The 57,671-nt window shown below is 32.1% G+C and carries 47 protein-coding genes and 1 tRNA gene (1 of these 48 running past the window's edge); 23 read left to right on the top strand and 25 right to left on the bottom strand.

Annotation, left to right across the window (positions count from 1 at the left end):
• Together OIU80_RS18595 and OIU80_RS18590 are read left to right on the top strand one after the other, a co-directional pair.
• Positions 1-1,118, top strand: the end of a protein-coding gene (locus OIU80_RS18595) for an efflux RND transporter permease subunit (RefSeq protein ID WP_264288474.1). It extends 1,996 nt beyond the left edge of the window; 1,118 of the gene's 3,114 nt are visible here — the last part of the coding sequence; the start codon falls outside the window, past its left edge; the stop codon is at positions 1,116-1,118.
• Between the two features lie 9 nt (positions 1,119-1,127).
• Positions 1,128-2,591, top strand: coding sequence for a TolC family protein (locus tag OIU80_RS18590; RefSeq protein ID WP_264288473.1), 1,464 nt, complete (start codon positions 1,128-1,130; stop codon positions 2,589-2,591).
• Positions 2,592-2,756: 165 nt separating this feature from the next.
• Here OIU80_RS18590 and OIU80_RS18585 read toward each other — a convergent pair whose 3' ends face one another.
• The 8 genes from OIU80_RS18585 to OIU80_RS18550 all read right to left on the bottom strand — a co-directional run bounded on the left by OIU80_RS18585 (position 2,757) and on the right by OIU80_RS18550 (position 12,412).
• On the bottom strand, positions 2,757-2,903 hold the full coding sequence (locus tag OIU80_RS18585) for a hypothetical protein (protein WP_264288472.1): 147 nt from the start codon (positions 2,901-2,903) through the stop codon (positions 2,757-2,759).
• Positions 2,904-3,331: 428 nt separating this feature from the next.
• Complete coding sequence (locus OIU80_RS18580) at positions 3,332-4,381, bottom strand: cytochrome-c peroxidase (RefSeq protein WP_264288471.1); 1,050 nt, start codon at positions 4,379-4,381, stop codon at positions 3,332-3,334.
• 123 nt (positions 4,382-4,504) lie between these two features.
• Positions 4,505-6,016 carry a DUF6850 family outer membrane beta-barrel protein gene (locus OIU80_RS18575; protein WP_264288470.1) on the bottom strand — a complete coding sequence of 504 codons (1,512 nt, stop codon included), beginning with the start codon at positions 6,014-6,016 and terminating at the stop codon, positions 4,505-4,507.
• 10 nt (positions 6,017-6,026) lie between these two features.
• The gene (locus OIU80_RS18570; protein WP_264288469.1) at positions 6,027-7,235 is read right to left on the bottom strand and encodes a DUF4876 domain-containing protein; all 1,209 of its coding nucleotides are present in this window, start codon (positions 7,233-7,235) and stop codon (positions 6,027-6,029) included.
• A gap of 28 nt (positions 7,236-7,263) precedes the next feature.
• Positions 7,264-10,059 carry a TonB-dependent receptor gene (locus tag OIU80_RS18565; protein WP_264288468.1) on the bottom strand — a complete coding sequence of 932 codons (2,796 nt, stop codon included), beginning with the start codon at positions 10,057-10,059 and terminating at the stop codon, positions 7,264-7,266.
• Between the two features lie 415 nt (positions 10,060-10,474).
• Entirely contained in the window at positions 10,475-11,062 is a 588-nt protein-coding gene (locus OIU80_RS18560) for a hypothetical protein (protein WP_264288467.1), read from the bottom strand.
• 540 nt (positions 11,063-11,602) lie between these two features.
• A complete protein-coding gene (locus tag OIU80_RS18555) occupies positions 11,603-12,103 on the bottom strand; it encodes an SRPBCC family protein (protein WP_264288466.1) in 501 nt (166 codons plus the stop codon).
• Positions 12,104-12,163: 60 nt separating this feature from the next.
• A complete protein-coding gene (locus OIU80_RS18550; protein ID WP_264288465.1) occupies positions 12,164-12,412 on the bottom strand; it encodes a hypothetical protein in 249 nt (82 codons plus the stop codon).
• Positions 12,413-13,220: 808 nt separating this feature from the next.
• Here OIU80_RS18550 and OIU80_RS18545 point away from each other — a divergent pair.
• The 4 genes from OIU80_RS18545 to OIU80_RS18530 all read left to right on the top strand — a co-directional run bounded on the left by OIU80_RS18545 (position 13,221) and on the right by OIU80_RS18530 (position 20,639).
• On the top strand, positions 13,221-16,412 hold the full coding sequence (locus OIU80_RS18545) for a SusC/RagA family TonB-linked outer membrane protein (RefSeq protein ID WP_264288464.1): 3,192 nt from the start codon (positions 13,221-13,223) through the stop codon (positions 16,410-16,412).
• A gap of 12 nt (positions 16,413-16,424) precedes the next feature.
• Complete coding sequence (locus OIU80_RS18540) at positions 16,425-17,849, top strand: SusD/RagB family nutrient-binding outer membrane lipoprotein (protein ID WP_264288463.1); 1,425 nt, start codon at positions 16,425-16,427, stop codon at positions 17,847-17,849.
• A 639-nt stretch (positions 17,850-18,488) separates the two neighbouring features.
• On the top strand, positions 18,489-19,187 hold the full coding sequence (locus OIU80_RS18535; RefSeq protein ID WP_264288462.1) for a DUF1826 domain-containing protein: 699 nt from the start codon (positions 18,489-18,491) through the stop codon (positions 19,185-19,187).
• Between the two features lie 96 nt (positions 19,188-19,283).
• A complete protein-coding gene (locus OIU80_RS18530) occupies positions 19,284-20,639 on the top strand; it encodes a hypothetical protein (RefSeq protein WP_264288461.1) in 1,356 nt (451 codons plus the stop codon).
• A 166-nt stretch (positions 20,640-20,805) separates the two neighbouring features.
• Here OIU80_RS18530 and OIU80_RS18525 read toward each other — a convergent pair whose 3' ends face one another.
• A complete protein-coding gene (locus OIU80_RS18525) occupies positions 20,806-21,297 on the bottom strand; it encodes a hypothetical protein (protein ID WP_264288460.1) in 492 nt (163 codons plus the stop codon).
• 406 nt (positions 21,298-21,703) lie between these two features.
• Here OIU80_RS18525 and OIU80_RS18520 point away from each other — a divergent pair, with 406 nt between their 5' ends.
• On the top strand, positions 21,704-22,207 hold the full coding sequence (locus OIU80_RS18520) for a hypothetical protein (protein ID WP_264288459.1): 504 nt from the start codon (positions 21,704-21,706) through the stop codon (positions 22,205-22,207).
• A 285-nt stretch (positions 22,208-22,492) separates the two neighbouring features.
• On the top strand, positions 22,493-23,113 hold the full coding sequence (locus OIU80_RS18515; protein ID WP_264288458.1) for a hypothetical protein: 621 nt from the start codon (positions 22,493-22,495) through the stop codon (positions 23,111-23,113).
• A gap of 146 nt (positions 23,114-23,259) precedes the next feature.
• Here OIU80_RS18515 and OIU80_RS18510 read toward each other — a convergent pair whose 3' ends face one another.
• The gene (locus OIU80_RS18510) at positions 23,260-23,664 is read right to left on the bottom strand and encodes an XRE family transcriptional regulator (protein ID WP_264288457.1); all 405 of its coding nucleotides are present in this window, start codon (positions 23,662-23,664) and stop codon (positions 23,260-23,262) included.
• A 179-nt stretch (positions 23,665-23,843) separates the two neighbouring features.
• Here OIU80_RS18510 and OIU80_RS18505 point away from each other — a divergent pair, with 179 nt between their 5' ends.
• Together OIU80_RS18505 and OIU80_RS18500 are read left to right on the top strand one after the other, a co-directional pair.
• Positions 23,844-24,410 (top strand): hypothetical protein, encoded by a 567-nt coding sequence (locus OIU80_RS18505; RefSeq protein WP_264288456.1) that lies wholly within the window; start codon positions 23,844-23,846, stop codon positions 24,408-24,410.
• 366 nt (positions 24,411-24,776) lie between these two features.
• Positions 24,777-25,658 (top strand): DUF5694 domain-containing protein, encoded by an 882-nt coding sequence (locus OIU80_RS18500; RefSeq protein ID WP_264288455.1) that lies wholly within the window; start codon positions 24,777-24,779, stop codon positions 25,656-25,658.
• 262 nt (positions 25,659-25,920) lie between these two features.
• Here the strand turns inward: OIU80_RS18500 and OIU80_RS18495 are convergent.
• Positions 25,921-25,994: transfer RNA gene (locus OIU80_RS18495), tRNA-Arg, on the bottom strand.
• A 115-nt stretch (positions 25,995-26,109) separates the two neighbouring features.
• On the opposite strand from OIU80_RS18495, the gene OIU80_RS18490 reads away from it, so the two are divergent.
• A complete protein-coding gene (locus OIU80_RS18490; protein ID WP_264288454.1) occupies positions 26,110-26,622 on the top strand; it encodes an adenine phosphoribosyltransferase in 513 nt (170 codons plus the stop codon).
• Positions 26,623-26,810: 188 nt separating this feature from the next.
• Here OIU80_RS18490 and OIU80_RS18485 read toward each other — a convergent pair whose 3' ends face one another.
• The 3 genes from OIU80_RS18485 to OIU80_RS18475 form a co-directional block, all read right to left on the bottom strand.
• The gene (locus OIU80_RS18485) at positions 26,811-27,194 is read right to left on the bottom strand and encodes a GreA/GreB family elongation factor (protein WP_264288453.1); all 384 of its coding nucleotides are present in this window, start codon (positions 27,192-27,194) and stop codon (positions 26,811-26,813) included.
• Positions 27,195-27,657: 463 nt separating this feature from the next.
• Positions 27,658-28,539 carry a DUF2490 domain-containing protein gene (locus OIU80_RS18480; protein ID WP_264288452.1) on the bottom strand — a complete coding sequence of 294 codons (882 nt, stop codon included), beginning with the start codon at positions 28,537-28,539 and terminating at the stop codon, positions 27,658-27,660.
• A 393-nt stretch (positions 28,540-28,932) separates the two neighbouring features.
• Complete coding sequence (locus OIU80_RS18475) at positions 28,933-29,676, bottom strand: DUF2490 domain-containing protein (RefSeq protein WP_264288451.1); 744 nt, start codon at positions 29,674-29,676, stop codon at positions 28,933-28,935.
• A gap of 311 nt (positions 29,677-29,987) precedes the next feature.
• Between OIU80_RS18475 and OIU80_RS18470 the strand changes: the two genes are divergently transcribed.
• The 6 genes from OIU80_RS18470 to OIU80_RS18445 all read left to right on the top strand — a co-directional run bounded on the left by OIU80_RS18470 (position 29,988) and on the right by OIU80_RS18445 (position 37,011).
• A complete protein-coding gene (locus OIU80_RS18470) occupies positions 29,988-30,881 on the top strand; it encodes an AraC family transcriptional regulator (RefSeq protein ID WP_264288450.1) in 894 nt (297 codons plus the stop codon).
• A 246-nt stretch (positions 30,882-31,127) separates the two neighbouring features.
• Positions 31,128-31,673 (top strand): hypothetical protein, encoded by a 546-nt coding sequence (locus OIU80_RS18465; RefSeq protein WP_264288449.1) that lies wholly within the window; start codon positions 31,128-31,130, stop codon positions 31,671-31,673.
• A 128-nt stretch (positions 31,674-31,801) separates the two neighbouring features.
• Complete coding sequence (locus tag OIU80_RS18460) at positions 31,802-32,359, top strand: hypothetical protein (RefSeq protein ID WP_264288448.1); 558 nt, start codon at positions 31,802-31,804, stop codon at positions 32,357-32,359.
• Positions 32,360-32,392: 33 nt separating this feature from the next.
• Positions 32,393-33,190, top strand: a complete 798-nt coding sequence (locus tag OIU80_RS18455) for a DUF916 domain-containing protein (RefSeq protein ID WP_264288447.1) — start codon at positions 32,393-32,395, stop codon at positions 33,188-33,190.
• Entirely contained in the window at positions 33,187-34,206 is a 1,020-nt protein-coding gene (locus tag OIU80_RS18450; protein ID WP_264288446.1) for a hypothetical protein, read from the top strand. The genes OIU80_RS18455 and OIU80_RS18450 overlap by 4 nt, the downstream gene beginning before the upstream one ends.
• Before the next feature lie 12 nt (positions 34,207-34,218).
• Positions 34,219-37,011: a carboxypeptidase-like regulatory domain-containing protein gene (locus OIU80_RS18445; protein WP_264288445.1), complete on the top strand. Its 2,793-nt coding sequence runs from the start codon at positions 34,219-34,221 to the stop codon at positions 37,009-37,011.
• Positions 37,012-37,083: 72 nt separating this feature from the next.
• Here the strand turns inward: OIU80_RS18445 and OIU80_RS18440 are convergent, their stop codons facing one another.
• Positions 37,084-38,337: a sensor histidine kinase gene (locus tag OIU80_RS18440; RefSeq protein WP_264288444.1), complete on the bottom strand. Its 1,254-nt coding sequence runs from the start codon at positions 38,335-38,337 to the stop codon at positions 37,084-37,086.
• A 331-nt stretch (positions 38,338-38,668) separates the two neighbouring features.
• Between OIU80_RS18440 and OIU80_RS18435 the strand changes: the two genes are divergently transcribed.
• Positions 38,669-39,265 (top strand): hypothetical protein, encoded by a 597-nt coding sequence (locus OIU80_RS18435; RefSeq protein WP_264288443.1) that lies wholly within the window; start codon positions 38,669-38,671, stop codon positions 39,263-39,265.
• Between the two features lie 114 nt (positions 39,266-39,379).
• Here OIU80_RS18435 and OIU80_RS18430 read toward each other — a convergent pair whose 3' ends face one another.
• Positions 39,380-40,585, bottom strand: a complete 1,206-nt coding sequence (locus tag OIU80_RS18430; RefSeq protein WP_264288442.1) for a CynX/NimT family MFS transporter — start codon at positions 40,583-40,585, stop codon at positions 39,380-39,382.
• 77 nt (positions 40,586-40,662) lie between these two features.
• Here OIU80_RS18430 and OIU80_RS18425 point away from each other — a divergent pair, with 77 nt between their 5' ends.
• Positions 40,663-41,454: an AraC family transcriptional regulator gene (locus tag OIU80_RS18425; protein ID WP_264288441.1), complete on the top strand. Its 792-nt coding sequence runs from the start codon at positions 40,663-40,665 to the stop codon at positions 41,452-41,454.
• A gap of 56 nt (positions 41,455-41,510) precedes the next feature.
• On the opposite strand, the gene OIU80_RS18420 is transcribed toward OIU80_RS18425, so the two are convergent.
• From OIU80_RS18420 to tssD, 9 genes are all read right to left on the bottom strand, one after another.
• Complete coding sequence (locus OIU80_RS18420; RefSeq protein WP_264288440.1) at positions 41,511-41,777, bottom strand: hypothetical protein; 267 nt, start codon at positions 41,775-41,777, stop codon at positions 41,511-41,513.
• A gap of 48 nt (positions 41,778-41,825) precedes the next feature.
• Positions 41,826-42,536, bottom strand: coding sequence for a hypothetical protein (locus tag OIU80_RS18415; RefSeq protein WP_264288439.1), 711 nt, complete (start codon positions 42,534-42,536; stop codon positions 41,826-41,828).
• Complete coding sequence (locus OIU80_RS18410) at positions 42,494-44,458, bottom strand: PAAR-like protein (RefSeq protein WP_264288438.1); 1,965 nt, start codon at positions 44,456-44,458, stop codon at positions 42,494-42,496. The genes OIU80_RS18415 and OIU80_RS18410 overlap by 43 nt, the downstream gene beginning before the upstream one ends.
• Positions 44,458-45,204 (bottom strand): hypothetical protein, encoded by a 747-nt coding sequence (locus OIU80_RS18405; protein WP_264288437.1) that lies wholly within the window; start codon positions 45,202-45,204, stop codon positions 44,458-44,460. The genes OIU80_RS18410 and OIU80_RS18405 overlap by 1 nt, the downstream gene beginning before the upstream one ends.
• A gap of 2 nt (positions 45,205-45,206) precedes the next feature.
• Positions 45,207-47,333, bottom strand: a complete 2,127-nt coding sequence (locus tag OIU80_RS18400) for a DUF2235 domain-containing protein (protein ID WP_264288436.1) — start codon at positions 47,331-47,333, stop codon at positions 45,207-45,209.
• 5 nt (positions 47,334-47,338) lie between these two features.
• On the bottom strand, positions 47,339-48,502 hold the full coding sequence (locus OIU80_RS18395; protein ID WP_264288435.1) for a DUF2931 family protein: 1,164 nt from the start codon (positions 48,500-48,502) through the stop codon (positions 47,339-47,341).
• A gap of 497 nt (positions 48,503-48,999) precedes the next feature.
• On the bottom strand, positions 49,000-49,593 hold the full coding sequence (locus OIU80_RS18390; RefSeq protein WP_264288434.1) for a hypothetical protein: 594 nt from the start codon (positions 49,591-49,593) through the stop codon (positions 49,000-49,002).
• 37 nt (positions 49,594-49,630) lie between these two features.
• Positions 49,631-51,508: a type VI secretion system Vgr family protein gene (locus OIU80_RS18385; protein WP_264288433.1), complete on the bottom strand. Its 1,878-nt coding sequence runs from the start codon at positions 51,506-51,508 to the stop codon at positions 49,631-49,633.
• Between the two features lie 214 nt (positions 51,509-51,722).
• The gene (gene tssD, locus OIU80_RS18380) at positions 51,723-52,118 is read right to left on the bottom strand and encodes a type VI secretion system tube protein TssD (protein WP_229991201.1); all 396 of its coding nucleotides are present in this window, start codon (positions 52,116-52,118) and stop codon (positions 51,723-51,725) included.
• An 894-nt stretch (positions 52,119-53,012) separates the two neighbouring features.
• Between tssD and OIU80_RS18375 the strand changes: the two genes are divergently transcribed.
• The 4 genes from OIU80_RS18375 (at position 53,013) to OIU80_RS18360 (ending at position 57,346) form a co-directional block, all read left to right on the top strand.
• The gene (locus OIU80_RS18375; protein ID WP_264288432.1) at positions 53,013-54,263 is read left to right on the top strand and encodes an FAD-dependent oxidoreductase; all 1,251 of its coding nucleotides are present in this window, start codon (positions 53,013-53,015) and stop codon (positions 54,261-54,263) included.
• Between the two features lie 310 nt (positions 54,264-54,573).
• Positions 54,574-55,614, top strand: coding sequence for a helix-turn-helix domain-containing protein (locus OIU80_RS18370; RefSeq protein WP_264288431.1), 1,041 nt, complete (start codon positions 54,574-54,576; stop codon positions 55,612-55,614).
• Between the two features lie 94 nt (positions 55,615-55,708).
• Positions 55,709-56,170, top strand: coding sequence for a nuclear transport factor 2 family protein (locus OIU80_RS18365; RefSeq protein WP_264288430.1), 462 nt, complete (start codon positions 55,709-55,711; stop codon positions 56,168-56,170).
• Between the two features lie 39 nt (positions 56,171-56,209).
• A complete protein-coding gene (locus OIU80_RS18360) occupies positions 56,210-57,346 on the top strand; it encodes a nuclear transport factor 2 family protein (RefSeq protein WP_264288429.1) in 1,137 nt (378 codons plus the stop codon).
• Positions 57,347-57,671: the final 325 nt, after the last annotated feature.

Raw genomic sequence — 57,671 nt, 5'->3', positions numbered from 1 at the left:
TTGCTCCTCCAACCGTTCCCGGATTTGGTAATACTAGTGGTTTTGAATTGCGTTTACTCGATAAAACAGGAGGATCAATTAACAATACCGATGAAGTTACGAAAAACTTTATCAAAGAATTAAATGCCTCACCTGAAATACAAAATGCATTCACCAGCTTTGATGCTACGTTCCCTCAATATCTAATACATATTGATTATGATCTGGCTGCCAAAAAAGGAGTCTCTGTAGAAAATGCTATGTCAACACTACAAACTATGCTGGGATCTTTTTATGCAACGAACTTTATTCGCTTTTCACAAATGTATAAAGTGATGGTACAGGCAAGCCCTCAGTTTAGAAAAAATCCAGAAAGCATACTCGATATGTATCTTAAAAATGATGCAGGCGAAATGGTTCCATTCTCAACGTTTGTAAAATTAGAACGCGTTTATGGACCAGAAGTGCTTACGCGTTACAATATGTATATGTCGGCCATGATTAATGGTGAACCAGCTGAAGGCTTTAGCTCTGGAGAAGCCATTGCTGCAGTTGAGAAACTTGCGGCTGAGAAACTTCCAGGTAAATTTGAGCTGGAATGGTCTGGTATGACGCGCGAGGAAATTTTATCAGGAAACCAAACAATATACATTTTTGCGTTATGCTTACTGTTTGTTTACTTATTACTGGCAGCTCAGTACGAAAGCTTACTACTCCCCTTCCCTGTACTTTTATCGCTTCCTGTAGGTGTTTTTGGTTCCTATCTCGCACTTTTAGCCGTAGGATTAGATAATAATATTTATGCTCAGGTAGCCCTCGTAATGCTTATAGGACTACTGGCCAAAAATGCTATTCTGATAGTAGAGTTTGCCATGGCACAAAACAAGCTTGGACAAGATATTACTGAATCCGCGATAGAAGGTGCAAGACTTCGTTTTAGACCTATCTTAATGACTTCATTTGCTTTTATATCAGGTCTTATACCATTGTGTATTGCCTCAGGAGCTGGTGCTATTGGTAACCGCTCTATTGGTACTGCCGCTGCAGGAGGAATGTTAATAGGAACCATCTTTGGACTTATTATTATACCTGGCCTTTATATCCTGTTTGCAAAAATGGAAAAAGCAATGAAAAAATAAACTTAAACAATGAAAAAATCACTCAATAACTCAAAATATATTTTAATATTAGTATTTGTTATGCTATTAACTGCTTGTTCTGCCCCTAGGGTGGCAGAACCGCAGAAAGCAAAAGCATTACCTGAAAATTTTGATACTAAACTAAAAAAAGCTGCAACTAGTCAGGAAGCATTTATTCCGTTAAAAACGGCTAGTTACTTTAAGGATCCAGAATTAGAAAAACTATTAGCCAAAGCTATTCTTCAAAATCCAGATTATCTAATACTGCAGGAGAGAATATTAATAGCCAATTCGCATCTAAAAGTAGCTAAACTAGCTTTGTTGCCTTCATTTGATATTGTGGCTGATGCTTCGGGTACACATTATGGTAAATACACTATGGATGGTGTAGGTAACTTTGATACAAACCTATCTCAGAATATATCAGAGAGACAAAGAATTGCTACAGATTTAACTCCAAACCTATTCCTTGCAGGAAAAGTTTCTTGGGAAGCGGATATCTGGGGTAAACTTAGCAACCGAAAAAAGGCTGCCCGCCAAAGGTATTTTGCATCAAAAGAAGGCATGAGATTACTGCAAACAAGATTACTTAGTGATATTGCAACGCTTTATTACAAACTTGTAGCGCTAGATAAACAAGCCGCTATTTATAAAAATAACCTAGCAACACAGCAACGAGCTCTTGATATTGTCTCTGCTCAAAGATCTGTTGGAAAAGCAACAGAACTTGCAGTACAACAATTTAATGCTCAAAATAACAATATTCTTGCAGAGGCAGAACAATTAAACCTGAGTATTGATCAAACTGAAAAAGCGATATTAAACTTACTAGGAGAATATGGTGGAACTGTTAATAGAAGTACTGATTTTTTATCAGGACATCTTGAAGTATTAAATCAAAAAATAAGTGTTGATTCAATAATCCATAACAGACCCGATGTATCAGAAGCATATTTTGAATTGTTGGCTACCAATGCAGATGCAAAAGCGGCACGTGCCTCTTTTTTCCCAACTGTAAATCTTGGGGCGTATGGAGGTCTTAACTCTTTTTCTTTCCCTACATTTTTTGATAGCCAATCATTTGCATGGCAATTACTGGGCGGCATAACAGCACCGATATTTAACAAAGGACAAATTAAACAAGACTTTTTTGTTGCCAACAAAAACCAACAAATTAGCTTCCTAAATTATCAAAACACCATAACGATAGCTTATAACGAACTAAGTGCATTATTGCACCGAACAGAAGCGTTTCAGGATGTATTAACCTATAAATCAAAGGAAATTGAGCATCTTGAAATAGCTGTCAATGTTTCAAATGATTTGTATTTGAGCGGATATGCTAATTACCTTGAAATAATTAGTGCTCAAAAAAATAAACTTCAAGCTGAATTAGACTTTGTAGACATACAATTAAAAAATGCAGACTCACAAGTATTATTATACAAAGCTTTAGGAGGAGGAATCAATTAAAGTTAGGTTATCGGATTATTTTTAATTTCTAAAAAATAATACAATAGCTATATTTAAAATCCTAATTTATACAAAGAGGAAGTCTCAATACACTGAGACTTCCTCTTTGTATTGTATCAACTTTAAAACTGTTAATCAATTAGTTATAATCTTAATTAAATACGTCTATACAATTTGAGAAATCATAAAAACGGCAATAAAAGAAACTACAGCAAACACTATAGAGTTGACGATTCTGTCTTTTCTCTTCATCGATTTTTCTGACATATCTAGCTCCGTTAATTCTTTTTTTCTTGTTTTATTTGCCTTCATATTTTTTCTTTTAATTTACAACGTTTTACGTCTATGTTACTATTATTGTAGTTTTCAAAATTTATTTTATCAAAATGGTTATCTTGATTTGTATCTACTAAAACAAATGGTGTGCCAAGATAACTAAAAACATATCAACAAATTAAATAACAAACAGTTACAAGAACATCATTATTACTTAACTCATATATACCTATCAAAATGATACGATTAACCATCCAAAATGAAAGGGTTGAAAGTTTTTAAAATAAATATTATGTATTAAACAACAAAAAGGATGAGTGTTAAACCTCATCCTTTTCTCATTTACTTTCAATACTAATTCTTTTTCAACATATTAGACATATAAAATCATATACCACTAATTCAAAAATATCATTCTAAAACATTCAATCAAATTGAAAATAACATATAAACTAACATTGGGTTTATCTTGGTATTTGTGGACGTTCCATTTTGTATTGTGTACCAGATAGTGTTTTAATAAAAGAAACTAATGCTACAATTTCATCATCGTCAAGATTTAAAGGTTGCAATAACACATCCGTTTGTGGAAATAAAGGATCAGCAGCTTTCTCACCCTCCGTTGGATCAATCATGTGCATTCCACTGTTATAGATATTAATAATTCCCGTCATATTATCAAAAAAACCATTATGCATCCATGGACCTGTGTACATGACATCACGAAGAGAGGGAGTTCTGAATTTCCCAACGTCCTCAGGTTTTTTAGTGATATGATAAAGTCCCAAATCTTCATACTCTCTTTTATAATAAGTAAGTCCTATATTGTGGAATGATTCATCGGTAAAATATTTCCCAGAATGGCAATTCATACAGCGTGCTTTGGTACGAAAGAGATGAAGCCCGTGTATTTCCTGATCAGATAACTTACTGTAATCTCCGTCGATAAAAGCATCAAATCGGCTTCTTTTGCTTAATATTGTTTTTTGAAAATTTGCCAAAGATTGCAATATTTTTTCATAAGTAACGTCAGCACTTCCGTAGGCATTCTGAAATAAAACAGCGTAGCCTTTAATTTTTTTTATCTTTTTAGCCAGACTTTTAGAATCCATATTCATTTCATGATGTGCTGTAATTGGTCCTTGCGCCTGCTCTTCTAGTGTTGTTGCACGACCATCCCAAAAGAATGATTTTCGTGCGTTGATATTATATAAAGACGGTGTGTTTCTTTTTCCTTGCAAATGATCATTTCCTAAAGAAACCTCTCTTGCATCGCCCCAAGCCAATTCTGGATCATGACAGCTACTACAAGAAACCTGATTAGATCCTGAAAGTTTTGGATCAAAAAAAAGCATCTGACCCAGTATTACTTTAGGATCATCCATCCTTTCATAATAACTGGTATCAATATCCAAAGACTGCAATTCTTGCCAAGAAACACCATTATCAATAGTAGGTTTAGGCCATTGGTTTACTGGCTTACTATAAAGTTCCCGCCAATTGGTATTTGACATTTTTTCGCTTAGCGTAGCACTAAAACTCAATAGCGAATGTACAACTCCAATACAGAGGACTAAAAAAAAGGTTTTAAATAAAATAGACTTCATTATAAAGCGATAGCGTTTTTGTAATACATCTTAAAATGTCAAGCCTAGTGACATTTGAAAATAGGTATTATTTTTGTTTTTAGAATAATTGTAATAATCCAGATCTGTTTTGACGAAAAAGTTAAGGTCAGCATCGTACTTATAATCCCATCGAGTTCCCAAATTCATTTTAGTATAAGCAGAAGATAAATAGGCAAAATTATGATCCAACATTTCAAAGATTTGATTTGTTTTTATACGATCATTAAGTTTCATCTTAGAATCCAAAGCCCAGCTATGTTCTACTGAAGTCGAAACATTAATTAATAATTGTGACAGCAATTTTGATATAGAAAAATCCAATCGCCCAATACCTTGTTGAACATCAATAATTCGTAAAGGATCAATATATTTTGTTTGTGTCTTTTTCAAATTAAAACTCGGAGCAATAGACCATGAAAATTCCGGATTAGGAATGCTGTATAATCCAGAAAACACAACCGACGTAACTTGATTGGTGTATTTAGTATCTTCAGCTATTTTCACATAAGATGTTGACGTTTGGTTATCGAATATGTTTTCGGTACCAGCACGATCTGTATAAGAAAATCCGATTTTTGTACCCCAAGCCTGTTCTTCTGATTTTTTTAGATAAGAAATCGCACCTTCATATCCTTTTTCCAAAATACTAGACGCAATAAGATCTTGAAATTCGGTCATTATTTTTTCATAATCAAAATGGTTATATCCAACAGCTACAGCAAAACCATTTTGATCTTTGGGGAATAATTGCACATTTGCACCATATCCCTTTCCATCATAAAAAGAACTCAGTTTATTTCCTGTAAGCAAGTTGTTATATACTCCAAGCCCTGTCATATGATAAACTGCCGGAGCACCTAACTCACTAAAGAATTTTAAATTGTTAGACTGCGTATATTTTTGCAAATTAATTGCTGATCCAATAGCATAATGATTTCCAATATTTCTGGAGATTCCGACTGCTACTTTAAGATCCGAAACAGTATTTTTAGGTCTGGGATCTATATCACGGTATTCTAGTAAAGCACGATATTCGGCAACAATTCCAAGAGTCGTTTTTTGAAACACTTTTGCATATCCACCTTTAAATGAATATTCCTCAAAAGAAAGATCCCCTCCTATAGAATCGGCAGTTACATAAGGATATATTACCTGATAATCTGAGCTTTCGTTCCAACGTACATTTTTACGTTGACCATTCTTATAATAGGCATTTCCCCAAACCGTATTTTTAGTATCAATCTTATAATGAGATTGTGCATGAATAAGAAATTGACGAATGCCATTCCCTAATTGTTGCATATTGGTTTGTTGTGAACTAGTATTATAACCCGCACCAAATTCTGATAAAGAATATCGACGAGCAAAATGTTGATTCGCAGGATTAGCATAAATTAGATTAGAAAAATTATTTACAGAAGATAAATCCTCATGAATACGGAGCAATACCGAAGTACTATCCTGTGCATGCAGCATACCTGAACTAAAAATAATAAATAAGAAGATGGAACGAAAGCTCATGATAAATTTATTAATTCATTAAGGAAGGTTTAACTTCAGGACTAAAATCTAATGTAGAATTATTTGTATCCTTCAATGCTTTTTTGCCTTTTGAGCTAGTTGAAAGTACTTTACGACGAACACTTTTACCATAACGACTTTGGTCAGCATCAACTTTTCCGCAGTATGTCCATCCCATATCTAATGAAGGAGCAGTAACAATCCACTGAAATTCTGATGCAACACTTAAATTAACAGCATCTACAATCCATGAATTTGGAATAGAGTAAACACTCTCTCCCATTGGGTAACTCTCACCACCAATTACCATATTGTACTCATAATCATAAGTGTAATCAGCTAAGAAAGCATCTTTATTAATTGGCAAACGAGCAATAACAAAACTCTTAAAACCTCTGTTATGAATAATCATCGAAGAAAATAAATTCTCCATATTAGGAACAGCAGGATTATCAACATCATCGGCATCTTCAGTATAGAATTCGAAATTTGCCGTTCTCAAATCCATCGAGCCCGGATTGTATTCTTTATGATTAATCGCATCTTCAGCAATAATAAAATAGGCACCAGGAGCAATTGGATAAGTAGTTCCGTTTCCGGGAACAATAGCAATGGCAGATGCAGCAAACGATTTTGCCATGATATTTGGCGTGTAATTCTGTTTTTCAATCGTCATAAACTCAGATTGTGCAATCATTAATCCATCAGCATATAACACCTCATCCGTATTATTGTAAATTTTAAAATATTTGTCACCTAGATATTGTTTGCCCTCAGCAGTCTTTGTTCCTGTAAAAAATACCTCCTCGATAATAAAATCAGATTGACTTGTTTTTAGAAAAAGATTTAAAGAAACTACAGCCGTTTGACCAGTAATAACTACAGATTCTTTATAACCGCTTACTGAAGCATCAACAGTACTCTCACCTGCTGAATAATTAATTTTTCCATTAATCGAAATTTCATAAGAACCTTCACTTAATGCAATAGAAAGATCATTATTAGTAAATGAACTACTTTCTGTTATTTTACCAGTATTAAGTTCTTTAAAAGAAACAGAAAGATTAGAAAGTGTAACATTATTTAAATCCTCAGGATTGATAAGTTTTAAAGTTAAAGCAGTTTGCTTACCACTATAATTGTCATCATCTTTTGAACAGGATTGTAATAGTGCCATTACGGCTATTGTTAGATAAATGGGTAGTAATTTAATTTTCATGATTAAGGTATTTATTTAATATTAAAGATTATAAATTCAAGTTTAATTCCATTCCGAAGTAAGGAGAAGTAAGTCCTCTTCGTTCAATCTTCTGACCATTAATTTCATAATTTTGATAGTAACTAAAGAGTCGGTTAACGAACATCGATATTCTAAATTTTTTATAAAAATCTTTAGAGACTTTTAAATTCATATTCATCGACATCGGAACTGTTCTTTTATCAAATAAAGCATCGTTGTACTTTATATCCAGCCATTGCAAAATAGGATCTGATTTATTTTCTTCGAGATAAGGATGCTGCTGTCCAGAAGGATCAATGTAGGAAATCGGAGTTCCGTTCATAGGGGTAGATTGTCCGCTTGAAAACCACATAAATTGAAATGAGCTAGAGAACTCCAGACCAAGTGAAGGAATATAGGTATCAACAATTAGGTTGGTATTTAACTGCTGTTTTTCGGAGCCATCATCCCATTGGTAAAGTCCTAAATAAGGAAGTCGCTTCCCGTTGATAATAATGTCTTTTTGTCCACTTTTATAAACAGGATTACTATTTGTATAAATCGTTTTAAACCAAGCACCATTTACTGTAAATCGGGTATTTATAGCGGTAAAACGTTTAGATGAAAATTGAAATTCAACTCCACTTTTGAGTAATTTACTTCCGTTATTTGTAATGTTGTAGGTGGTTAATAAGGTATCCATCACAAAACTCATCTGAGCAAGATCAGGCTGTGCTGTTAAGGTTAAAGGATCGATAGAACTGCTATCGTATTTTTTATAAGAAAGTGCATGATATCGGGAACCATTTCTAAATCCAGAATCCAAACGTTCATTAAAATAAGTAACCGAAAATCGATTGTTATCATATGAGAAATCTGTTCTAACTTCCCATTTTTTATTGATTGCAGGTTTTAAGTCATAATTAATTGCAGCCGTTCTATAAGTCATTAAATTGATTCTTCGGTATTCGGGAGTATTATGATAATAATTAAGCTGTACCAAATCATTATATACATAATCAGGATAAAGCTGTGCCAGTGTTGGGAATTTAGTATACTGTCCTGTACCAACTGTAAATTCAGTTTTTAGAGCATGCTTTCCAATTTTTAAAGATGGTAGCGCCCATTGTGCATTAATTCGGGGATCAAAATAATATTCCCCATGGATAGCATAAGCCGATGGCACATTTAATAACGACATGGCTCGGATTCCGCCTGCAATGTTTAATTGATGGTTGCCTAAGGGAATTGTAATCGCATCTTCGGCAAAAAAAGCAATATCAGTACTGGCAGGAATATCTTTGTATGATCTGGGGCGCGTTGTCATTTCAGGAGACGGCGGATGTGTTGTATCATAAACCTGACCTTTCCCATTATTCTTAGAATAGGTCCACTCCGAGCCTGCCTTTAAAGCATGTGTTATTCCCAAAAAACGAACTTCAAAGTCCCCCATTGCTTTAAAAAAAGCATCAAATGGTTTTCCATCAACCAAAAGATTAGAAGTATATTGAGGGGTTAAAAAAATACCATCAGATTCTCCTTGCTCAGTATTATTAGGGATTGCAGTAGCATTGCTTACCTGAACCCATTTAGTTTGTTCAATTTTATCATATTGCTGACTCAGCGATGTAGCTACATGAATCGATTTTAAAAATGGAGCTGTTTTAAATTTTAAATCAAAGGAATTTGCTAAAGAAAATCGATTATAATCAGAACTATATCGGTCTATTTTTGCATAACCAACATTAGGTTCTGCTTTCTCATTATCCATAGAACCACTATAATCCAGACTGGAATCCCATTGAAGCAAGTGAGAATCATTCTCCCATGTTTTTTGTGCACGAATCGATGCAGTAATTCTTTTGTAGTTTTCAAAACTATTTCGAGGATCGGGTTTTGCATTCAAATAATCAAGACCAACATTTAATACAAAACGTTTTTCTTCAGATTCAAAACCTTTACCCACATAGTATAATTTACTGAATTCATCGGCTTTAAAGCGCGATTCCCAATCACTACGTCCTCTTTTTCGTTTAATCTTAATAAGCCCACTCGTTAAATCACCATATTCTACAGAAGGAATCCCTCTAATAATTTCTACTCGCTCAATCTGATCTGTAGAAATAGAACGCATATCTACTCCTTTTGATGTAGTGTTCCTACGTGTATTAGCATATCCAGAACCTGGCGTAATAGTCATTTTGGAGCCAGTTGTATATTGCAAGTTCGCATCCGTGTTAATAGGAATACCATCAACTACAAAGGCTGTTCCAAGAGACGAAATATCATAATTAGAATCGGCTATTCCGACTTCTCTTAATTTAATATGATTAGAAGCATTAAACACAGGATCTTTTGAGCGTCCGCCGGGCAATAATTCTAATAAGTCGGTAAAACTAGAAGGCTGTAAATGCTGCATTGCTTTTTTATCAATAACAGAAGTACTTGTCATTCCACGGGATTCAGTAGCAGTAATAACTACTTCATTTAATTCAACACTTATAGGGATTAGTTCGAATGATAATTGTTGATTGCTTGTAAATTCAAGGTTTCTTTCGATAGTTACATAACCTATATGCGATACTTTTATTTTGTAACTCCCACTCGGAATAGATTCTAAAACGACGCTGCCAAAATCATCTGATTGCAATTCGTATTTCTGGAATACTCCTTCTACAGTCAGCGCTCCCCCCTTTATTGGAAATTTACTCTCAGAATCTTTAACCGTAATCTGAATCGATAGTTTATTTATGTTTTGAGCAAAACCAAGATTAGAAAACAAAATGAATAATAACAGAATAATAGCTTTACTATTTTTAGTCATTACTAGGAGACTATTGCAATAAGACATGGTATTTAATTGTAATGGAAACTGTAATATATGTAACAGATATTCGGTTAAAAGTTGCAAATATAACTTAATTTAGACTGAATAAAAATAACTTGTTGTGAAAAAATTTGCTCCTTATCAATACAAATAGCTGTAAAAACAGCTTATAAACTCAGTAATAAGGATATACAGAAAGAATAAAATTTAAAATCTACAGTTAAAAAAGCAATCTAACTGCATCGTTTTTGATTTCCATATAAAAATGGAAAAGGTTATTATAAAGTAATAACAATAAAAAGAGTTAAAAGATTGAAAATACAACTCTTAACTCTTTTTATTATATATATTTAAAATACTAAGTATGTAATTGCATAAAAAAATTGCCTTGTGTACACTTAAATTTATCCTATTACTGAAGTGTAGTAAAATTACTTACTTCACCATTTTTAGCAACTTGCAGCACGCTATTTTTACCATCTTTAGAAACCTCTACAAAATAGTTATCAGCATCATCAAACTGTCGGTCAAACAAAACCATATCTGTATCATTTTCTTCATTATCATCGTAATATAATACATCCCCTTTAGTATAACCTTTGTATTTATCGTTGATTATTTTTTGGGCATTTGCTGGTAAATCTGAAAACTTTTTATGTGTAGTTGTTCCCACCAATTGTGATTTAGAATCATAGAAAGCAGTTGAAGAAGCTCCATTTTTCATGAAAGTTGCCTGATCATAATAACCTGAGCGGCTCCATTTGGCATTACTAAAGTTTCTAAAATCAGTCATAAACTGATCTTTAGTAGCAGCACTAACGTCTTGTCCTTCTAATTTGCGAAGTTCCATTCTTAAATTTTTCTTTTCTGTTTTAGCCTTTGGGTCTTTTTTACTCACTGTTTTTATTTCACTTTTTACTTGATCTTCTTGTACAGTTTGGGCTTGTGAAATAGATACAGTTGCCATTATGGCTACCACCAATAAAATTACTTTTTTCATAACTGTTGTTTTTATTATTAATAAATTATCTGATCTTATTATTTACTTTCTTCTGCCTCCTACTTCACTCCTAAAAAGAACTTTCTGGTGCTTTGAAAACAGGTGAATTTTCAACGCGCTATCTTTGCTAATTAAAAGACAGGCTAATTAAAAAAGTTATATTTAATTATACTAGAAGATACTTATATTGAATTAACATACTGATAATCAAACCAATAATTCTATAGTAAATTTATAAATATAAAATGAAGATTAGATGAATATTTAAATATATCATCAAAATTATAAAGCTAAAAATCAACACCTTAAGATTATAAATAAGGGTTATTACATTGAAGAATATAGCAAACAATGGCTCACTTATAAAACAAGCCAAATAATTACAAGCAATGACAAATGCTTATTCTGTTTTGCCTATACAAAAGAAAGCTATTGAGGAAGAAGAATAACTACAAGGCAAATTTGCTTTACCCATACGAAAAAAAAGAAAATAAGACTAGCCTTGCTAGATAATCAGAAATCTGGAATTGATAACGAAAATCATTTTTTAGATAAAACGGTCAATAGATTTTCTAAGTTATAAATTGTCATAGTAAATCCTTCTTTAAAACCCATTTCAATCATCTTTTCTAAGCGATCAAGAGATTCATTATAGATACTAATACTAACTCTTGTTATTCCGTTTTGTTCACTAAAATTGAAGTCCCATTCAGAACCAGGCAGCTCAGGGTTTTCCTCTTTGTCGGCAAAAGCATTAAACATTTTGAAATTAGTTTTTGGACTAATAGCACTAAATTTTTGAATTGACCAGCGTTCTTCGCCTTCAGGACTTACCATAGCATAAAATCTTCGTCCGCCCTCTTCAAAATTCATAAATTTTGTTTTGGACGACCAAGGCTTCGGAGCCCACCATTGATCAAGAATCTCTTGTTTGGTAAAAGCATCCCACACTAGCGAAAGGTTAGCTGCAAATTCTTTAGTTATATGTACCGTTTTTATTGCTTTGTCAACTGTAAAATCAAATAGTAAATCATGCTTCATTTTTCTATTCTTTAAATTGTTGATATAGGCAGAATCGTAAGATGTTATACCGACTCCCTCCTACTTATAAAGTGATATCGTATCTGCTAGATTTTCTCTATTAATGAAGGCAGTGATAAAATCTTGTACTTCATTAGTGTTTTCAAAAGAAGTTTCAAAGGAGTTAATATGAAAATCATCATCTTGATCTAGAATATGTATAATTTCTGTATATCCCTTCGAAATTAAGCTGCCTTTTAACTTAATTATATTAAACTGCTGCTGCCCATCTAACTCTTTTCGAACTTTTAGTTTTATAGCTTTTTCCATTTTAAATATTTTTAAATTAATAGACCTATCAATACTTATTACCAAATATAAATATTAATAACTCTATAATTTACACAAAAAATGAAATATAATACATTATTTATAAACAGGTAAATGAGATGTTAAAATATTTTTTTAGCCTAAATTTGGGCTCATTTGCCCTCCGCTAATTTGTTATTAACACTAAATCATAATATACTTTTTCTAAAAACAATTCTATAATAGGTTCCACGTAACTAACCTCTTCAAATCATATAGACAAAAGTAACTTTAGAGAATAAAAGAAATTACATTTCTAAAGAAGTTGAATAATTCAGTTTGCTTTTTTTACTTCTATGCCTCCCCTCACAACTTAGGATTTTCAAACCATTTTATCCAAAATTTAAAGAAATTAGTTTATTCATTATACATAGTATTAAAAGTAATTTAATACCTATTAGTGGATATTTCTGACTTAAATCTATCACTTCTAAAAAATCAAAAAACATTAACCATTTTATTTTTAACGGTTTAAACCCTTACGTTTACCCGAATGAGCACAAAAAATAAAAAATAACAATTAAAATTTTGGGATTAATTTTTTTAATATACTTTTGTTCTATCAAATTAATAGACTTTAAAAATACATTTAACAACAATAATCAAAAAGAAATAAAAATGAAAAAACGAATGCAATACAGATAAAAAAAAACCATTTCTGTTGCAGCAGAAATGGTGAAGCTTAAAGAAATTGTACATCTCTATAAGGAAGCAAAAGCGGAGTAAATCTACTTTCGGCTTGCCTTATTTATTAAACCAAAACAAAGTAATGAAAAAAAAATTAAATGGATATGCATTTTTATGCATTTTGTTGATTTCCATAGGGATTAAAGCGCAAGAAACTAGTCCGTTAATCCAATCTAAACTCGAAGGAATAGTACTCGATGCTGCTACAAAGCAGCCTATTATAGGTGCTTCAATAAACATTAAAGGAACCACACACGGAGCTGTAACAGATTTTGATGGGAAGTTTTATTTCCAAACAGGGCAAAAATTTCCTTATACATTAATAGTAAGTTATTTAGGATATAAAAAAACAGAAATTGTAGTTAATCGAAATCCAGTTACTATTACTCTTACTGAAGAACAGAATGCATTATCAGAAGTAGTTGTTACCGCACTAGGGATTACAAAAGAAAAAAAATCTTTAGGATATACAACCCAAGCCCTTAAAGGCAAAGAGCTGTCAGAAACAAAAGAAACGAATTTTTTAAATAGTCTTAGTGGTAAATTAGCGGGAGTACGCATCACCAATTCACAAGGAGATATGGGATCATCACGTATTATTATTCGTGGAGAAACGTCTATTTCTGGAAATAACCAACCACTATTTGTAGTCGATGGAGTTCCTGTAGATAACTCACAATTAGGAAGCGTTGGTGGAGCAACTCGTGATTTCAGAAATGCAATTGCCGATTTAAATCCTCAGGATATCGAAACATTAACGGTGCTAAAAGGCCCTAATGCCGCTGCACTTTATGGTTCACGTGCTGCACATGGCGTTGTTCTTATAACGACAAAATCAGGAAAAGGTCAAAAAGGGCTCGGTATAAGTGTCAGTTCAGGAATAACAGTCTCTCAAGTTGCCACTTTACCTAAATTTCAGAATTCATTTGGACAAGGCTCAAATGGAAAGTTTAGTTATGTAGATGGTAAAGGAGGCGGAATCAATGATGGAGTTGATGAAAGTTGGGGGCCTAAATTAGACGGACGCCTTATTCCTCAGTTTAACTCTAAAGGAGTAGCTGTTCCTTTTGTAGCTCATCCAAATAATGTGAAGAATTTCTTTAATACTGGACTTACTTATGATAATAGTGTCTCTATAGCCAAGTCAGATGAAAAATCAGATTTCCGTTTAGGAGTCAATAATCAAAAACAATTAGGAACAGTGCCTAACAGTGAAATAAACAAAACAAACTTTACTGTTAACACAAACTACCAAATAGCTAAAAACGTAAAAATTGGGGTAACGGCCAACTATATTGTTACCACTGCTCCAACATTGCCAGGTGGTCCATCAGGTAACCGTGCTGCAGGTGTTATGCTTCAGTTTCTTTGGTTCGGACGTCAGGTAGATACAGATGAACTTAGAAACAATAGAGATGTTAACTGGAATAACAGCTACTACAGCAATCCCTATTGGAATGCTTATTACAATACAACAAGTCAACAACGCAACCGTTTTATAGGAGATATTCATTTAGAAGCAAAAATTATAGATGGGCTTCTTTTTAAATTCCGTACAGGAGTTGATTATTATAATGATCGTAGAAAATACGAAATTAAGTACGGTACAAACGGAACTCCTTTTGGATCGTATGCAGAAGATGCTTATACGGTAGATGAAAGAAATACAGAAGGTATCTTTCAATATACTAAAAAAGTGAACGATGATTTTAGCGTAGATGCTCTTGCCGGATTCAACATACGCAACCATAAAGATGCAAACAATTATCAAAAAGCACCACGTTTAGCGGTACCCGATTTATACACATTAACAAATTCAAGAGATCCATTAACATCTTCAAACTTATACTCAGAATTAAAAGTGTATAGTGTATATGCTTCGGCACAATTGGGCTATAAAAATTATGCCTTTTTAAATGTTACCGGACGTAACGATTGGTCGTCAACATTACCTCGCAATAACCGTTCTTATTTCTATCCTTCTATTAGTGGTAGTTTAGTAGTATCTGATGCTTTGAATCTGAAAAGCAATACGCTTGATTTCTTAAAACTACGTGGTGGCTGGTCTGAAGTTGGTAACGATGCAGATCCGTATCAATTGGCAACAGTTTACAATTTTCAAGCCGCATTCGACGGAAACCCAATTCAAACTTCTTCTAAAAAGAAGCTTAATGAAAACTTGAAACCAGAAACGACTCGTTCTACCGAAGTAGGTTTAGAATCTTCTTTCTGGAAAAACAGATTGCATCTTGATGTTGCGTATTATAACACCAATAGTTTTGACCAAATTTTGGAAATAAAAACAACTACAGCTAGTGGTTATGATTCACAATTAATCAATGCAGGTAAAATAAACAATCATGGTATAGAAATTCAATTGGATGGAACTCCTATTCAAACTCCCAATTTTAAATGGAATGTGGGTGTAAATTATTCAAAGAACATAAGCAAAGTAGATATTCTTGACTATGAAAAACAGATTAAAAACTATACAATTGCTACTTCTGGCGGTGTAGATGTATTGGCATCTGTAGGACAAGCTTACGGTGCACTTTACGGAACTGCTTATCTACGTGACTCAAACGGAAATATAGTCGTAGGTGCAAACGGATTACCACAAGCAGATCCGCAAAAGAAAGTATTAGGACATTATACTCCAGACTTTATGGGAGGTATAACAAATACATTAACATACAAAAATATAGAACTTTCATTTCTTGTTGATGCAAGAGTTGGTGGAGAGCTTTTTTCGGGAACCAACAGAACCGGTAATTATACAGGTGTATTGGCTCAAACCCTTCCGGGTCGTGATGCAGCAAATGGTGGTTTAAATTACTATTATCCAGATAACAATACTGCAAATACTAAAACATTGGTAACAGGTGGAGCGGCACCAGTCGGAGCGGCTGTATATGATGATGGAATGATTTTTAATGGAGTATATACTGATGGAACCCCAAATACTTCAGTGCTTAGTGCACAGGAATATTACAAAGCGTCATACAATATTAGCGAAGCTTATATTTATAGCTCAACTTTTGTAAAACTAAGAGAAGTAAAACTGAGCTATAATTTTAACAGAGATTTTGTTAAGAAACTTGGTTTTCAAGGCGCAAGTATCACTGCAACAGGTCGTAATTTATTCTTTATTTACAAAGATGTACCAAATATCGACCCTGAATCAGCTTTCAATACCGGAAACGGACAAGGTTTAGAGAGTTTGGCTTTACCAACTACCAGAAGTTTTAGCCTTAATGTTAATCTTAAATTTTAAAAACACGAAATCATGCTAAAAAGAATATCATATATAACTCTATTTGCCTTGTTACTGATCTCTTGCAACGACAGTCTGGATGAAATTAATAAAAATCCAAATGCAACTGAGACACCATTAGCTCCCTATCTGTTAACAGGATCATTAAAGCAAGGAGCTGATTTGTATTGGGGATCAGATAGTAATTTTAACTCCTCTTTATTATTTGTTCAGCACTGGGCTAAAATTCAATATACGGAGCCAGACAGATACGATGTATCGAACACCTCTTTTGCTTCTTTGTGGAATACCGGATACGCAACCCTGATTACAGATTTAAACACAATCCTGAAGTTCTCAGATCAACAAGCAAATTCAAATTATAAAGGAATTGCATTAACCTTGCGTTCATGGACGTTTTTACTACTAACAGATGCTTTTGGAAGCATCCCATATAAAGAAGCTGGTCTAAAAGTGACACCGGCATATAATACTCAAAAAGAAGTATATACAGGATTACTAGAAGATCTAAAACAAGCTCAGGCATTGCTAAATCCAGCAAACGGAGCTGTAACTGGTGATTTGTCATATAAAGGAGATATTTCGAAGTGGAAAAAGCTAGTGAATTCACTTCGTTTGCGTATTGCATTGAGAATTTCAGACAAAGAACCTGCTTTAGCCAAACAAACAGCTATAGATGCAACAACAGATGCTGCTGGAGTAATTAGTAACAATGCCGAAACTTTTAAGTTTACTTATATCAGTTCGCCTCAACAAAATCCAGCTTCCGCTTGGTTCGAAACTCGTGATGATTTTCGTATTTCGAAAGTATTGGTTGATAAATTAAATGAGTTAGCCGACCCACGTTTACCAGTTTACGCTCAGTTGCCATCAGATGCAACTGTAGATAAATATGTTGGAGCTGCTAATGGATTATCAAACAGTGATGCCAATAGTCAGGGTTTTGCTAAAACATCAAAACCGGGGACTTACTTCCTGACTTCGACATCGCCAGCTGTAATTGCTTCGTATTCTGAAACATTGTTCAATCTTTCTGAAGCAGCAGCTCGTGGTTACATTTCTGGAGATGCAGAACAACTTTATAAAAGCGCCATTACAGCATCGTTCAATCAATTTGGTATTACCGATGCCACAGTAATTACTAACTATCTTAATCAGTCAACTGTAAAGTACGATGCAACGAATTATGCCAAATCGATTGGGACACAAAAATGGATTGCATTCTTTGGGCAAGGTCTTGACGCTTATGCTGAGTGGAGAAGACTTGATTATCCAGTATTAAAAGCTGGTCCTTCTACAGTTTTAAATGGACAAATCCCTTCGCGTTTCTTTTACCCAGGTACAGAGCAATCATTAAACGGAAGTAGTTACCAAGCAGCAGTAGCTGTTCAGGGAAAAGACTTGCTTACTACAAAATTATGGTTTGATGTAAAATAAACTTTAGATGGTTCAGAAAAAGAAAATCAGTACTGCTGAAAATAATTTTTCTTTTAGAATCTTCAACATTTATCAAATCATCATTATTTACACAATAAAGAAGCTGTTCGAAAAGTAATTTTCAGACAGCTTCTTTTTTTACATAAGTCCTATCGAATAATTCTGTTTTCTTTTTTACTTCAATTTATCTCAATATACAAAACATAAAAACAACGACTGAAATAAGTTTATCCTTACCCCCTTGGGTGCAATTACTTCGTCTGTTCGCTTAGCTCGGGTCGCAAAATTTCATTTAAACACATAGAAACATAGATTTTATTTGTAAAAAAGAAAACAAAAAGAAATACATTTCTTTCACAAAGCTAGCTATGCGCATTTAAAACAAGTGTAACGCCTTTTTTGAGCGTGCTAAACCTATGTTTCTATGTGTTAAATAATCACAACCAATGGGTTATCCTTAATCTAAATCAAGCCCAGCACCTCTACCCTATTTCATTGAGCATTGATTTTATTTTATTATCAATTAGCTCGTTTTTTTGCACATGATCCCAAAAGTTTATAAAGATAAATTGGCCTTAACTGACTACTATTACATAATTTTGTGAAGCATGAAGCAGCTAGCTTCTTACCTATTATACTATGAGCAATACATTTTCTGACAACAGCCAAATTGGGATGGTAACTACATTTTCTGAGCTTATAAATACCAATTTCAAAGGAGAAATGAATGCCCTATGCTGGTACAGAAATTTAGATGGTGATTTTAAAGAGATTGTAACCAAACTACCTATAAAAGAAAATATAACCGAAGTTTTTCCCGAAGATTTACTCGCGCTCCAACTCTCAGAAAAGGGAAATATAGCACGAGAAACAATCTTAAATGATTTACAATTATTAGCTGATTTTGGAGCTTCGCCTTCTCTTAATTTACTGAAGTGTTATGAACGTGATGATGAATTTGATTTCATATCTACAGATGTGTATTCGTTTCATGTAGATCGTTCGCCCATTGCAACAGATACTTTTTTATGCACCTACCACGGAGCTGCAAGTGATATTGTTTCTAATTCGCAAGCACAGCAAAAAATTCTAATTCCAGAAATTCGAGCCAAGCTAAAAGAACTGCATGATGGACCAGCGGAAGAATTCGAAGACTTTTTGAAAGAAAATTATTTTGATTTACATTATCAGGTACATCCCCATGCAGAACCTATTAATTTAGGTCTAGGACACCTTTGGCGACTGGCTGTAGATCATCCAAAACAACAAGTATTACCATGTATTCATAGAGCTCCAATCGAAAATGAAGGAGAATATAGGTTGTTGCTGATTTGTTGAGTAAATTGTTGGATAATACATTTATACCCATGAAATCAGGTATTGTTTTTTATATTTGACATTAGTAAATTTGTTCTTTATCAAAAAATAATCATCATGAAGAGTAAAAGTATAAACGGTTCTTTAGTAATGAAATTAACTTTTTTAAAAAATAAAACAGCAAGTCTGGTAAAACAACTTCTTTTTGTAATGCTTCTTCTTCCATTTGCTGCATTCAGCCAAAAAACAGTTGCACCAGGCAGCAAGGATATCAATACCAAATACATTAAACCCGAAAAGTCCCTTTATACGGTATATTATGTTAAGGATACAAGCTGGGTAAAACAAGGATCATTGACTTATGATATTGTTGCGGCAAATAATCAGTTGAGTTTAACCAATTCCTATACTCCAAAAGACAATTCTAGAACCAGCACCCGCACCACTGTGGCAAATCAGCAAACACTGAAACCAATCAGTTATACCAGCGACGAAAAGAATTCAAAATTAAATCTCGACTTTGGTGAGACCGTTACAGGTAATTATTATTCTAAGAAAACCAAAAAGGATAAAAAGCTGAAATTGCATCCCAAAGAAGCTTATATAGACTGGAACTGGACCGATCATTTTATAGGAACATTGCCATTAGATGTTGGTTATAAAGCGCGCTTTCCACAATTCTATTATAACGATGAGTCGAATGTTCTTGTAGAATATTATACCATCAAGGAGGTAAAAAGCTTTATCTACAACTCTCCCAGAACGGGTAAGCACGAAACATGGCTTGTTACAGTTACAGAAGAAAGTACCAATGCCATTTATAATTATATTATAGACAAAAAAGACCATCGCCTGTGGCAGAGAGAAATGTCAATGGGCAAAGGAATGTGGGAAATCACCGTGAATGAGGAATTGGACTATCAGCCTATTAAAAACAAATTCAATAAAGAAGAAACTGCTCAACAGATTTCTAAAGGCAACAGTGTCATTATTGGTACTGCCTATGCAAGATCAGATTCAGGTAAAAAATTGGGTGGTTTGGTCAATACAGCAAAAAAACAATATGCCCCAAAAGGCACAGAGATTACACTTTTTCCAAATTCTGCTTATTATGAAGAATGGGTAGAAGTCAACAAGAAAATTCGTAAACAGAAAAAAATGCCAGAAGTTCCTTTGAATGCTGATTTTGGTTATTCTGTCAAAAAAGCCAAAGTATATGATGATCAAGGACATTTTGAGTTCTCAGATCTAATGCCGGGCACCTATGTTGTTATGGCTAGCTTTGATTTTTCTAACTCTTATAACTATTCGTATGTATCTGGCTATACCAATTATTATAACTATTGGGGTTATACAGGTTCCTCTACAAATTACGGTTCTGCCAGACAATCCTATATTGATAAGGCTAATGTTGAGAAACGTGTAACCATAGATAAAGATGGCGAGAAAAAAGAAGTCAACTTAAAAGAATAGAGGAAGCGCAGGTTTTCTTTTAGAATTCGTTTGGTTTCGAATTTAAAGACCAGATCGCTCGAATATACATAACGATAGTGCGGAAATTTTTTCAGATATACTTTGCGTGCACGGATTACAAATCCACGCGATCGGGTTAAAAAGTAGTTCTGTCCAGATATCATATTTAAAATAAATTAAATGAATCAACTACACTTTTAAAATCTTTTCTAAAAACTTCTTCATGTTCCACTCCTGAAGAAGTCAATATCCAATACATATAATTGCCATTAAAAAACAAAGTGTTTTTCATTTTTAATTTATCATTAGAACCTGATATTAAAACAAAATATGCATAATCCCTTCCATTTGCTGTCCCTATCCCTCTACTTGAAATCTGTGGATTTCGCAACCCTTTGGCAAATTGAGAAAGAAGAATTTCATTTGTACAATCACTATTGAATTCACTTGCAGTTGGGCTTGTAGGTAATGATTTGACCATTACACCTATTGAACTTAAATATGGTCCAGTGGCGTAAACATCAAAACCTGATTTTTGAGAAAAAATAAATCCTGAAGGTAAGTTAACACGATAGGAATAAAAATCGCTTGTGTACGTCGTTTGAGAAGAAGCTTTTGAGGATATAACAATTAGTAAAAATAAAATAAAGTTTTTCATCGTTTTATAATTTAAAAATTTAAATATCAACAAATTAAGTAATAAAAATTAAATAAATACTGCGTATTTTTACGTGAAATAACTTTATTATGAAAAGCCACTCAATAGATTGGATTTCATATCATTAACATTAAATCTCAAGGCAACCTCGATCGCTCGAATATGCACAACGATAAAGCGGAAATTCTTTCGCGCTAGTTACTATATTAATAAAAACTGGATTTTCTTTTTTCTTTTAAGATATGTTTTGCGGGCACGGATTACAAATCCGTGCGATCGGGTTAATAAAATTCAAGAGAAATTATTTTTTTTTTACTGCGCAAAAACACTGCGTACTAAAAAGATATCTTTGACTAATAAATAATTATATACAAGTTAGACGAAATTTTATTAGAACGAAAAACATATGAAAGAAAATGTTATAAAAATACCAGCAAACAATAATGAAATTAATTTGTATTGTTTTCTAGGAGAAGCTGTATTGAAAACCCAAATGGTTGAGCAAGCGTTGAGTCATTCAATTACTCTTAAAATGAATCCCACAGAAACAAAAGAACGAGCGGATAAATTTTTAAAACAAAACCAGAGTCATACTTTAGGCAAGGCTATTAAAATTGCAATTGAAAAAAAACTATATAATTTGCCATTGCAAGATGAATTAAATGCTTTTTTACAGCAAAGGAATTGGTTGGTTCACAAAGTTATTTGTGGAAACGAAAAAGATTTCAAAGCTGGAAACATAAAAGAGGAATTGTTTGATAAAATTAAAGCTGTTTCAGACAAAGCAAAAAGTATTAAATGCTTAATAGAATATGATTTGATAGACTTTTGTTCTTCTAAAGGAAAAGATATGTCAGAAACCCTCGCATTATTAAAATTACAAGAACAAGGAATAAGAATACGAAAATAGCATTTAAAATCTTCTCTGCTTTTCGAAGTATTTTCATTAAAAGCTGCGTAAATATCTCTGATTTTGCACAATTTTTTTGCTCCTTAGAAATTATAAATCAAATTGAAGTTTCCCGACTTTTACACTTAGTTCTTATTATTGTCTTGGATTTTTACACTAAGGAAAAATATTCTAAGAAAATTAGTTTTAAAGTCAGAGACATTTGGCAGCGTAAAAAACACTTCCTAGAGAGGACTAAAATATTAAAGAACGTAAATACTAAAATAAACTAATCAATAACTATCTATGAAATTATACGAAGAAAAAATCAGATATCCTAAAAAAGGAGATAAATTTTTTAAAGAAGATGGCGATCAACATGAAATAGCATGGTTAAATAAATCGTTTCAAGAATTTGGCAATTATGCGGATGGTTATCAAACTTCGGCAATTAGTCTAATTGATTTGGCATTGAAGGATAAATCAGTTATGGATTATCATATTTACCCAGCAATTTTTTTAATAAGACATTATCTAGAATTGAGATTAAAAGAACTTATTCAAGGATTGAACTTTTGTATTAATCAAACAAGAGATTTTCCTGCTCATCATCAATTTCAAAATCTTTATGGAGAATTTAGAGCTGCGTATAAAGCTATTGGTGAAGATCCAACTACAAAAGATTTCCAAATTATCCATAGTTTAATCAATGAAATTTCCGCTGTTGACCCATCGTCAATGGCTTTCAGATATCCTGTTGATAAAAGCGGGCAAAAAACTCAAGTTTTAGAATATGTAAATTTAAACAACCTTAGAGAGACTTTTGTTAGAGTTTGCTTTGTGTTTGATGGAGTTGCAATGCTAATTGATAATCACGTAGAAAATACTCAAGAAATGCTTGCAAGTCTTTACGAAAATTGGCAATAAAACGGAATACTAACTCCCTCTCTCCTAAGAATTCTGATGAAAGGGTGTACGAATGTCTCCTGACTTCGCACCCGCAAATAATGTTCTAAACCAAAAAAAGAGACTTTGCAGTCTCTTTTTTATTTTAATATATCCTCTATAAATAATTATTTATTGATTAATTTTTCAAGCCTCAACATCATTTCATCTTTCTCTTTCAACATACGCTCAAACAAAGTGATTTTTTCTTCATGAAGTTTTTTAATTTCCTCAATTGGATTGTTGTTAAAAGTTTCAATTCTATTATTGAACATTGCATTATCCGAGAAACTACACGAAATTAAATTTACCGCTTGTTCTTCATCAAAATTCTGAAAAGCTTCAACAGGAATTCTCAATACAGTAGAGATTTGTTTCAGCAGGTTGTCTTCAATTACATCTTTCTGCTCCAGCATAGAAATTTTCTTCTGGTTCCAGTCTTCTCCCAGATCATAAGCTAATGCTTCTTGCTTTATGTTTAACATTTCTCTAAAACGTTTTACGTTTCTTCCCTGATGTATTTTCTGTTCCATAATGAATGTCAATTTTCTGAAGGTTCAAAGATAAAGCCATTTGGCTTAAAAATCCTGAATTTCAAAGATAAAAAAATATCTCATAATACATACTTTTTGTCAGATATTATATCCGTTTTAGAATAGTTTATCCTTTTGAAAGAATAGAACTTCGTTTGTAAATTTTAAATCTCCTTAGTATGAAAAAGAATAAAATATCCTTCGAAACTAGCTTTTGGCCAGGATATGTGGCAGGAAATCCATTTAAGACAATTAAAGCCTTTTTTGCCTATGCAGATCTGGATTATTACAAACAAAGCTTAACTGAAGCTGTAGTTTACAGCTATAAGAGAGAAATCTACAAAGCCAACAATCCCTCTGATTTTTTTGTTTTTTATACTGCTATAAATATTTTTCTCAAAGTGTGTTACTGCCTGCCGGAGAAAAGCAAAAAATGGAAAGTAACAGCCTCTTTGCACTCTGAAACAACATTTCATCTTTCTTCCCTGACGAAGGAAGAATACGACAATCCTTTTATTGTATTTCAAAAAGCATTTGATGAAAATACTCTTGAGGAGTTTGAATCATCTCTATGTCAAATCATGGAGCTTTCATTATCTCCTCATGATGGAAATCCATACTCCGACCTGACGACGCCTTATATTCATTTAATCAAAATGCTCGATGCAGCAGCACTAATGAGAGAAAGAGGCATTGAGAAAATCAAGAAAATGGAGGTCAATGCAGAAACCTGTGTAGAAACATAAAGTTCGCAAAGATAAATCAACACAAAGCTTTGCGAACTTAGTGTCTTCTATCTGTAAAGTAAAATTAAATCTTAGTGTACTTTGCGTTTAATTTTTTTGCCACAGATATACTTCGTTGCGTTTAAAATGATTAATCAATACTTTAAAATAGGAAATTAAACAATAGGAAAAAGACATAAAAAGCTCATTTGATGATTTATGAAATAAAAATCCTATTTTTGAAAATAGATAAATATTGTCGTTTATCAGACATATCGCCCCATTTTAGTGTTGGTAAGTCGGATATCGTCAGACATATATACAAGTCAGCCCCAATATTGACAAAAAATGCAACATTGAATCAAAATTTTAGCAAATACTAAAAAAATGAAAAACCTGATTTACGGAATTAGCATCTTATTCCTATTCGTTTCTTGTAAAACAGCCAAAGAAATCCAAAAAACAGATCCGATAAACGATCCAAGCCTATTTATCGGAAATCATAAAGCAAAAGCAATGGTTTTAGGTGTTTTTCATTTTAGTAATCCGCAATTGGACAGTTATAAACCAAAATTCCCCTTCGACATTCTAGAAAAACAAAGGCAATCGGAGTTGGATATCCTTTTGGAAAAAATAGCAGAATACAGACCGACAAAAATATTACTGGAACTGAATCGCATTGAAATGGACAGTCTAACGAATGAAAGCTATCAAAGTTATCTTAATGGCAAATTCCTCATTGACGACAAAAACAATGAAGTTTATCAAATCGGTTTCAAACTTGCAAAAAAATTAAACCATCATCGAGTGTATTGTTCCGACGCAGATGCGAAATGGTTCGGAGTTAATTTAGATTGGGACAAGTACGATGCAGAAGCCTATTTAAAATCCAAAGGGCAATATGAAAAAACAACCCGATATGATTACGAATCGCTTTATAAGCTTCAAGATTCGTTAAAAACTATCCAATCATTGACCAGAATGCTCAATATGCTAAATAATCCAGTAGGCAGACTGAAAGACCATCAAGCCTATCTAACGAACATTTTGGAAGGAGCGGGTGATAACTATTTGGGAGCAGACAATGTGGGTCGGTGGTACAGAAGGAATTTGAGAATTTTTTCAAACGCATACGATTTCACCAATTTTAATAAAGAAGAAAGACTTTTGTTAATTTATGGTTCAGGACACGTTTGGCTGCTACGACAATTTTTTATGGACTCGCCAGATTTTGAGTATGTAGAAGCAAACGACTATCTGAAGGATTAATATTGTTACTAACATTGCATTGGCAATAAGCGGGCTTGTGCTTCGCATTAAACTTTTCATTGTTAGTCCTTATTTTTATCTGATTATTTTATATTCAGGAAACTATATTCTAAGAAATAAATTAACGGTTTGAATCCAATAAAGGGAACTCTACGGGACAATCTTTTTGGAGAATCCCCAACTTTTGCGTTTGATCCGGTTAAATGGTAAAATAAAAAACATAAAAAAAGCCCAATTCCTAAGAATTGGGCTTTTCAGCTTGTGACCTCGACTGGATTCAAACCAGTAACCTCTTGAGCCGTAATCAAGTGCGCTATTCAGTTGCGCCACGAGGCCTTTTTTATTTTCAATTCAGCTATTTTTTGTAGCTTTGTTGTGTGCTCATTGCGGGTGCAAATATAAGAACAAATGTTAGATAAACAAGCAAAAAATAACAGAAAAATTAAAAAAAATGCAGATAAAAAATTATATACGTGATATTCAAGACTTTCCAAAAGAAGGAATTTTATTTAAAGACATCACTCCACTCTTAAACGACCCAATTGCAAGAGAAGAATCACTTAAAATTTTATTAGATTCTTTAGAAGGTCAAAAAATAGATAAGGTAATTGGAGCTGAAAGTCGTGGTTTTTTCTTCGGAATGCTGCTCGCACAAAAATTAAATGCTGGTTTTGTACCAGTAAGGAAACCAAAAAAGCTTCCTTTTAAAACTATTTCAGCAGAATTTGATTTAGAATATGGTACCGATTCATTAGAAATACATATTGATGCTATTAAAAAAGGGGATAAAGTATTAATTCACGATGATGTTTTAGCCACAGGCGGAACTGCCAAGGCTATGTGTGATTTAGTAACTGAATTAGGAGGCGAAATTGTACAATGCAACTTCTTGATGGAGCTTTCCTTTTTAAATGGAAGAGAGAAGATAAAAGACAATCCTATTTTTGCGGCAATTACATATTAAATCAATGCAGGTATTTTATAACTTACAAGATCTATAAAATAGGTACTCCCCTTTTGCGATGCTTTATGCGCTTTTTAAAAAACAAGTAGAGTCCTATTTTGGCTTTGGTATAATACAATATCTTTCTAAAAACAAAACATCCCATAAAGAAGAGTTTCTTTTGGGATGTTTTAATTTTTAAAAGTGTGTTAAGCCATTTCTACTTCTTCTACTTTTAATATTTCTAGTTTTAAACCGCCTTTTTTAGAAGGCCATTCTATAAGTTTACCTACCTTATATCCTACCATTGCAATACCTTCATCAGAAAGAATAGAAATTTTATTTTTACTCGTTTTTACTTTTTGAGGACCTACAAATACAACTGTTTTCTCTTCGTTGTTTACGTGATCTTTATAAGTTACTTTTCTATTTACTGAAACAATATCTTCTGGCAAATCTTTTCTTAATACCTGTGATGCTTTTTTAAGCTCAGCTACTAATAATTGTTCCTCTTCTACTGTTACTTTCTTTCTTCTTAAATGATCTTTAATTAAATCGTATATTCCTGTTGTTAAAATAATATTTTGTGACATAACTTTCTTGCGTTGCTCCATTTCTCATTAGGTATGATATATAACTCATCATTAAACATCTTATAGCCCTATAGTTTTGGGTTCAATGATACCATAATCCTAAATGAAAATTGAAGATTAAAATAAATTGAGCTGCTTGAATAAAAGAATCCCTGTCTAGAGTTTTGACAGGGCTTAATAAATAAACTCTTTTGAGCTTCTTAAGAAAGTATCGTCATGCAAGTATAACAACGTGCCCATAAGGCACATCAAGTGATTATCTGTTAAATAAAAATTTGAAGTAGTCATTATTATAATATGCTATTAATTCCTCGCAAGATACACCTTTTTTTTGAAAGAAAAAATTTTCAAAAACAAAAGTCATATAGCACGAAATAAAATAGTTAGCGTTTTTTAATATATAATCTGATTAATAATAAATTTTGAGTGATAATGCTATCAAACTCTTAACCTAGGTGATTGTTTATAACCTTACGTAAGCTGCCAATTGTACTATATTATTCATAGTATCATTATTTCTACCAACGATGTACTGATTCATGTATCCTGCTTCAATATCAAATTTTGGATTTACTCTCCATCCTAACGCAAGATAAGCTCTGTTTTGATCAAAAAATTTACCATTAGGGCTATTTTCTATATTCACAAATACTTCATTTTGTAATGCTACAAAAGCGCCATTAGTAAAACTTGTTGTCTCCGAAAGAGGAAACATAGAACGAGTAAAATAACGCAATCGCTGTGCGAAATCATAATTATCTGTTACTAGTTCGTTTTGCTCAATCGTTGCTTGCCCCATGAATCGCTGTTCTAGTCTAAAACGATGTTGCAAACTAACAGGACGATTATATAATGTAAACTGTTGGTTATAAATAAATTGTTCCCATATTCTATGCTCAGGAACCCAACCGTTAATATCCATCACAGTTTTATTACTCCCGATATAAGCGTAACCAATTGTGGTAATCATATTCTTTTTTATATGATAATTCAATCCTGGGCGTATAATAAAGGATTGAACGTCTTCTAATTTATCTGTACTTCTCACCTGTCCATCAAAATGTAAACTGAATTTATTATCTAGTTTATAAGTAAAAAATGTACCGCCCCATCCACTGAAAGTATGCTGTGTTTGCGCATTTACAGTTGTACTAAGGAACAAAATGGCTATGGTAAATAAACCAACGAGAGGTAATCTAGTAGAAAAATTAGAATTTCTATTTTTCTTTCTTCTTAAAAAATCTTTAATTAAATCGTATATTCCTGTTGTTAAAATCAAATTTTGTGACATAACTTTTTTTTGCGTTGCTCCATTTCTCATTAAGTATGATATATAACTCATCATTAAACATCTTATAGCTCCTATAGTTTTGGGTTCAATGATACCATAATCCTAAATAAAAATTGAAGATTAAAATAAATTGAGCTGCCTGAATAAAAAGAATCCCTGTCTAGAGTTTTGACAGGGCTTAATGAATAAACTCTTTTGAGCTTCTTAAGAAAGTATCGTCATGCAAATATAATAACGTGCCCATAAGGCACATCAAGTGATTATCTGTTAAATAAAAATTTGAAGTAAACATTATTATAATTTGCTATTAATTTCTCGCAAGGTACACCTTTTTTTGAAAGAAAAAAGTCTCAAAATCAAAAATAAAATAACACGAAATGAAAAAACTTGCATTTTTTAGTATATAATCCTGAGTACTAATGATATCAAACTCCTACTAAGAATTGTTTACAACCTAACATATGCTGCCAATTGTACTATATTATTCATAGTATTATTATTTCTGCCAACAATATACTGATTCATGTATCCTGCTTCAACATCAAATTTTGGATTTACTCTCCATCCAAACGCCAGATATGCTCTGTTTTGATCAAAAAATTTACCATTAGGGCTATTTTCTATATTCACAAATACTTCATTTTGTAATGCTACAAAAGCGCCATTAGTAAAACTTGTTGTCTCCGAAAGTGGAAAAATGGAACGAGTAAAATAACGCAATCGCTGTGCAAAATCATAACTATCGGTTACTAGTTCGTTTTGATCAATTGTTGGCTGTCCCATGAATCGCTGTTCTAGTCTAAAACGATGTTGCAAACTAACTGGACGATTATATAATGTAAATTGTTGGTTAAAAATAAATTGTTCCCATATTCTATGCTCAGGAACCCAACCGTTAATATCCATAACTGTTCTATTACTCCCGATATAAGCATAACCAATTGTGGCAATCATATTATTTTTTATATGATAATTCAATCCTGAGCGCATAATAAAAGATTGAACCTCTTCTAATTTATCCGTACTTCTCGCCTGTCCATCAAAATGTAAACTGAATTTATTATCTAGTTTATAAGTAAAAAATACAGCACTCCATCCAGTAAATGTGTTTTGTGTTTGTGCGTTTACAGTTGTACTAAGAAACAGAATGGCTATGCTAATTATGCTAATAAGAGGTAATCTAGAAATCATGCTTTATTGAGTTATATTATTGATTCGCTAATTTAAATAATTTATAATTTGATTCAGATTTTAGCATTGTTAATTCTTGTTTTACTTGTTAAATGGATTAAAATTGATTATTTATTGCGAAAAGTGTTAAAATAATTTTAATGGTTTACTTGTTCAATCTTAAAAATTATGTTGGTTAAAATTATATTCTTTTTTTAATAGTACACTCCCTACTTCATTCCTGTCTTTTAATATCTATTTGTGTATTCTGTGATTTTATCCCTGTGATATTTACTTCCCTTTTCTTATCTTTAGAGATTAGATATTGTGCCATGATTGAAATTCTTAGCCTTGACAAAAAACAATTTCCTAGCGGATATAGTACACATTCGGTAAAATCTGAAGAATATACATTCTTAAACCAATCTTTTAGGAGCTCTTTTTACCAAATGTTTTGGCTAAAATCAGGAGAACTTACTCTTAATTTAGATAACAATCTAATAGATATAAATAAATCTGAGTGCGGTTTTATTGGTATAAACCAAGTCTTTAGTGTTCAAACAAAATCTAGTTTCGAATTGCTCCTTGTTTGTTTTGATGAAGATTTTTATTGTCGTACACATTTAGACAGGCAGTTTTTATCTTCATGTGTGTTTTTTAATTCAGAACAACTATTAAAATTTAAATTACACAGCTCTCTCAAGAAAATTATTGAACAATATTATCAATCTTTATTGCACTTATGCAGACAACCATTTGATGAGTTAATGTCTCATTTTGCGCATAATACCGTTGAGCGATTGTTGCTTTTTTCTCAAAAAGAATTATTAGACAGATCCTACGGCCCTATCGAAACGTTTAAAAAAGGAGATGTAAATATTGCGAATCACTTTAGGAAGTTGGTAAAAGAAAATCTAAAAGAAATTAGACTTGTAAAAGATTATGCAGACAAGCTTAATATTTCTGTAAAAACCTTAAACGAAATATGTAATACTATTTATGGAATACCTCCAAAAAAGGTTATTACTGAAGAAATTGTTATAGAAAGCAAACGCTTATTGCGATATACAACTATGAGTATAAAAGAAATCGCTTTTGAACTCCATTTTTTAGATCCTAGTAATTTTATTCGTTTTTTTACAAACGCTACAGGAGTATCGCCTACAAATTACAGAATACAATTTGAAGAAAAAAGAGTTTACATACCAAAAAATAAACTTATCTAAACAGTGTTTAAAATTAGGTACTAATGCCATAATCTTAACATTTTTAATGTTTTTTATAGTAACCCTTTTGGGACTCCCTATTGCAATGCATCTTAAATTATAGTTAAAATCATTTTCTGTCTTAAAATGACACTAAAAAGTCTTTTTTTGACTTTGACTTCCCTCTCTCACGGAAGTACTTTTGTGCCATCTAAATAATTTAGATAATCTAAATATTTTAGAGCATAATCTTAAAAAAAATATTAAATGAAAAAATTTTTAATAGCTGCATCATTTGCAATTATTGCATTGTCAGCAAATTCTATTAATGCACAAACTACAAACCTTAATGTAAATGTAGCAAACGTTTATTCGCTTGAAGTAACTAATCCAACGGTTAGTATCGGAATGAATACAGCTGCTAATTTTACAGGAGGTAACACAACCGGTTCTTTGCCGAACCATATTAAAGTTAGTGCTACTAATGGGTATAAAGTAACTGTTCAGGCAGCTACGGAGCTAACGTCACCAGGAAACGATGTTATTCCAGTATCGACTGTTGTTCTATCAACTACTCCGGGTACTTATTCTGGTGCTTCTGGTAGTATTGACGCAGGATCAAATGCAACTTTCCCTGCAAATGCTCAAGCACTTAGCGTAACTACTCCTGTTGAGATTATTTCTTCAACTACAGGTGATATTCGTGGATTTAACATACAGTACACAATTCCTCCTGTGAGCGCTCCTGTATATTTGAACAAGCCTGAAGCTATTTACAGCACTTTGCTTACTTATACTATAGTAGCAAATTAAAATAATAAAGACTATTAATAAAATGGCACTAATCTGATTTTTTGGGTTAGTGCTGTTTTATATATTTTATTTTCAGAATTAATTGTCTTCTGGAGGATATTGTTTAACCATTAGAAACATAATTAGATTTGAAAATCTCAAAAAACATATGGAATTTATTACTGTTGCTACTTTGTCCTATTACCACAACAGCGCAAAGCATAGGCTCAGCGCAAACTCAGGTAAATGTTACTATTGCACAGGTACAAAGCATACAAATTTCTCAGCCTACAGTTAATATAAGTATGACTCAGCCTTCTCATTTTCTTTTAGGAAATAGTTCGGGTCAGCAACCTAACCATATAAAAGTAAGCTCAAGCACTGCTTACGAGGTAACTGTAAAAGCAAGCTCAGAATATTTTTCTCAAAATGGAAACAGCACTACATTACCTGTAAACACAATTGCTTTAAAAACTACAACAGGTAACCTTACTAATTCAAATGCTGCTCCTCCAACTGGGCTTCAGATAGCATCACAAATTATGCTTTCGACATTACCAACAACAATTATAAAATCTCCAGCAGGCGAATGGGGTCGCGGATTTCATGTTAATTATGTAATACCCGAAACAAAATCTCCAAGCTACCTCAACCGCAAAGCAGGTACATATAGTACTACAATTATGTATACATTAATTCCTCAATAATTGGTATATTTACTACTATTAAACAATAAAAAAATGAGAAATTTCATATTAGTTCTGATTGGATTACTCGTGGTAAACCAAATGCAAGCTCAGGCAGGTATATCTGTATCACCAGGACGTTTATATTATAAATTAAATGCAGGTGCGTCAGGTTCACAATATATTAGTTTAACAAACCCCACCGATAAAGAACTTGAAGTAGGTGTTTCTTTTAATGATTGGGAATACGAACCATCTGGTAATAATAAAATTGCAGAAGCAAATACACTTCCAACTTCGTGCACCGATTGGATACAAATTTTACCATCCTCCTATTTTGTTGTTAAACCCGGCGAAACGAAACAAATAGAAGTACTTTTTAAAGTCCCTGCCAATGCTGATACATCTATTCCTGTTCATACAGGTATGATTTTCTTTACCCAGCTTAACCCTGGTACTGCCATAGATCAAAATGGAGCTGCCATACAAGTAACAGTAAGAATGGGCGTAAAAGTATATCATAGTTTTATTAAAGAAAATAAAGTTCTTGTTGATTTTGTTGATTTTACAAGCTATGCAGATGAAAACAAGAATAAAATCATTGAATTAAAAATAGAAAACCAAGGCGATCTCTGGGCAGATGGAAAAGTGAAATGGGAGCTGTTTAATAATAGTACAGGTAAAAAAAGTATCTTAAAAGAATCTGAATTCTATACGCTTCCTAAAGATATTAGAGTATTAAAACAGCAATTACCATCTGACCTTGCCAAAGGAAATTATACCGTTTCAGCTATTTTAACTTACGGAGAAAAAGATATTATAAAAATTGCAGAACTAGAATTTAGCCTATGAAACAAATAGTAATTATTATATGTTTTTCTTTGTTTACTCAATATACCATTAATGCCCAATATATGCTAGGTGGTTATAATAGCGGGCAACCTGTATTTTCTACCTATGCAGAAATGGTTGCGGGGAAAACACTAAACAATCAAATTTCTATTCCTATACAATATTATGGTCCCCACATCAATGTAAACGAATGGAAACTTACTGCAAGACTTACGCAAGACTATACAAATGACTCGAATAGTGCATACACTGTAGGAGCTCAATATAGCTACTTAAAATTTAACAGTCAGGAAAATAGTGGCTCTGCAAATGGGAGTCTTATAAACATTCCTACTCAGGTGTTTCAGTTAAGTAAATACAATGAGGTTACTCTTATTCATAGTAATGTAAACTTAAATGGTGCCGTAAACAGACTCTTTCGCTATAACTTAACTGTTCAGGGGGGGAATCATTTATTGGTAAGTCCAAACGGAATGTATAATTCATCTTATGAATTCAAGCTTTATAAAATATCCGAAGGAACTGAACAGCTAATAGGCATTTACGCCTCTCCAATGGGAAATGCTAGGTTTCAGTTATCATTTGGTGGAAATTTTGGAAGCCAAAGTGTTGTGTTACAAAATGGTGCTCAACAATTTAATCTAAATTATAGTACTCCGGAGGATTACGCAGTAGAAAAATCGGTTACAATTGCAAATGCACTACGGGTTAACACCTACAATTCGCAACTAGCAGTAGAAGCATCGGGAGATTTTATATCACCAACATCATCACAAACATTACCTCTTTCTATTCTAAAATTACAATTAAGTACCAATGAAGCTTATAGAGGTTTACAAATTATTTCTCCTATAACTCTGGCAACAACTACGCAGCCAATAGCTATTAAATCTAACAGTACGCCTCAGGATATAACATATAACATAAAATTCTTTATACCCGCAAATAGCCCTGGGCTCAATGTTAGTCCTGGTACCTATAGCACCCGTGTTTACTTTGTAATAATGCCAAATTAATTTTCTTTTTACATGCTGGTTAAATACTATAAAATATTATTATTTCTTGCTTTCTTGGGATCAGGCTTAAGTGCTTGGACTCAAAACAAAAGCTTTAATATAGAATTTACCAACAATAAAATTGAAACAAACAGCAAAGGAGTTATTGATGCTTATGTAAAAATAACAAACATTAGCTCAGAGTCTATAGAAGGAGTTTTTGATGCACATAGTAGTCACGAAGCTATTTACCTTTCATTAAAAAAATCAAAAAACATCACAATACCTGCGCATGACAGTATATTCATTCCGATAAAAGCTATTGTTGCCACAACGGCAAAAGCGGGTAATCAAAGTACCATCGAAGCTGTATTTACAATTTTTGAAACAAAGGAAACTAAAAGTGTTTTTTTACCCGTTTATATTCGCGAAAGAAAATTAGTAAAAGTAATGCTACTCGAAACTAATCTAATCTATGAAAGAATCGGCGATAGTCTTGCTATACCTATACGTGTTTCTAACGAAGGAAATACTGCTCAAAAAGTTACCATCTTAGCCCGTTATCCCGATTTTATAACCCGAAATGCAATAGAAAACACCGATATAAATATTCAGGCATTTACAGATACTATTATAGTATTAAAAAAAATAGTTAACAAAACTTTATTAAATCAAGAAGACATCACCATTAATATCACTGCATTGTACAGTAATGGAGATATTATTAATAATGGTACCGTAAGAGCAAGCCCTATCAGGCAAGACAGGAGATATGTTTCACCATATAACCCTGATTATAATCTTACATTTAATCAAACTAATCAGGTTACTGCGAGTATCCAGCACAACAGCGACAATACAAACGCTTATTTTATATACGCTAATGCACAGGCAGAAATTAACGATGGGATTTTACAAGCAAATGTAGATGTAAACTGGTGGGAGAATTCAGATCAAGTTTTTTTGAGAAATACTTGGCTTAGCTATAAAGAAAAAAACTATGGAGCTACAATTGGAAACGTATCAAAGTTTTTTGACCTCAACCTTATAGGAAGAGGTGCCGAAGGATTTTTTAAACCCAATGAAAAAAGTACCATCGAAGCTGGAGCTATTGATAAAACGTATAATCTAATTGATGATTCAAGCTTATCATTTGGCAAATCGGCATGGGCAATGTACACGCATAATAACGGGTGGATGCAAAAAAAAGGATATGAAAACACGATTATTTATGATGATGATACTTATTCTGGTACTAAAAATTACTTAGCCTCATCACGATTTTCATTGTATACATCCGAAAATTTTAACCTTAGAGCTGGTGGAGCAATTAGTAACCTTACATCTGAAATTGAAACAGGTAGTAAAATAGGTGGCGCAGGAGAAGTTCAGTTTAATGGAAAACTGAAAAATTTATTCTACAGTAGTTCTAATTATCTAAGTTCAGGTTACTTTTCGGGAATGAGAAAAGGAGTTATCAATCTAAATGAAAGAGTAAATCTACCAGTAGGCAAATTCAACTTATGGGGTGTTTATAATTATCTGTCAGCAAAACCAGAATCCTTTGCAAATCAATTTACCTCAACTCATTTTTCTACAGCTCGTTACGATGCAGGTATATCAAGACGATTTTCTTCATTAATACTATCTCTATCTCCGTATTATTATACCGAAAGCCGTAAAGAACAACTTCTAAGCACAACAAATCCTCAGGGATACTCTATGAAAGCAGCCCGAATGACTTTAGGGCTAACCTACTATAATACACCTACAAAACAAAATGTATCATTATCTTTTGAAGGAGGCCAATTTACAGCCAACACAATGGATAAAAAAGAATTCCATTTTAAAACAAATTTTATTTACAGCTGGAAAATCCTAAACCTTTTAGCCTTTTATCAATACAATAATTTTTACTTAGGAGAGATCATCGCTAACTCACAATTAGGCATACAAAAAGTATATACCAATCTGACCATCTCCCCTACTTTACAGCAAAAGTTTTTTAACGATAAGCTTACCATCAATCTTGGAATGGTATATTCTAAAAATAGCATGATTAATGAATCTCTTCAGGTTAATGGACGTCTAGATTATGACATAAGTAAAGATTTTAGCCTATTTGTTTATAATTATTATAGTGATTTTTCTACCAGTATAAATACATTAAACACCATACAACTAGGACTAACAAAACGTTTTAATCCAATAAAAATTGATAAAACAAGAAGTGAACTTGAAGTTTATGTTTACTATGAAACTGGCGACAAAAATAAAACAACCGCTAAAAATACACCTGCAACAAATCAGCTTGTGCTTATTGATGGAAAAGCATTTAGAACTGACAATAAGGGTATCTTAAAATATAGGTCATTACCTGCTGGATCTTATTCTATAAAACCCGTTAATACCAATGAATGGTATGCAAATGCAGTAAAAGCAACTATAAATACTGATACAAAAATTGTTATAGGCTTAAATAAAACTGCTTCTATAAAAGGATCACTGTCATATATTGCTACTGACAAAAGTTTTGATATAGCAAAGAAAAAAGGAGGACTACCAATAATTGCAATAGATGACAGCGGTAATGTGTTTACAACAAAAACCGATGAAAATGGAAACTTCGTATTGTATGTACCCAAAGGATCATATACCGTAAGTCTTGAAAAAACAGGAGTTTCAGAATATGTAGAAGTAGAAAATAACAATCAGCTTATAAATGCAGCGCCAGATGATATTAAAGAAGTAAAATTCACTTTAGCTATAAAAGAAAAACGTGTAGAAACAAGAAAATTTAGCTCAAGTGGATTCAAAAAACAGTAAACTCCTCTTTATTTGATAAATAAACCTGTTCCAAAAATCCTTTCTTAATAAAATTTAGTACCAAAATTTGATTTAATTTTTTATAATTTCCAAGGGTAAAGTAAACTTAAATGTACTGCCTTTTCCTGGTTCGCTTTCGGTCCAAATTTTACCTTGATGCATTTTTATAAACTCACTGCAAAGCAATAATCCAAGCCCGCTCCCACTTTCATTTTCAGTTCCTTTTTGAGATACTTTCCCATTAATTTTAAATAGTTTTTCTTTTATATTATCTGGAATTCCAATACCATTATCTGTTATGGAGATTTCTACTTTTTGATTCTTTTTTTTGATTCTTACCGTAATTTCACCATGTTTATCAGTAAACTTAATAGCATTAGTTAATAAGTTACGTACAATGGTATCAATCATATTTTTGTCAATCTCAACCTCTATAAGTTCAGATGATTCAAACGAAAGACTAATGTTTTTATTTAAAGCTGCATTTTTGTTGAGTTCTACATTTTCCTTAATCAAAGTATTTATTATGATCCTTTTTGGACTAAATTCAATCATTCCCGTTTGTACTTTCGACCAGTCTAAAAGGTTTTCTAATAATTTATAACTATTCTTGTTCGATTCATGGAGCATTTCAATAATTTCTTTAATCTCTTCGCGGCTATATTCTTCAATATTTTGAGTCAATATTTCTGAAAGGCTAGCTGATGATCCTAATGGACCTCTCAGATCATGAGCTATGATAGAAAAGAACTGGTTTTTGTCATCCAAGAGTTTCTTTATTTTATGATCTTGCCTTTCTTTTACTAGTAGCAAAAAACCAACTGTTCCAATAAGCGTAAGCAAAAACAAGCTTATACTATACAAAGTATCAAAAACACTATAGGTAAAAAAGTCCTTTTGCGGATTCAAATAATTATAAATCATTCGCATAATAATTAAGACTTCAAATGCAGCATAACAAAGCACATAAAAAGTTCGGAAAAAATTATGCCCCTTTTCTGTAAAATAACTAATCGTAGGTGGCAAATAAATAGCAAATACTCCAAGAGATACAATTAAAATACGAGCATTAATTGTGCTTCCTAACAACACTAACGTGTTAAAAACCAGTATTGCAATAATGGTTATTCCTATTTGTAACTTATATCGTCTTTTTCCTTTAGTCTTAAGCATTGCCAACATTGCTATCGTTTCATAGCAACAGGCTGCAAAAATGAATGTATTAGCAATATTAATAGTGATTAAATCTGAAACGATACCCCTTAACAGAATTAATGTCCATCCGATGGTAAGTAATAATTTTCCATATCCAAATTTTTTTAACATCTCCCTGTTTTCAGTGGTAGCATATGAAAACGAATAACTAAAAATAAGAATACAGATAAACAAATTCGCCCAAAAATAAAGAAGGAAAACAGTTTTTGGGTCTAGTGAAAAAAGTTCGGACATTATAGATTTTAGGGGATTTAAAAAACCAATGATCAAATATACAAATTAAGGCAATAACCAAATGTAATATTATACCGAGCTTCTTTCTATATTTGATAATTAACGCACTATAAATGCAATAAATAATATAATTAAATGTTTATTAAGTATATATTACCGAGTTTAATTTTAAGATTAATTCGTATTTATATATTAATATTTAAGAGGTATGAAAAGGATATTGTTTTTAATTATCATGATTAGCGTTTCTATACAAGGGTATACACAGGATGAGCTCAATAATAAATTTAAACCGATTCCTCCTAAAGAATCGAAAATAAAAAAAGCTATTCCCCCAAAAGAAATTGCACCAAAAATTGATCCACCAGCTATTGTAGAAAAGCCAGATCCTTTGAAAGTAAACCCTGAGGAACTTTTTAAAGATAGTAGTTTGTACAAAAAAGAAGCCAATGTTGAAGGTATATTTTATAGACGAAATCAATATTTAGGAAGCTTTAAAACAAAATCACTTACATCTACAATTCGTTACCGAGATGCTGCTTTTGTAGATGGCGATAAGATAAAAGTATATCTGAATGATCAAATAATTGTACCCGAAGTTAGTTTGAATGGAGAATTTCAAGAATTCAAAATAAAATTAGTAGATGGAATAAATAAAATTGATTTTGAAGCTTTAAACGAAGGTTTCGCTTCACCAAATACTGCCGAATTTCAGGTTTATGACGATAAAGGAACCGTTATTGAAGCAAGCCAATGGAATGTAGGTACAGGTTATAAAGCTACCATTATATTAGTAAAAGAATAAAATCAGACTAAAAACCAAAAACCACTCAATATAGAGTGGTTTTTAATTTATATTACAATCACTGATTATAAGTAAGAATTAGCTTTGTGCATAGCTATTTTATTGATTTAAGTATTAATTTATTAGTCGGTCTCTTGCTGCCTTCAAACCTACTACTAACATTATAACTACTACTGCTAAAAGAAAATATAAAGAGAGATTCCATGTATTTCCATATTCGTATAGCTTACCAAATATAGGAGGTCCAAATGCTGCTAATAGATACCCTACTGATTGTGCCATTCCTGATATTTTTGTAGCAGTATGACTATCTGTTGTACGAAGTACAAAAAACATCATTGATAAGCTAAAAGATAATCCTGAAGATATTCCGAAAAGTATAACAGCGGCATAGATATATTGCAACTGAAAGAATACTATTAGTAACACACTGAAAAACATTCCTGCTGCCACAATTAAAACCAAGCTTTTCTGGTTAGAAAGTTTAGACGCAATAATTGGCCCAAGAAAAGTTAAAGGTAACATTGCCATTTGCATAAAAGACAAAACCCAACCGCTTTCTTCATTTGGCATACCATAATCTTGTAGCAACTTCGGAAGCCAAGTCACAAGAGAATAGTACATTAATGATTGAAGCCCCATGAAAATACTAATTTGCCATGCCAATGGAGATTTAAAAATATTTAGATTACTTTTTACTGTTTTTTGGGTTTCAGCCGTTCCTCTTCTTTTCAACACGATTGGTAACCATATTAAAAAAGAAAACACAGCAACCCAAATCCATATTCCTAAAGAGCCTTTCCATCCAAGACCACTTAACTTACCAATTACTATACTAAAGCCTGAAGCTAGTGCAGCGGTAAGATTCATAGATACAGAATAAAAGCCTATCACCATTCCAGATTTATTAGGGAACGTTTTCTTTATATATCCTGGTACCAAAACATTCCCAATACATATTGCTATACCAAGTATCGCAGATCCTAGAAATAGTGTAAAAACTGTCCCCATAACTCTAATGTATAATCCAACTATTAAAAGTACGATTGAAAACAACAAAAACTTCTCTATACTAAGTTTTCTAGATAGTTGCCCAACAAAAATAGATAAAAAGGCAAATGCCATTAATGGTATCGTAGTAAGCAATCCAGCCTCACTATTAGAAAGATTTAGAGATTTACTTATTTCAGTTAATACAGGTCCAAGAGTTGATAATGGTGCACGCAATGTGGCTGCAACAAATAGGATTCCAATGAAAGGAAGTAAGATTTCAAAACAGAATTTCATCTTACTTTTCCAGTTTTTGTTATGTGTATTCATAATATTTTTTACTGTTGCAAATTTAAAACGAGTATTATAATTAAATTTGCCATATGTTTAATCTAAAACGACATTAAATGGATTTTACCATACATTCTGAAAAACCGAACGAATTAGTAGACCGCATTGCAAAAAAAGCCTACGTTTGGTTTGAAGATAATTGGAAACACGATACCAAAGAACATTTCCACAAAAGAGCGCAACTGGTGTATGTAGAGAAAGGTTTTCAATACCTTCATGTCAATGGACGTATTTACCTCCTACCTCAAAATCATGCTGCATGGATACCTTCTAACCTGTCTCACAGGACAACAACTGTTTCGGATAATATAAATTTGAGAACCATTTTTTACTCCATTGGATCCGAAAATATTTTTTATGATAAATTAAGAATCTTTTCTGTTCCTCCTGTACTTCGGGAGATTATATCCTATTCATCTAAGTGGAGCAAAATCGAACAATATTCTATTGAGGAAGAAGCATTTCTAAATGCCATCTTTGTAGGATTACCTAGTTTCTTTAAAGATGCAATGACTTTAAATATCGTTATTCCCAATGATGAGCGATTATTACAAATAAGCAATTTTATTATTGATAATATTGGAAATGATCTGCAAGTGAATACAATAGCCGAAAACTACAATATTTCATTACGGTCCTTAGAGAGAATATTCAAGAAAGAAACAACAATTACAATTTCTAAGTACATACAGCTAGTACGAATCATAAAAGGGATCGAGTTTTTAAGCACTGGAAAATATACTGTATCGCAGGTAGCTTATCTTGTAGGTTACAAGAGCCTTCAGGCATTTAGTGCTAGTTTTTTTCAGATACTAAATAAAAGACCTAATGAATTTTTAGGGGTCTAAAATCTATTGTAACTGAAACTTTTATTGTATTTTTTGTGTATCTAATCATTTATAAACTAATTAATCCACATTATTATATATAAAACAATTAATAGGGCAATTGTAATGGCTGAAAGTAAAATAGGAACTAACCATATACTCAACTTAACATCTACTTTAAAATAGAAAAAGTAAGCTAAAATTAATACTCCTATATTGCAAATAGCCAAAATATTCAATTCAATAAAATCAGCAGGAAATTGCCCACTCCCGTGTTTATGAATATAATATAAATGCCCAAAACTTACTAATTGAACTACGGCTATTATTATTGGAAAAATCATTAATTTATTCATTCTACATACTTAATATAGTATTTTTAAAAGTAGTACTTATTTCTTTTCAGAATAACAAGGTTCTTTTTTATTAAAAATGCAATGTGGAAAACGAACATCTACCGAATCTTTTAGAGTATATGTTTTGGTACTGTCTATTGATCCATTTTTATTATAATACTTCCATTCTCCGTATTTAAAATTGTTTTTTACATCTCCCTCTTCTTTGAGAGAAAAGTTCTTTTTTTTCTCATACTCTTTATTAGAATAATAATCTTCTAAATAATAATTTATCCAATGTCCTTCACCTTTTTTAAATATTTCTAATTCTTTTATTAAAGGGATAACTCCTCCAGAATCTGTATAAACATAAGGAGGAACACCATCTATACTATATAATAAATCATTTTGAGGCTTACCATCTCTCATGATAACACTTATACTTGTTTTATCATTGATAATCAAGTTTATTAATACATTGTCAACTATATTATTTTTATTATTAAATAATTGATTATTTTTTAAATAATAGTTTTTTTTCACTTCAGAAATTCTTTCTTGCTTAACATCGATTGATGATTTTTTAATATTGAAGTCATCAATGTACCAATATAAAACAGAATCATATTTATCATCCATATTAGGCACGATCACATCTATATGTACCGGTTTAGGCACTTGAATAGCAGGTTTAAAAGAACAGCTTAGTAAAAAAACAAAACTAATTAATGATAATATGCTTTTGCTTCTTCTTGTATAATTTTCCATTGATATTGATTAAATGATTTTTTACTTGTTGTATCTACTATTTCACTTGTTCCGTCACAATTAGCATCATCTTTCCAATAATCCATAATGTTCTCAGTAAATGCCCTTTTAAATCTTATGTTATTTTTATCAATTAAATATTTTTCATCATTTTTATTTTTTAAATTTTGGCTTAAAGCTCGATCCAATGCAGCTTTACTGTCATCAAATGGTTTTTTATATTCAGGAATTTTGTTTGGGTTTTGAGTAAAATAACCATTGTTCTCACTTTTATATTGATTCCACTTAACATCTATTCTACTTTTTGCTTCTTCTATTTGAACTTTATAATGAGTAAGGTCACTATTAATTTTAGTCTTTTCATCAGCTAAACTTATTAAATTACAAGATGAGTCCTTTGACAAGAATGTATGATCTAATCCTAATGTATGTCCTATTTCGTGTGCATAGGATGTTAAATCTATTAAATTAGTACCAAAAATAATGCAATGTTTATTATTAAGTGGAATCATATAAGAAGAACCTCCTGCATCTTTTGTTTTTAAAGGACATAAATAAAGTAAAATGCACTTTTCCTTTTCAAATCCATATAATTTATTAGATTGGAGATTAAACAGATTAACACTTTTTCCAGAATCTACTTGAAAGTTAGTTAAACTTGGGTTTACAACTACACCCTTTAGCATTTCATAGTCCTTATGAGGCTTACCATCTTTTGGATTTAATCCTTGATTTACATTATTAAAAGTATTTGTACTTAAATCTATTTTTAATTTTTCTCCTTTTCTAGTATCAATCAATTTTACCTGTATCAATCCTTGATTTAAACTCTGTTTATTTAAATAACTTTCAAGTCTAGATAAGCCACCGATCTTGGCAAGTTCAGTGTCAATTATATTTTCGCTATACAAAGAATTATCACTCATAAAAGCTTTTATGACATAAACATTAATTGTAAGTTTATCTACTTCATTATTTTTTAACACATTCATTTTACCTACAATATCACCTTTAGAAGATTTTATATCTATTATGGCATCAGTATTTAATGCAGCGTCGCAAAATATTTTTATTCTACCTCCATTTATTGCATCTGAAATTGGCATTTTATCAGGTACTACTCTTAAATTTGGAGTACTTGGTACAAATGTCATTTCCTCTTTTGCGAAATCTACAGTTTCTGAAATAAAATCTACAGGAGCATCAATCATCAATTCTATATCAGTGCCAACGACTACGTTGTGATTTACAAACATAGAAAGCCATGGGGTGTAATATGTTCCATAAGACACCGAAGTTGTTACATTTTTGGTTTGAATTTCAAAAGGATTATAAACCTTTTTCAAATCTTCCAATCCTTCATTACAAGTTCCAGTAAGATAGTCGTCTCTCATATAATCCCATCCAAATTCTCCTTTATAACTAGGTAATCTTTTGAATAAAACTACATATTCAGGAGTTTTATCTTGAAGTAACTTTTCCATTGGTGGCACTGGAGCTCCTGTGGTATCAATTTTCTCAATTACGTTGCGCTGTGCACTATCAGTAATTTTAACATCTACACCTCCATATTCACATTTTATGGTACTTTTTAAGAGTAACGGAAACTCATCCTGAAAATAAACTGTTCCCACATCTTTCCAGTCGGCTAGCTTCATTACAGAAGCACATGGACTAGCACTCTGAGGGCTTTTTTTACAATTACCTTTAAAGATTACACTCTTTTTATCTTTCTCGACTACTGTAGCTGTTCGTTTATCTTGTGTACTCGGAGTGTCATAATTTACTTTTAGGTCACCTTCTGGAACAATACATAAATCACATTTAAGTTTGGCTCCATCAATTACAAATTTTAATCCATCTTCAGCATCTTCTTTTTCCTCGCGCTCTTTTCTTTTTAAAGTATTATCTGGTTTTGCCATTAAAGGGATGTTTTATTAATGTTATACAAAATGGTCGATTTTTCTTTTTCTATTTCTAGTGTTGCCAATTCTATTTGATCATCTCTATATTCTATACGACCCTCATATTTTATAAAATCGTTTTTCTCATTATTCTCAACAGGGATTCCTTCTATTAAATAAGCATCTAATTTTTCATCTTTTGGATAAAACCTTTCTGCTACCAAAGTGCCGTCACAATCTATTATTTTTCTTTTTCGCTCAACAGCGTACGAATTTCTATACAAACTTGAAAAATACAAACCAAACATCTTATAATCAGAAAATAAGGATATTATTTTATGTTCCTCTTTTAATGAATTAGTGATATTTTGCATAAAAGATTCTGCAACAAGACCTACATTATCTATGGCAAGTTTTGCGCGGATAATTTCCCATCGTTTCCCTAGTTCTTCAAAATTTAATATTTTGATGATTTTGCCATAATCGTTTATTTCTACTTCAATTTCATCAAAAGCAGATCCTATTTTTTTTAGAAAAAAAATATTTTCTATAGATAAATTACTTCTTATTTCTATTTCAAAAAGAAATAACTGAAGCAACATATCATTTCCATTATTTTTATATCTCGTAATTGCAATCTTTCTTGTATAACTTACTTTTTTCACTTTTTTAGGGTTCGAAAAATCGGTTGTTACAGTTTCAAATATAAAATCATTTGTTTTATCAAGTTCTGGAAGTACAACATGGTAATCTAAATAATTCATATTTAATGTATTTGTCTTTTTCTACCTTCATTAGGTTGCATCCCAAACCAATCTCGGGTTGAGGACCAATGCAAATACTCATTTCTTAATTGTCTCAACATTTTTTGAGAATTGTAAGCGGTAATTACAACTTCAGGCAATTCTATAGGTATTACACCTGATTCTTCTGTAGTTGCTTCTTGCGGTATTTTAAGAGTGCCGAAATCTATTTTTGGTATATACTGTTCTACCCTCAAATTGTCGGTTACTTTTTTTAAACCTTCCATTTCATAAGTATGATTTTTTAGTTTTTCTTCTATATTTTTCATTTCAGTTTCTAACTTCTGTTCTTCTATTCTATCGAGTCTTTTTTGTTCAACTTCTTCATCACTAATAAAGTCCCATTCTTTAACCTGATTGGTTTCATCCAAAGCATAAGGCATTAAATAACTCTTTACATCTTTTAAAAAATCATCCAATGGAAATTTATCACTTGTTTTTTCTTTAATATTCTCATCCATTTCGGTACTTCTGGCATAGGTTTCCATAAAGTGTAACATGATATAACTATATTCTTTTTTTACTCCCTCATACTCATCTTCAGTACCTTCTTTTTTCTTACCTCGAATTCCAGTTAGTTTATAATAAGGAAGTAAACTTTTCCACTGCCTTTTTATTTCTATTTGATCCTCTTTATACCAATGTTTTCTTATCAAATCGCTCCTAAGAGCGCTTAATCCAGGTAGAGTACTAGGAATAATCGCAGCTAGAAAAGAAAAAGCCCCCTCTTCATCTTTTAGACTGGTTCCTATTTCATCTATTTCTTCTTTCTCGGTCATATATGCTCCACCAATATCACAATGCACACCTGGGAAATTTTTTTCGATATATTTACCAGGAATTTGTTTGATTCGGGTAAGTGCAAAATTTTGGCGATGTTCATCTTTGGCAGTAAAATGAACTACTTTTTGACTATATAAGTTGTTAAGCAGTGGTTTGTTTTTACCATCAGTGTCTTTTTCCTTGGTTAAATCATTAAGATGCAACTCTCCAATATCATCATTAAAATGTGTTGACCAAGCTTCTTTTAATAATTTACCTCCTTCGTCTTTTAAATTTCCATAATCATCATAATGATCCATTACATCGTTTTGCTCAAAATAAGACGAAACGGTATCGTAAATTCCCACAAACCGAACTATTATCTCTATATCTTTTAAATCCTCAAATTCAAGTTTGGTTTTCTGGAGTAAACTATAACCCAAATGCCCCATTTTTGGCAATTGGTCCTGTATTAAATAACTGTTGTCTACCTCGTAATTATCGACATCTACAAAAGCAGTTCGCATTTTCTGAATACGACGTACTCTGCTAGATGCAGAACCATCCATTTCTCGATATTCTACCCCACAAGGGATTTCTTTTTGCACTGCTTTTGCATAGCTATAGTCTAGATTTACCTCATAAACCAAGTTTCTTGCCGTAGCAGCACCACGACTAAAACCAAAGACATCTAACGTGATTTGGGCAATTTTAATTTCTTTTTTAGGATTCGTTTTTATTTCTTCTAATACCTTATCTGCTATTTGCTCACAAGCATTACGTACTCTCGCACGTATACCCGTTTGCCCAGAACCAAAGGCAAAGCCATCCTGACTGTCACGCATTAAGTTATCTGTACCCATACCCGGTACATAAATTGCATATTTTTTTTGCTCACAACATTGCCACATACGTGCCACATTGGTATAATCATTACTGTAGCTGTTATCTGTACCCATACGATCCAGACCAAACTCATTTAGGGCTACTCTGTGCGAGGCTACAAGATATTTTTCTTTTTCATCAATAGCTTTAAACTCAATTTCCTCAGCAGGAGTTTTTTCTTTTTTTGAAAGAAGTTCCTCTATTCGTCTTTTATTCTTTATCTTTTTATAGTGTGTATCATCCGCATCTTCCAATGTCTTGTTACTTTTAGAATAATCTATTTTACCAGTTTCTATATCTTTACGACTATGCTCAGTACGCCTATCTGTATTGTTTTTATTGTTTAGTGTACCATCAATAAATATCCCAAAAGTAAGACGTAGCTCATCTTGTTTTTCTTCGTCTTTACTTGTTCCTGTATTGTATACAAATGTTTTTCCCATAACCCCTATTCTTTTTTGTATTTTTCAGTTAATGACCGTGATTCATAAACTTCTGTTTTACTTTTCTTTAGCGGTATGGTACTAATTCCATTTTTTAGTGTTGCTGCTAAATATGTACTACCCGGATTAATCTTAACCTCTAAATCAATATTTGCCTCAGGATTCTTTTTATGCATTTCCATAAAAGCTACAAAAATTTCTTTTTCATCAAAAAGAAAATATCCTCCATAACCTTGTCCATTTTTATCCCACCAAGCAAAACTCAATACTCTAGGAATTGCTCTTTCATGATATTCATTTTTAACAAACTCTTCGTCTAACAATGTTTCTCGCTCTCCGTTAAACATATCAAATGATAAATCATCTGAAATTTTCCCTTCTCTTACAAATTCATAAGTAGGTTTCCAACTGTATTTTATACGATAGCTGTCCCAAAGTCCGTAAGGGATGGGTTTGTTTTTATTGGCCTCCTGAACCTCTGGAGCTATAATTTTAGGATTTTTCAAGGTTCGTTCTCTATCAACAGGATCAAATAATAGACGTTCGTGACTGTCCAGCGAGGCAATTTCTTTGGAACTTATTACCACTTTTTTACCTTGATAACGTCCTATTTCTACATCTTTATCACCGCCTTTTAACCATACCGCCACTACACCCCCAGGAGCGAAACCAATAGTGATATGATTATAAGTCGTCATCACTTTTCCTCTTTTTCGATTGCTATCTTGAAAACCTTCGTTAAATAGTTTGACCATTTTAGGGTAGTCAAGCTCAGTGTTTATATGATACATCACATCTTCTACATACGAATACCAAGTACAGTTAAGTCTTTGCGGGATTGGTTTTACGCCCTGACTCATACCTGAGGAATTTTCGCCCCAATCTCCTATACCAGTAGTAGTGCCAAAACCAGATATACTTGTTATACTATTAGGTTCTTCATTTACTCCATTTGATACTAGCGGACCTTCAAGCCAGCCTCTATATACTTGTATTGGATATCCTGATGGACAACTTAAGCCTTCTTGCCATTTAAAATTTGTTTCCATAGTAGTAAGCGTATCTTGTATTCCTGGTTTATTAGCCTGTTTATTGTTTTCCTTTTTTTCCTGACAAGAACTTGTTAAAGCAAGTAACAAGGCTATTACTAGAGTTTGTATTTTTTTCATTTATTAATCTTATTATTTGATGTATTCTCTATAAAATACCAAATTCCATAATATTTTAACTACCCATTCGACAATCATCAGCATCTAATCAATAATCTTATCCTTTTGCCTTCAAAATAGGTCTCACGGTCATAAAAGACAAGATGAAGAATGCGAAAAAATGAACTGCTGCTTCAAAACATATAAAGCCTTTTGAAAAAATACAGCTTGCAATAATCAACGAAATAATTGATCCAATTATTATTGATTTTGTATTTATAATATTCATTTTTATACATTATGCTAGTGTTATTTTAATAAATATTAAATAGACCTGTAGTTGTACTTTCCTTATAAACAAATGATTGTCCAATGTCATTCTTTCTCAATCATCATAACCTCCAGCTTAGTCTTTTGAAAATACGTTTATTACTACTTCTTTTTTTATTTGATAGAAAATAAGGGTTACTCAAGCTACCACAAGACCCTCTTTATTTACATCCATTAATAACCTTATTTCATAATTTTTCAGAAGTAACGATCTGATTAAAACCTTTGTAAGATAAATATTCTTTATTTAATTTAGGTTCTTCTATTTTATAGCTATTATAAAATAGAAAAAAGGTACTAATAATAAGGGCAAAGAGGATCACTAAATGAAAAATATTAGACTTACGTAAATTCTTTTTTTCAACCTCAACTTCATAGAAGAATAATCCCAAACCAATTCCTATTACAATACTACAAATTGCTATAAAAGGAATAATTTTTATAAAATAATATCTCAATAGCACCATATACTCTACCATGCTCTCAAAAGGCTCTAAATAACTAGCACAATAAAAAAATAAAGAAATCAATGCAAAACTGAAAAACGAAATCAATGTTATAAAAATGAAATTTGAATATATATACCCATATTTAATTAAATAAATTAAGAGCCTAATAATTATAAAATATAAAAAGCTTATTCCTAAAAAAATTATGCCCATCAAAACAGCTTGCATAAAAAGAATATAACTACCATCCATAAAATACTGATACGTAATCCATGAAATTAAAAGTGAAATTATTAGGGCTGTAAGATTTGCATAATCCTTTTGAGTATCCATATTTCAATCTTCTAAAAGTTAATTATATTTTTGTTCTTTATCCCTTATTTACTTTCGCATCAATAGCTCCTAATACTTTTGAAATCCCAGAACTTTTTATCAAAATATCTCCTCCAATGGCTTTGTAGGTAGTTGTAGAGGTAGTTTTCTTTAAATCACCATTTATCGTTACTGTTTTATCTGCTCCCACTTTTTGCTCATACATATGTGTAATAAGTTTATAGAGCTCCGTTATATCTACTGTATTATTTTTTCCTACTTTTAGGTTGTTATTACCATCAATAGTTGTTTTTTTATTACCACCTACTGCTAAAGTCATGTTTTTACCAACCGTAATATCTAGATTATCTCCTACATTTATAGTCATGTTCTTGGGTGCATTTACAGTAATATTACCCTCACCATCCATATAAATACTATTCTCAGATGGATCTTTAATCAAGATGCTCTTTTGTGTATCATCAAAAGTAATAGTACAGCCACTGCGGGTAAAAAAGCTTTTAATATGATTGTCTAGTTTACCACCTTCTCCTGTTTTTCCGTTAAAAATACTTCCTAACACATAAGGTCTATTAGGGTCATTGTAGCGAAAGCTAATCATAACATGATCTCCAACCTCAGGTATAGTAACCCATCCTCGATTTTTATCTACAACATCGCTTGTTCCTGCATTAGGTGTTAATACATATAACCACGGGGTACGGGATTGTTGCTTTTTCTGCCATAGTAATTGTACGCGAACTCTTCCATTGCCTTTAGGATCGTTATTAGCCACAACCACAGCCCTTTGTTCTTGTGCTGTAGGCATAGCTACTTCAGGTTCAGGTAATTTTTTTATTTTAGCCGGAAGTGCCTTAAAATTATTTTCGTACTCACCACTTTCAGCAGCTCTATGTGTTATTTCGGTAATAATGTAAATACCTATTTCATTAGAGTCATAATGTACTTTTGTACTATCTAATCCTTTTCTAAAAACTTCTGATTTATCTTGTACTTGCTGTGATTCGATATTAATAATAGAACCTATACGAAGCTTCGGATTTCCACTTGTTGCAATAATATAATTACTGTCGGCAGCTGTGCTTTCTTGTTTTCTTTTTAGAATAGTTTCAAAGTATACGTCATCACCAGTACTAAATTGGCCATACTCATAAGAAGATGTATTGTATAATTTTCTCGAAGCTTCAAACGCATCTTTACCTAATTTTGGTAAACCTTCTACAATATCAACATTAGTTTGCGCTTGATACAATTGGTCGTTATTTTCGTTATAGGTAAAACCACTATATTGATTAGGTCTTGCCTGTACTGATATACTCAAATTGAATAAATCTTTATTATAAATTAGTTTTATAGGAGCATTTACTGTTTTAGGTTTTCCTAAGAACAATTTTTCTCCATCATAAAACAGCCATTCATTGTATTGCTTAGCTAATCGCTGAATATATCTAAAATCCGATTCCAGATATTGTGTTTGGTACTCTATTTTAGAAGTAAACTCAGGTTCTATTTCAAATTGCAATTGTTCACCTGCTGCAGTTTGTATCACGTCATGTACCATATCTTTTAAATTAAAATCTTCCCAAGAGTTTAACTTTTGGCCTGATTCTAATAAAATAGTTTTGGAATATCCTGAAATAACAATTTGACTACCTACATGTCCTAATTCTTGTTGGTAACGTACATTTGTTATAATTCCTAAAAAATTATTTGCAGCACTTAGTCTAATGTGCACTACTTTGCCAAGACTTTGTTGAGCATTTTCCATAGTATACGCTCTAGGTCGTTCTATAACTGAATGCGGAATGCGGATAGTAAATTCATGGTGAGAATTGATGGTTTGTTTTAAATCTATTTTAGTAAAATGTGAGATTTCTTTACCATCTATACCAATAATTATTTTAGGAATGACCATAATATGACTAGTTTTAAGTTTATTTATTTAACTTAAAAAGCCTATAGTCTAAAGTTCTTCTTTCTAAAGTTCTTTATGCTGAATTCAATTTTAAGCTAAAAGATATCATGTTCTGAAAATAGAAGTGATATTATTGAATGTTTTTTGAAAAAATTGTAAAAAAAAAAATAAGAAGCGGTATTAAACCGCTTCTTACCTATCAATCAAGGAAAAATTAAATTTTAGCCCAATTGTTATCTAATGTTGCATTACCCAAAGTAATTTTCTCTGCTGAGAAAGTAATCTCAGTTACCATTGGAGTTTCTGCTAAAGCATCTAATTGCTCACTAAAGAATACAATAAAAGCATTTTCAAAAGAAAGTTCTTTCATCACTTGCTCTGAATCAGCTTTAAAATACTTCACTTTTCCACTTACTGGTTTGTGCTGACTGTTTACTGCCTGCTCAATAACTGTAGTGTTGTCTGTAGATTTCACTCTTAAGTTTAATCTACCTCCTTTGATTTCAGATGAAACAGCTCCTTTACCATCAGTATGTCTTAACATATCTACTTTTGAAAATAATACTTGGTACTCGTTTCCTTCGAATTCTAAAATTGCTTTAAATGCCATAATAAAAATAATTAAGTTGTTAAAAATATTGTTTTAGAATTCCCTCTTATTGTCTGACTAGTATAAACAAAAAAGGGATATTCCAACTGATTTTAGAATACCCCTTTTTGCACTATAAAAGTGCTTTTTTGATTTGCTTCTTGTAGGAAGGTGAAGGAGATTCGCAATCAATTATGTACGAATATACAACTACATTTTTTATATCCAAATAAATTAATAGATTTTTTTCAAGAAAAAATAACAAAATATGCCCTACAAAAAACACAATAACACATAAAAAGATAGTATTTACTTGATATCGCGAAGATTTTTTCAAACTATTTAAAGTCAAATAACTATCCTAAAAAAACACATATATTTTTATTTATTTGTTCCTCCATCCAAAAAAAAAAAATTAAGTGCAGAATAAAGAAAGTTATTTTCCTTCTTTTATTTAACAAAATGACTTTCTTACTAAAAGCATTTTTTTAAACTCTAAAAACAGGAATAAATAAACATTTTTTTGTACTAGTAATCTTTTGTCATAAATTTGCACAACTATCATTAAGTAATAAAAAAGATAAAACTCTCACGTTAAATCATATTAGAAGTGGTTAGTCTCATAATCAATACTTTACTATAAAAACAAACATCAATTGTATCGACTAATTTTTTTCTTTTAGAGGAGATTTAAGATCAAATAAAAAAAAGAAAAAAGTGGAAAAGGGAGAAACAAACTGGACTATCTGTCAAGAATGTCAAGGGCGCGGTAAAAAAAGTCGAGGACTCAATAAGAAAGTACGACTCCACTACCAAAAGGCATTAGATCAATTTGAAAAGACAAAAGGCGAAGCCCTTCCTCCCATTCTTCCAAAAGGGCATCTCTACTCATGCTTAAATTGTTCCGGATCTGGATTGGTTCATTCTTCTAGCCATCCTATTGCTGATAAAGAAAACCTCCCACATGTTGCGATTATTGGCGGCGGCATAGGAGGTGTTGCTCTAGCTGTAGCTTGTTTGCACCGCAGAATTCCTTTTACCCTTTATGAACGTGATATCAACTTCGATACTAGATCTCAGGGCTACGGACTTACTTTACAACAAGCTAGCAAAGCAATTGAAGGATTGGGACTTTTCTCGTTAGAAGAAGGCGTAATCTCAACAAAACATATTGTTCATACTACAGAAGGAAAAATAATTGGCGAATGGGGAATCCGAAAGTGGCTACAATCAGATACTAAAACACCTCCAAAACGTTCAAATATACATATCGCAAGGCAATCTTTACGCTTAGCATTATTACAGCAACTTAATGGCCACGATGCTGTACAATGGGGACACCAATTAATAGATTTTAAAGAATCTGAAAGCGAAGGCGTAGATCTGAGATTCCAAGTAAACGGCGAAATAAAAAACTCCAAAGCAGATCTTGTCGTTGGAGCCGATGGTATTCGTAGTTCGGTACGAAAGTTACTAATTGATGAAGAAATTACTCCTTTACGCTATTTGGGTTGTATAGTAATATTAGGAATTTGTCCTTTGAAAGTGCTCGAAGATATTACTAGTCCTTTATTGGACTCTGCCACTGTATTTCAAACTGCCAATGGTAATGAACGAATCTATATAATGCCCTATACATCAGACTCTGTAATGTGGCAACTTAGCTTCCCAATGTTAGAAGAAGAGGCTAAGGCATTGAGCGCTCTTGGAACTAAAGCGCTCAAAGAAGAAGCTTGTAGTAGGACTCAATGGCATGATCCAATTCCTCAGATTTTAGCGGCAACTCTAGAAACTCAAATTTCTGGTTATCCCGTATATGACCGGGAATTACTCCAATCGAAAATGTTGGAGAAAGCAGGGCAAGTGACTCTGATTGGAGATGCGGCACATCCTATGAGCCCATTCAAAGGTCAAGGTGCAAATCAGGCATTACTAGATGCGCTCACACTAGCTCGAGGCATCTTAAAAGGATGCGGGCCGTCATCACAATGGAAAAAAACTGGAATAAGAAAAAGTGTATTAACAGAATTTGAATCTGAAATGTTGGAACGTAGTGCCACAAAAGTAAAAGGTTCTGCTGAGGCTGCACAATTCCTGCATTCCGAAATTGTACTTCATGAAGGCAATCAACCGAGAGGAAGATGTTTGAAGAAAAAGGGGCATTAACGAGGTTGAAATAGTCTGCTCAAAGCTTGTTTAACGAGATTGTGATTTATTAAATACATAAAAAAATCCATTAGAATAATGTTTTTTTTATGTGCTACAAATCTGTTTTTGCACGATTTGAAGAAGCTTTCAATAAAATAATTTCTTATTGACTTAATCAACTGAAATATAGAACTAATTGTAATAAAGTTATTTATTATATTCGTTGATTATAAATTAAAATTTATAGCGCAAAGCCAATCTAAATAGTTGTATTAACTTTTTTATACATTGCCAATTAATTTATAAACAACTATTAATTTACTAAATAATGGTAGAATCAAGCCAGTTGCTTTTCTTTCTTAGTGCCTTGGGAGCTTTTAATGGTTTCATACTTTCACTATATTTTGCTATAAATGCTAAAAAGAAAATTTTTGCTAATTATTTTTTATCCTTATTACTACTGGTACTAAGTATCAGAATTGTTAAGTCTGTATTTTTTTACTTTAATCCTAATCTATCCAATATTTTTATTCAGATAGGGCTTTCTGCTTGCGTTTTGATTGGTCCTTTTCTTTTTTTATATCTGAAACCTTGCGCAGAAAATGAAAAACAAAATTGGAAAAAACATGTAATTCCTTATTTAGTAATAATAACCATTTTAAGTTTCTTCTATCCTTACATCGAACATCAAGCTGTATGGAGCTGTTGGATTGTAAACGCAATATACTTACAATGGTTTATTTATATTATTTTGTCCCTAAAGTATATTCAGCCGATTATTCAAAAAATCAAAGAGAAAGAAAGCCTAAAAAAAATAGATGTTTGGCACCTTAGTATCTTTGTAGGAGTAGCATCGATATGGTTAGCATATACTTTGGCCGCTTACACATCATATATCGTTGGAGCTCTATCGTTTACATTTATTTTATACTTAATTGCTTTGCTTTTAATTTTTAGAAATAGTACTGAAACTACTTTTTTTCAAGAAAAAGAGAAATATAAAAATAAAGAAATAGACACTGAAATGCAGGATCTAATTAGCCAAAAGCTATCAATAATAATTGAAAAAGAACTATATCTTAATCCAGATTTCAGTCTTGAAGAAGCGGCAAAAGAGCTAAAAGTAACAAAGCATATATTATCTCAATATGTAAATGAAATTCTAGGTAAATCATTTTCAAATCTCATTAAAGAGTATCGAATTGAAAAAGCAAAAAAATTACTTGAAACCGAGAAAAACTTTACATTAGAAAGTTTGGGTTATGATAGTGGTTTTAGCTCAAAATCTACTTTTTTTACAGCTTTTAAAAAAATAACTGGCTTTACTCCTGCTGAATATCAAAAATCATTATCAAAGTCAGTTCGATAATATAAATTAAGAGTTCTACTTTATAAATTAAAACCTTTAAACTACCTACATACAGGATATTTGCTCTCATTATTAATAACTTAAAATTAAAAAAATGAGAAAAGTATTTTTATTTATTACCCTTTGTTTATTGTTTTCTAATGTAAATGCGCAAGCAAATGATACAACAAATGACTGGTCTTTGGTTGAAAAAACGCTTAATATGTATATCGATGGACAAGCCACAGGCGATTCTGCTATGGTTGCGTCGTCATTTCATGACTCGTGGCAATTGAAATATGCTACTGAAAATGAATTTAATATTGTACCTAAATCAAAGTATATTGTAGGCTATAAAAAACATCCTAAATCAAATAATTGGTCGGGACGTATTGTATTTATTGATATTACAAATAGTGTTGCCTGTGCAAAAGTTGAAATCAGTACTTCAAGACTTTTATTTACAGATTATTTCAATCTCATAAAGACTAATCAGGGTTGGCTTATTGTAGATAAAATTTCAACTAGAACACCCCATAAAACAGTCGAAACTCCAGCACCCAAACCGAAGGAATAATCTTTTTTCGATTTTTTAACCACGTAATTCTCAAAAAAAATGAATAGGACATTAGTATTATTGTTTCTTTCTGTATGTCTATATCATACAAGTGTTTTTGCACAAAACAAAATCTTATTTGTGACCTCTAATCAAGATTTCTATGGAAATACTAAAATCACAGCTGCCAATCATTTTGCAGAAATTGTCGTTCCTTATGATATATTTATAAAAGCTGGATACACCGTTGAATTTGTTAGTCCAAAAGGAGGAGCTATCCCAATTGGCTACATCAATACATCTGATACTTTGCAAAAAAAATATTTATATGAGGGTTGGTTTATGGACAAATTAGAACATACAATGAAACCATCTGAAATTATTTCCGACAATTATTCCGCAATTTTTTATAGCGGAGGCGGTTCAGCAATGTATGGCGTAGCAGAAGATACAACTATTCAAAAAATTGCAAGGGATATCTATAGCAAAAACGGAGTGATTTCTACTATTTGCCATGGAACTGCAGGAATTGCTTATTTAAAGGATAAAAAACAAAAGTCTCTTTATTCGGGAAAAAAAATTACTGGTTATCCTGATGAATTTGAAAATAAAGATGCTGAATATTACAAAACATTTCCATTTTCAATAGACAAAGCAATTAAAAATAATGAGGGAAATTTTGTCTATTCTAAAAAAGGTGGAGATGCCTTTTACACAGTTGATGGCAGATTTGTAACAGGACAAGACCCGACATCTGCTATCAAAGTAGCTAATGAAGTGATAGCAATTTTAAAAACCAACTTTAAGAATCCTAAAACAGTTATAAAAAATGATTTAGAACAAATTAAAGAAATATTGATCGACTACATAGAAGGTACTACTAATGGACAACCCGAAAGACTACGAAAAGCCTTTCATTCAAATTTTAATTTGTACACTGTAGCAAAAGATACTTTGTGGATACGTTCAGGTAAACAATATATTGCTAACATAAAACCTGGCGAAAAGTCTAACAGAATAGGAAGTATTATTTCAATTGATATAGAAAAAGATGCAGCAATAGCAAAAGCGGAAATAGTAATACCGAATCAGCGAACTTTTACTGATTATTTTTTAATGCTTAAATATGAAGGTAATTGGAAAATAGTGCATAAAAGCTACACTTGGAGAGCGCTTCCTAAAATTGAAAAGAAATAAAGAAACTCCACTCACATTGATTTGACTTCGCTCACGTTCGTACCCGAAAAAGAAAAAATAAGGAAAAAAAAACTCCATTATTTCTAATGGAGTTTTTTTATAATTTTTACGAATCCGTTTAATCTGGCGTTTAGTGCTGGTGTTTTTTACTACTTATTCCGATACATCTTCATTAATCAAATTATATATTCTTCAAGATCAGAGCCAAGAAAATAAAAGATAATTTCTTCTCCTGCATATTCTCTCCAATACGTTCCATCAACATATTCAAGCAGCTAAGTATGAATACTTTGTAGCGTTTTCATTTCTGGACTTCTTACTAACC

The organism is Flavobacterium frigoritolerans (genome assembly GCF_025847275.1).
Classification (GTDB): Bacteria; Bacteroidota; Bacteroidia; order Flavobacteriales; family Flavobacteriaceae; genus Flavobacterium; species Flavobacterium frigoritolerans.
This window is presented reverse-complemented; position numbering and strand designations above follow the sequence as displayed.

Coding starts and splice junctions, on each gene's coding strand:
- OIU80_RS18530 (WP_264288461.1), top strand. CDS start 19,284: ATGAAGAGTAAAAGTATAAACGGTTCTTTAGTAATGAAATTAACTTTT.
- OIU80_RS18590 (WP_264288473.1), top strand. CDS start 1,128: ATGAAAAAATCACTCAATAACTCAAAATATATTTTAATATTAGTATTT.
- OIU80_RS18455 (WP_264288447.1), top strand. CDS start 32,393: ATGAGAAATTTCATATTAGTTCTGATTGGATTACTCGTGGTAAACCAA.
- OIU80_RS18360 (WP_264288429.1), top strand. CDS start 56,210: ATGAATAGGACATTAGTATTATTGTTTCTTTCTGTATGTCTATATCAT.
- OIU80_RS18390 (WP_264288434.1), bottom strand. CDS start 49,593: ATGGATACTCAAAAGGATTATGCAAATCTTACAGCCCTAATAATTTCA.
- OIU80_RS18365 (WP_264288430.1), top strand. CDS start 55,709: ATGAGAAAAGTATTTTTATTTATTACCCTTTGTTTATTGTTTTCTAAT.
- OIU80_RS18465 (WP_264288449.1), top strand. CDS start 31,128: ATGAAAAAATTTTTAATAGCTGCATCATTTGCAATTATTGCATTGTCA.
- OIU80_RS18510 (WP_264288457.1), bottom strand. CDS start 23,664: ATGGAACAGAAAATACATCAGGGAAGAAACGTAAAACGTTTTAGAGAA.
- OIU80_RS18385 (WP_264288433.1), bottom strand. CDS start 51,508: ATGGTCATTCCTAAAATAATTATTGGTATAGATGGTAAAGAAATCTCA.
- OIU80_RS18475 (WP_264288451.1), bottom strand. CDS start 29,676: ATGATTTCTAGATTACCTCTTATTAGCATAATTAGCATAGCCATTCTG.
- OIU80_RS18500 (WP_264288455.1), top strand. CDS start 24,777: ATGAAAAACCTGATTTACGGAATTAGCATCTTATTCCTATTCGTTTCT.
- OIU80_RS18440 (WP_264288444.1), bottom strand. CDS start 38,337: ATGTTAAAAAAATTTGGATATGGAAAATTATTACTTACCATCGGATGG.
- OIU80_RS18560 (WP_264288467.1), bottom strand. CDS start 11,062: ATGAAAAAAGTAATTTTATTGGTGGTAGCCATAATGGCAACTGTATCT.
- tssD (WP_229991201.1), bottom strand. CDS start 52,118: ATGGCATTTAAAGCAATTTTAGAATTCGAAGGAAACGAGTACCAAGTA.
- OIU80_RS18575 (WP_264288470.1), bottom strand. CDS start 6,016: ATGAGCTTTCGTTCCATCTTCTTATTTATTATTTTTAGTTCAGGTATG.
- OIU80_RS18565 (WP_264288468.1), bottom strand. CDS start 10,059: ATGACTAAAAATAGTAAAGCTATTATTCTGTTATTATTCATTTTGTTT.
- OIU80_RS18450 (WP_264288446.1), top strand. CDS start 33,187: ATGAAACAAATAGTAATTATTATATGTTTTTCTTTGTTTACTCAATAT.
- OIU80_RS18515 (WP_264288458.1), top strand. CDS start 22,493: ATGAAATTATACGAAGAAAAAATCAGATATCCTAAAAAAGGAGATAAA.
- OIU80_RS18435 (WP_264288443.1), top strand. CDS start 38,669: ATGAAAAGGATATTGTTTTTAATTATCATGATTAGCGTTTCTATACAA.
- OIU80_RS18525 (WP_264288460.1), bottom strand. CDS start 21,297: ATGAAAAACTTTATTTTATTTTTACTAATTGTTATATCCTCAAAAGCT.
- OIU80_RS18420 (WP_264288440.1), bottom strand. CDS start 41,777: ATGATTTTTCCAATAATAATAGCCGTAGTTCAATTAGTAAGTTTTGGG.
- OIU80_RS18550 (WP_264288465.1), bottom strand. CDS start 12,412: ATGGAAAAAGCTATAAAACTAAAAGTTCGAAAAGAGTTAGATGGGCAG.
- OIU80_RS18485 (WP_264288453.1), bottom strand. CDS start 27,194: ATGTCACAAAATATTATTTTAACAACAGGAATATACGATTTAATTAAA.
- OIU80_RS18540 (WP_264288463.1), top strand. CDS start 16,425: ATGCTAAAAAGAATATCATATATAACTCTATTTGCCTTGTTACTGATC.
- OIU80_RS18430 (WP_264288442.1), bottom strand. CDS start 40,585: ATGAATACACATAACAAAAACTGGAAAAGTAAGATGAAATTCTGTTTT.
- OIU80_RS18370 (WP_264288431.1), top strand. CDS start 54,574: ATGGTAGAATCAAGCCAGTTGCTTTTCTTTCTTAGTGCCTTGGGAGCT.
- OIU80_RS18445 (WP_264288445.1), top strand. CDS start 34,219: ATGCTGGTTAAATACTATAAAATATTATTATTTCTTGCTTTCTTGGGA.
- OIU80_RS18585 (WP_264288472.1), bottom strand. CDS start 2,903: ATGAAGGCAAATAAAACAAGAAAAAAAGAATTAACGGAGCTAGATATG.
- OIU80_RS18410 (WP_264288438.1), bottom strand. CDS start 44,458: ATGGCAAAACCAGATAATACTTTAAAAAGAAAAGAGCGCGAGGAAAAA.
- OIU80_RS18505 (WP_264288456.1), top strand. CDS start 23,844: ATGAAAAAGAATAAAATATCCTTCGAAACTAGCTTTTGGCCAGGATAT.
- OIU80_RS18405 (WP_264288437.1), bottom strand. CDS start 45,204: ATGAATTATTTAGATTACCATGTTGTACTTCCAGAACTTGATAAAACA.
- OIU80_RS18400 (WP_264288436.1), bottom strand. CDS start 47,333: ATGGGAAAAACATTTGTATACAATACAGGAACAAGTAAAGACGAAGAA.
- OIU80_RS18425 (WP_264288441.1), top strand. CDS start 40,663: ATGGATTTTACCATACATTCTGAAAAACCGAACGAATTAGTAGACCGC.
- OIU80_RS18535 (WP_264288462.1), top strand. CDS start 18,489: ATGAGCAATACATTTTCTGACAACAGCCAAATTGGGATGGTAACTACA.
- OIU80_RS18395 (WP_264288435.1), bottom strand. CDS start 48,502: ATGAAAAAAATACAAACTCTAGTAATAGCCTTGTTACTTGCTTTAACA.
- OIU80_RS18545 (WP_264288464.1), top strand. CDS start 13,221: ATGAAAAAAAAATTAAATGGATATGCATTTTTATGCATTTTGTTGATT.
- OIU80_RS18555 (WP_264288466.1), bottom strand. CDS start 12,103: ATGAAGCATGATTTACTATTTGATTTTACAGTTGACAAAGCAATAAAA.
- OIU80_RS18480 (WP_264288452.1), bottom strand. CDS start 28,539: ATGATGAGTTATATATCATACTTAATGAGAAATGGAGCAACGCAAAAA.
- OIU80_RS18570 (WP_264288469.1), bottom strand. CDS start 7,235: ATGAAAATTAAATTACTACCCATTTATCTAACAATAGCCGTAATGGCA.
- OIU80_RS18520 (WP_264288459.1), top strand. CDS start 21,704: ATGAAAGAAAATGTTATAAAAATACCAGCAAACAATAATGAAATTAAT.
- OIU80_RS18490 (WP_264288454.1), top strand. CDS start 26,110: ATGCAGATAAAAAATTATATACGTGATATTCAAGACTTTCCAAAAGAA.
- OIU80_RS18470 (WP_264288450.1), top strand. CDS start 29,988: ATGATTGAAATTCTTAGCCTTGACAAAAAACAATTTCCTAGCGGATAT.
- OIU80_RS18415 (WP_264288439.1), bottom strand. CDS start 42,536: ATGGAAAATTATACAAGAAGAAGCAAAAGCATATTATCATTAATTAGT.
- OIU80_RS18580 (WP_264288471.1), bottom strand. CDS start 4,381: ATGTCAAATACCAATTGGCGGGAACTTTATAGTAAGCCAGTAAACCAA.